At 64.1% G+C, this 57,021-nt stretch carries 53 protein-coding genes and 1 pseudogene (1 of these 54 only partly in view); 32 read left to right on the top strand and 22 right to left on the bottom strand.

From position 1 onward, the window contains the following. The 3 genes in view from HB681_RS31795 to HB681_RS31785 are tightly spaced (each overlapping or abutting the next) and all read right to left on the bottom strand, a layout consistent with a single transcriptional unit that may run on beyond the window. On the bottom strand, positions 1–346 hold the beginning of the coding sequence (locus HB681_RS31795) for an ABC transporter ATP-binding protein (protein ID WP_213958878.1). The gene continues 407 nt to the left of window position 1, outside the view; the window shows 346 of its 753 coding nt (coding positions 1–346); the start codon lies at positions 344–346; the stop codon falls past the left edge of the window. Beyond that, positions 343–1,371 carry a branched-chain amino acid ABC transporter permease gene (locus HB681_RS31790; protein ID WP_213958877.1) on the bottom strand — a complete coding sequence of 343 codons (1,029 nt, stop codon included), beginning with the start codon at positions 1,369–1,371 and terminating at the stop codon, positions 343–345. Before HB681_RS31790 ends, HB681_RS31795 begins: the two co-directional genes overlap by 4 nt. Next, positions 1,364–2,284 (bottom strand): branched-chain amino acid ABC transporter permease, encoded by a 921-nt coding sequence (locus tag HB681_RS31785; protein ID WP_213958876.1) that lies wholly within the window; start codon positions 2,282–2,284, stop codon positions 1,364–1,366. The genes HB681_RS31790 and HB681_RS31785 overlap by 8 nt, the downstream gene beginning before the upstream one ends. A 248-nt stretch (positions 2,285–2,532) precedes the next feature. Between HB681_RS31785 and HB681_RS31780 the strand changes: the two genes are divergently transcribed. Beyond that, positions 2,533–3,438 carry a LysR substrate-binding domain-containing protein gene (locus HB681_RS31780; protein WP_213958875.1) on the top strand — a complete coding sequence of 302 codons (906 nt, stop codon included), beginning with the start codon at positions 2,533–2,535 and terminating at the stop codon, positions 3,436–3,438. Positions 3,439–3,682: 244 nt separating this feature from the next. Here the strand turns inward: HB681_RS31780 and HB681_RS31775 are convergent, their stop codons facing one another. Both HB681_RS31775 and hisD read right to left on the bottom strand, forming a co-directional pair. Further along, positions 3,683–4,450 (bottom strand): SDR family oxidoreductase, encoded by a 768-nt coding sequence (locus HB681_RS31775; protein ID WP_213958874.1) that lies wholly within the window; start codon positions 4,448–4,450, stop codon positions 3,683–3,685. Then, entirely contained in the window at positions 4,447–5,733 is a 1,287-nt protein-coding gene (hisD, locus tag HB681_RS31770) for a histidinol dehydrogenase (protein ID WP_345944790.1), read from the bottom strand. Before hisD ends, HB681_RS31775 begins: the two co-directional genes overlap by 4 nt. 120 nt (positions 5,734–5,853) lie before the next feature. On the opposite strand from hisD, the gene HB681_RS31765 reads away from it, so the two are divergent. Next, positions 5,854–6,912, top strand: coding sequence for a LacI family DNA-binding transcriptional regulator (locus HB681_RS31765; RefSeq protein WP_213958872.1), 1,059 nt, complete (start codon positions 5,854–5,856; stop codon positions 6,910–6,912). A gap of 12 nt (positions 6,913–6,924) precedes the next feature. On the opposite strand, the gene HB681_RS31760 is transcribed toward HB681_RS31765, so the two are convergent. Beyond that, a complete protein-coding gene (locus HB681_RS31760; protein WP_213958871.1) occupies positions 6,925–7,953 on the bottom strand; it encodes an amidohydrolase family protein in 1,029 nt (342 codons plus the stop codon). A 151-nt stretch (positions 7,954–8,104) separates the two neighbouring features. Here HB681_RS31760 and HB681_RS38855 point away from each other — a divergent pair, with 151 nt between their 5' ends. The 6 genes from HB681_RS38855 to HB681_RS31730 all read left to right on the top strand — a co-directional run bounded on the left by HB681_RS38855 (position 8,105) and on the right by HB681_RS31730 (position 13,691). Then, positions 8,105–9,349, top strand: coding sequence for an acyl-CoA dehydrogenase family protein (locus HB681_RS38855; protein WP_345944789.1), 1,245 nt, complete (start codon positions 8,105–8,107; stop codon positions 9,347–9,349). Positions 9,350–9,366: 17 nt separating this feature from the next. Further along, entirely contained in the window at positions 9,367–10,290 is a 924-nt protein-coding gene (locus HB681_RS31750) for a VOC family protein (RefSeq protein ID WP_213958870.1), read from the top strand. Further along, positions 10,277–10,789, top strand: a complete 513-nt coding sequence (locus tag HB681_RS31745; RefSeq protein WP_213958869.1) for a flavin reductase family protein — start codon at positions 10,277–10,279, stop codon at positions 10,787–10,789. Before HB681_RS31750 ends, HB681_RS31745 begins: the two co-directional genes overlap by 14 nt. Positions 10,790–10,818: 29 nt before the next feature. Beyond that, positions 10,819–12,081: an MFS transporter gene (locus HB681_RS31740; protein WP_345944788.1), complete on the top strand. Its 1,263-nt coding sequence runs from the start codon at positions 10,819–10,821 to the stop codon at positions 12,079–12,081. A gap of 34 nt (positions 12,082–12,115) precedes the next feature. Further along, complete coding sequence (locus tag HB681_RS31735) at positions 12,116–12,985, top strand: fumarylacetoacetate hydrolase family protein (protein WP_213958868.1); 870 nt, start codon at positions 12,116–12,118, stop codon at positions 12,983–12,985. Between the two features lie 145 nt (positions 12,986–13,130). Beyond that, a complete protein-coding gene (locus HB681_RS31730; protein WP_213958867.1) occupies positions 13,131–13,691 on the top strand; it encodes a MarR family winged helix-turn-helix transcriptional regulator in 561 nt (186 codons plus the stop codon). Between the two features lie 51 nt (positions 13,692–13,742). Here HB681_RS31730 and HB681_RS31725 read toward each other — a convergent pair whose 3' ends face one another. Further along, the gene (locus HB681_RS31725) at positions 13,743–14,738 is read right to left on the bottom strand and encodes an AraC family transcriptional regulator (RefSeq protein ID WP_213958866.1); all 996 of its coding nucleotides are present in this window, start codon (positions 14,736–14,738) and stop codon (positions 13,743–13,745) included. Between the two features lie 105 nt (positions 14,739–14,843). On the opposite strand from HB681_RS31725, the gene HB681_RS31720 reads away from it, so the two are divergent. The 11 genes from HB681_RS31720 to HB681_RS31670 all read left to right on the top strand — a co-directional run bounded on the left by HB681_RS31720 (position 14,844) and on the right by HB681_RS31670 (position 28,916). Further along, on the top strand, positions 14,844–15,851 hold the full coding sequence (locus HB681_RS31720) for an amidohydrolase family protein (RefSeq protein ID WP_213958865.1): 1,008 nt from the start codon (positions 14,844–14,846) through the stop codon (positions 15,849–15,851). Positions 15,852–15,860: 9 nt separating this feature from the next. Next, positions 15,861–17,318 (top strand): aldehyde dehydrogenase family protein, encoded by a 1,458-nt coding sequence (locus HB681_RS31715; protein ID WP_345944787.1) that lies wholly within the window; start codon positions 15,861–15,863, stop codon positions 17,316–17,318. Positions 17,319–17,409: 91 nt separating this feature from the next. Then, positions 17,410–18,375 (top strand): sugar ABC transporter substrate-binding protein, encoded by a 966-nt coding sequence (locus HB681_RS31710; RefSeq protein WP_213958864.1) that lies wholly within the window; start codon positions 17,410–17,412, stop codon positions 18,373–18,375. A gap of 35 nt (positions 18,376–18,410) precedes the next feature. Beyond that, positions 18,411–19,946 carry a sugar ABC transporter ATP-binding protein gene (locus HB681_RS31705; RefSeq protein ID WP_213958863.1) on the top strand — a complete coding sequence of 512 codons (1,536 nt, stop codon included), beginning with the start codon at positions 18,411–18,413 and terminating at the stop codon, positions 19,944–19,946. A gap of 68 nt (positions 19,947–20,014) precedes the next feature. Continuing rightward, positions 20,015–20,914 carry an ABC transporter permease gene (locus tag HB681_RS31700; protein WP_213958862.1) on the top strand — a complete coding sequence of 300 codons (900 nt, stop codon included), beginning with the start codon at positions 20,015–20,017 and terminating at the stop codon, positions 20,912–20,914. Further along, on the top strand, positions 20,911–21,918 hold the full coding sequence (locus HB681_RS31695) for an ABC transporter permease (RefSeq protein WP_213958861.1): 1,008 nt from the start codon (positions 20,911–20,913) through the stop codon (positions 21,916–21,918). Before HB681_RS31700 ends, HB681_RS31695 begins: the two co-directional genes overlap by 4 nt. Positions 21,919–21,933: 15 nt before the next feature. Beyond that, a complete protein-coding gene (locus HB681_RS31690; RefSeq protein WP_213958860.1) occupies positions 21,934–22,080 on the top strand; it encodes a hypothetical protein in 147 nt (48 codons plus the stop codon). Between the two features lie 25 nt (positions 22,081–22,105). Then, a complete protein-coding gene (locus HB681_RS31685; protein WP_213958859.1) occupies positions 22,106–23,713 on the top strand; it encodes a bifunctional 3-(3-hydroxy-phenyl)propionate/3-hydroxycinnamic acid hydroxylase in 1,608 nt (535 codons plus the stop codon). Positions 23,714–23,744: 31 nt separating this feature from the next. Beyond that, positions 23,745–24,611, top strand: a complete 867-nt coding sequence (locus HB681_RS31680) for an SMP-30/gluconolactonase/LRE family protein (RefSeq protein WP_213958858.1) — start codon at positions 23,745–23,747, stop codon at positions 24,609–24,611. Positions 24,612–25,318: 707 nt separating this feature from the next. After that, the gene (locus HB681_RS31675) at positions 25,319–26,947 is read left to right on the top strand and encodes a carboxylesterase family protein (protein WP_213958857.1); all 1,629 of its coding nucleotides are present in this window, start codon (positions 25,319–25,321) and stop codon (positions 26,945–26,947) included. A 382-nt stretch (positions 26,948–27,329) separates the two neighbouring features. Then, complete coding sequence (locus HB681_RS31670; RefSeq protein WP_213958856.1) at positions 27,330–28,916, top strand: amidohydrolase family protein; 1,587 nt, start codon at positions 27,330–27,332, stop codon at positions 28,914–28,916. A 22-nt stretch (positions 28,917–28,938) separates the two neighbouring features. Here the strand turns inward: HB681_RS31670 and HB681_RS31665 are convergent, their stop codons facing one another. The 3 genes from HB681_RS31665 to HB681_RS31655 form a co-directional block, all read right to left on the bottom strand. Next, a complete protein-coding gene (locus HB681_RS31665; RefSeq protein WP_213958855.1) occupies positions 28,939–29,133 on the bottom strand; it encodes a hypothetical protein in 195 nt (64 codons plus the stop codon). Positions 29,134–29,279: 146 nt separating this feature from the next. Further along, positions 29,280–29,525, bottom strand: a complete 246-nt coding sequence (locus tag HB681_RS31660) for a helix-turn-helix domain-containing protein (protein ID WP_213958854.1) — start codon at positions 29,523–29,525, stop codon at positions 29,280–29,282. After that, the gene (locus HB681_RS31655; RefSeq protein ID WP_213958853.1) at positions 29,526–30,308 is read right to left on the bottom strand and encodes a hypothetical protein; all 783 of its coding nucleotides are present in this window, start codon (positions 30,306–30,308) and stop codon (positions 29,526–29,528) included. It abuts the gene before it with no gap. A gap of 234 nt (positions 30,309–30,542) precedes the next feature. On the opposite strand from HB681_RS31655, the gene HB681_RS31650 reads away from it, so the two are divergent. After that, entirely contained in the window at positions 30,543–30,725 is a 183-nt protein-coding gene (locus tag HB681_RS31650; protein WP_213958924.1) for a hypothetical protein, read from the top strand. A gap of 274 nt (positions 30,726–30,999) precedes the next feature. On the opposite strand, the gene HB681_RS31645 is transcribed toward HB681_RS31650, so the two are convergent. From HB681_RS31645 to HB681_RS31620, 6 genes and pseudogenes are all read right to left on the bottom strand, one after another. Continuing rightward, positions 31,000–31,416, bottom strand: a complete 417-nt coding sequence (locus tag HB681_RS31645; protein ID WP_213958852.1) for a DoxX family protein — start codon at positions 31,414–31,416, stop codon at positions 31,000–31,002. Continuing rightward, positions 31,413–31,910 carry a VOC family protein gene (locus HB681_RS31640; protein ID WP_213958851.1) on the bottom strand — a complete coding sequence of 166 codons (498 nt, stop codon included), beginning with the start codon at positions 31,908–31,910 and terminating at the stop codon, positions 31,413–31,415. The genes HB681_RS31645 and HB681_RS31640 overlap by 4 nt, the downstream gene beginning before the upstream one ends. Before the next feature lie 219 nt (positions 31,911–32,129). Beyond that, complete coding sequence (locus HB681_RS31635; protein WP_345944786.1) at positions 32,130–32,240, bottom strand: autotransporter outer membrane beta-barrel domain-containing protein; 111 nt, start codon at positions 32,238–32,240, stop codon at positions 32,130–32,132. Beyond that, positions 32,237–32,392, bottom strand: coding sequence for a hypothetical protein (locus HB681_RS31630; protein WP_213958849.1), 156 nt, complete (start codon positions 32,390–32,392; stop codon positions 32,237–32,239). The genes HB681_RS31635 and HB681_RS31630 overlap by 4 nt, the downstream gene beginning before the upstream one ends. Positions 32,393–32,396: 4 nt before the next feature. Continuing rightward, the gene (locus HB681_RS31625; RefSeq protein ID WP_213958923.1) at positions 32,397–32,609 is read right to left on the bottom strand and encodes a hypothetical protein; all 213 of its coding nucleotides are present in this window, start codon (positions 32,607–32,609) and stop codon (positions 32,397–32,399) included. 95 nt (positions 32,610–32,704) lie between these two features. Further along, a pseudogene (locus tag HB681_RS31620) lies at positions 32,705–32,971 on the bottom strand (transposase); the annotation flags it as partial. A gap of 395 nt (positions 32,972–33,366) precedes the next feature. On the opposite strand from HB681_RS31620, the gene HB681_RS31615 reads away from it, so the two are divergent. The 3 genes from HB681_RS31615 to HB681_RS31605 are packed head-to-tail and all read left to right on the top strand — an operon-like array spanning position 33,367 to position 35,907. Next, positions 33,367–34,017, top strand: a complete 651-nt coding sequence (locus HB681_RS31615; protein ID WP_213958848.1) for an alternative oxidase — start codon at positions 33,367–33,369, stop codon at positions 34,015–34,017. A 3-nt stretch (positions 34,018–34,020) separates the two neighbouring features. Next, on the top strand, positions 34,021–34,479 hold the full coding sequence (locus tag HB681_RS31610) for a DUF3565 domain-containing protein (RefSeq protein WP_256735169.1): 459 nt from the start codon (positions 34,021–34,023) through the stop codon (positions 34,477–34,479). 21 nt (positions 34,480–34,500) lie between these two features. Continuing rightward, positions 34,501–35,907 (top strand): MFS transporter, encoded by a 1,407-nt coding sequence (locus tag HB681_RS31605; protein ID WP_256735168.1) that lies wholly within the window; start codon positions 34,501–34,503, stop codon positions 35,905–35,907. A gap of 10 nt (positions 35,908–35,917) precedes the next feature. On the opposite strand, the gene HB681_RS31600 is transcribed toward HB681_RS31605, so the two are convergent. After that, positions 35,918–36,463, bottom strand: a complete 546-nt coding sequence (locus HB681_RS31600; protein ID WP_213958847.1) for an Rrf2 family transcriptional regulator — start codon at positions 36,461–36,463, stop codon at positions 35,918–35,920. Between the two features lie 54 nt (positions 36,464–36,517). After that, positions 36,518–37,009, bottom strand: a complete 492-nt coding sequence (locus tag HB681_RS31595; RefSeq protein ID WP_213958846.1) for a hypothetical protein — start codon at positions 37,007–37,009, stop codon at positions 36,518–36,520. Between the two features lie 268 nt (positions 37,010–37,277). Between HB681_RS31595 and HB681_RS31590 the strand changes: the two genes are divergently transcribed. The 3 genes from HB681_RS31590 (at position 37,278) to HB681_RS31575 (ending at position 44,221) form a co-directional block, all read left to right on the top strand. Beyond that, positions 37,278–43,289 (top strand): autotransporter outer membrane beta-barrel domain-containing protein, encoded by a 6,012-nt coding sequence (locus HB681_RS31590; protein ID WP_213958845.1) that lies wholly within the window; start codon positions 37,278–37,280, stop codon positions 43,287–43,289. 204 nt (positions 43,290–43,493) lie between these two features. After that, positions 43,494–43,766 carry a hypothetical protein gene (locus tag HB681_RS31585; protein WP_213958844.1) on the top strand — a complete coding sequence of 91 codons (273 nt, stop codon included), beginning with the start codon at positions 43,494–43,496 and terminating at the stop codon, positions 43,764–43,766. A 269-nt stretch (positions 43,767–44,035) separates the two neighbouring features. Then, on the top strand, positions 44,036–44,221 hold the full coding sequence (locus tag HB681_RS31575; protein ID WP_213958911.1) for a hypothetical protein: 186 nt from the start codon (positions 44,036–44,038) through the stop codon (positions 44,219–44,221). A 9-nt stretch (positions 44,222–44,230) separates the two neighbouring features. Here HB681_RS31575 and HB681_RS31570 read toward each other — a convergent pair whose 3' ends face one another. Further along, positions 44,231–45,283 (bottom strand): helix-turn-helix domain-containing protein, encoded by a 1,053-nt coding sequence (locus HB681_RS31570; RefSeq protein WP_213958843.1) that lies wholly within the window; start codon positions 45,281–45,283, stop codon positions 44,231–44,233. A 306-nt stretch (positions 45,284–45,589) separates the two neighbouring features. Here HB681_RS31570 and HB681_RS31565 point away from each other — a divergent pair, with 306 nt between their 5' ends. Further along, positions 45,590–47,338, top strand: coding sequence for a CocE/NonD family hydrolase (locus HB681_RS31565; RefSeq protein ID WP_213958842.1), 1,749 nt, complete (start codon positions 45,590–45,592; stop codon positions 47,336–47,338). Then, positions 47,335–48,879, top strand: coding sequence for an FAD-dependent monooxygenase (locus HB681_RS31560; RefSeq protein WP_213958841.1), 1,545 nt, complete (start codon positions 47,335–47,337; stop codon positions 48,877–48,879). The genes HB681_RS31565 and HB681_RS31560 overlap by 4 nt, the downstream gene beginning before the upstream one ends. 1,369 nt (positions 48,880–50,248) lie before the next feature. On the opposite strand, the gene HB681_RS31555 is transcribed toward HB681_RS31560, so the two are convergent. The 3 genes from HB681_RS31555 to HB681_RS31545 all read right to left on the bottom strand — a co-directional run bounded on the left by HB681_RS31555 (position 50,249) and on the right by HB681_RS31545 (position 52,884). Beyond that, positions 50,249–50,764 (bottom strand): RES family NAD+ phosphorylase, encoded by a 516-nt coding sequence (locus HB681_RS31555; protein WP_213958840.1) that lies wholly within the window; start codon positions 50,762–50,764, stop codon positions 50,249–50,251. After that, a complete protein-coding gene (locus HB681_RS31550) occupies positions 50,761–51,417 on the bottom strand; it encodes an antitoxin Xre/MbcA/ParS toxin-binding domain-containing protein (RefSeq protein WP_213958839.1) in 657 nt (218 codons plus the stop codon). The genes HB681_RS31555 and HB681_RS31550 overlap by 4 nt, the downstream gene beginning before the upstream one ends. Positions 51,418–51,879: 462 nt before the next feature. Then, a complete protein-coding gene (locus tag HB681_RS31545; protein WP_213958838.1) occupies positions 51,880–52,884 on the bottom strand; it encodes an AraC family transcriptional regulator in 1,005 nt (334 codons plus the stop codon). A gap of 113 nt (positions 52,885–52,997) precedes the next feature. Here HB681_RS31545 and HB681_RS31540 point away from each other — a divergent pair, with 113 nt between their 5' ends. From HB681_RS31540 to HB681_RS38850, 4 genes are read left to right on the top strand one after another with little or no spacing between them, the layout of a single operon-like run. Next, the gene (locus HB681_RS31540) at positions 52,998–53,396 is read left to right on the top strand and encodes a carboxymuconolactone decarboxylase family protein (RefSeq protein ID WP_213958837.1); all 399 of its coding nucleotides are present in this window, start codon (positions 52,998–53,000) and stop codon (positions 53,394–53,396) included. Positions 53,397–53,429: 33 nt separating this feature from the next. Next, entirely contained in the window at positions 53,430–54,485 is a 1,056-nt protein-coding gene (locus HB681_RS31535) for a 3-keto-5-aminohexanoate cleavage protein (protein WP_213958836.1), read from the top strand. 38 nt (positions 54,486–54,523) lie between these two features. Further along, positions 54,524–55,834, top strand: coding sequence for an MFS transporter (locus HB681_RS31530; RefSeq protein ID WP_213958835.1), 1,311 nt, complete (start codon positions 54,524–54,526; stop codon positions 55,832–55,834). A 47-nt stretch (positions 55,835–55,881) separates the two neighbouring features. After that, on the top strand, positions 55,882–56,160 hold the full coding sequence (locus HB681_RS38850) for a DUF1289 domain-containing protein (protein WP_213958834.1): 279 nt from the start codon (positions 55,882–55,884) through the stop codon (positions 56,158–56,160). The last annotated feature ends 861 nt before the right edge of the window (positions 56,161–57,021 follow it).

The raw sequence follows: 57,021 nt of genomic DNA, 5'->3' as shown, positions 1-57,021 counted from the left end.
GTCGCCAGAAAGAAAAGCTGTGGCCGCTGCCGGCCTGCACCGCGAACATGACGTTCTGCAGCACGTCGAATCCCGAAAACACCGACGTGATCTGGAACGAGCGGGCAATGCCGGCCAGCGCGCGTTTGGGCATCGGCATGAACGTGACATCGACCCCATCGAGCAGGATCGACCCTTCGCTCGGCAGCAGCGCACCGGACAACTGGTTGAGCAGTGTCGTCTTTCCGGCGCCGTTGGGGCCGATCACGGCATGCAGCTCGCCGGGGCGAACCTCCAGGTCGAGATGGTCTGTGGCGATCAACCCGCCGAAGCGCTTCACCAGGCCCTTGACTTGCAGCGTGCTCATTCCTTGTCCTCCAGCAGCCAGCCATAGAGGCCCTGCTTGAGACCCAGCGTGACTAGCACGACGACCGCGCCGAGCACCAGCATCCAGTGATCGTGCAGCATGTCGTCCAGGCCCCAAGGCAGGCCGAGCCTGACGGACGTCAGCAGTTCCTGCAGCAGCAGCCACACACCGGCGCCGATGATCGGGCCGACCAGGCTGCCCAGGCCGCCCAGTACGATCATCGCGATCAACTCGCCCGACAGCGACCATTCCATGTAGGCGGGCGAGGCGAACGACGTGAGGTTTGCCAACAGCACGCCGGCGACCACGCAGACCAGCGCCGAAATCACATAGGCCGCCAGCTGGTAGGGCAAGGCCGAGAAGCCCAGCGCCGCCATGCGATGCGGATTGACCTTGGCCCCGCGCAACACCATGCCGAAGCGCGCATTGACGAGCCGATGGATGGCATACAACGTCGCTATCAGGATCGCGAAGATGACGTAGTAGAGGACCACGTTGTTGCTGAGGTCGAGCGCACCGAAGTCGCTGCGCGCCGCGATCGGCAACCCGTCGTCGCCGCCATAGTTCTTCAGGCCAACCGCCAGGAAGTAGATCATTTGCGCAAATGCCAGCGTGATCATGATGAAGGCGATGCCCCCGGTGCGAAGGCAGATCAGACCGATCACGACCGATGCACCGAGCCCCACCGCCAATGCCGCGCCGAGGTGCGCAAACCCGTTTGTGATGCCGTTCGTCGACAGCATGCCCACCGCATAGGCACCGATGCCGATGTACAGGGCGTGGCCGAAGCTGACGAGCGCACCGTAGCCCAGCACCAGGTTCAGGCCCAGCGCGGCCAGCGCATAAATCATGATGCGCGAGAACAGTGTGAGGTAGGTGGGTTGCGAGGCGAGCGACGAATAGACCGGGATCAGCGCAAGCAAGGCGATCACCAAGCCGACCGTGACGACGCGTGCTGTCGGCCTGCGTCGCGCCGCAGTTTTCCCATCGGGAATCGGAAGCTGAATGATGGAAGCGTTAGCCATGTTTCACCGGGAAAAGTCCCTGCGGGCGAACGGCGAGCACCGCGGCCATCAGGAGGTAGATCGACATCGACGCCAGCGCCGGGCCAGCGGCTTGCGCCAGGCTCCGCTCGAACAATTCGCGCATGACGCCGGGCAGCAAGGCTCGGCCCATCGTGTCGACCATGCCGACGATCAATGCCCCATAGAACGCACCCCGGATCGAGCCGACCCCGCCGGTCACGATCACCACCAGCGTGAGGATCAGGATCGGCTCGCCCATGCCGGGCTGCACCGACAGGATCGGGGCCGCCATCAGCCCCGCCAGGCCTGCGAGTGCTGCACCGGCGCCGAACACCACCGCATTGAGCAGCGAAATGTTCACGCCCAACGCCGAGACCATCGTGGCGTTGGATGCGCCGGCGCGAATCAGCATGCCGACACGCGTCTTGTGGATGACTACATAGAGGCCCCCGGCCACTGCCAGACCACAGGCAATGATCGCGAAGCGATACGCCGGATATGGCAAGCCCAAGAGGTTCACGGTCCCGCTCAGAGCCTCGGGCACATTGATGAACAGCGGCGACGGCCCCCAGATGATGCGCACCACTTCGTTGATGAAGAGGATGAGCCCGAAGGTGCCGAGCACCTGATAGAGGTGGTCGCGCTGGTAGAGCCGCCGCAGTACGACGCGCTCGATCAAGAGACCCATCGCCAGCGAGACCAGCACCGCTGCCACGCCAGCGAGGACGAAGGAGTTCCACCGGCCATAGGTGGCCGCCGCGACATAGGCGCCGATCATGTAGAGCGAGCCATGCGTCAGATTGATGCAGTTCATGATGCCCAGCACTAGCGTCAAGCCGGCCGATAGCAGGAACAGCAGCACGCCGAGCTGAAAGCCATTCAGCAACTGGGCGAGAAAGAGTGCGCCGGTCATGGCGGGGGCGACCCCATTCGATCAGTAGGTTTCATTGCGTTGTCTCCGCTTTTTGATGTGCCGATCGTAGGAACGATCGGCACAGACTGGCAGATGAGAAAGCGAGTGGTGCGATACGCATCCTGTATCGCTGCGCTCTAATGATGCACAACGAGCCCACTCCGGGATGTCACGGGGGTCGGACCGATGCAAGATCCCGATAATGGCGCCCTGTTGATAGATAAGTTTGATCAGCCGGAGTTGGGGACATGAAACTGAGTTCAATGCGCGACTTCGTGACCGTCGCAGAACGTGGCAGCTTGCGCGCCGCAGCACGTCAACTTGAGGTATCGCAGCCGACGATCACCCGCAGCATTCAGGAACTCGAGAAAGACCTCGGGGTGGCTTTATTCGAGCGGCGGGCCAAGGGCGTGCGCCTGACGCCAATGGGAGAGATGTTCTTCAGGCGTTCCAAGGCCATCCGAACGGAGGTCGCCCGCGCCCAGGAGGAAATCCTTCAGATGCGCGGCGCGCTCCAGGGGCACATCACCGTGTGCCTTTCGCCCGTGGCACACATGGCACTGCTACCCAACACCATTGGCCCGTTCCGCCAACGCTTTCCGGGCGTCACAGTGCGCTTGCTTGATTCGTTGCTGCCGGGAGTAGAGAACCAACTGATTGACGGGACGATCGATTTCTACGTCGGACCTACGTTCGAGGACATGTCGGGTGAATTGACAGTCGAGAAACTGCTCGACACCAATCGGGTCGTCCTCGGGCGCAAGGGACACCCGCTAGCCAACGCAACGTCGATTACCGAACTGGCGGAAGCGGAGTGGATGACCGCCTCGAGCACGCCACGCGCGCAAGAAGAGCTTTTGCCCCTGTTCGCAAAACTTGGCTTGCCCGCCCCGAAGCTTGTGTTCGAAGCGCAATCCGCATTGAGTTTCCTGATGGTGATGGCGTCCTCTGATCTGCTGATGCTCCTGCCGATTCATTGGTCGCAAGCGCCGGTCTTCCGGGACGCTTTGGAACGCATCAAAATCGTCGAGCCCCTGGTTGCGCAGCCGATCTGCATCGTGCAGCGCACTGGCCTGCCCCTGACGCCTGCGGCCGAGTACTTCTGCGACATGATTCGCCGCGCGAGCCTGCATGTGCATACGCTCATGTCTTAGACCACCGGAATTCAGCGCGCCGTCATTGGGGACCGAGTCCTTCGATCGGCCGCTGCCGGAGCCAGAGCACGAGATCAGTCTCTTGGAAGAATTGGCAGTGGAGCGCCGACCGCTTCCGGCAGCGAAGCGAGCGGATTCTCAGAGCATCTACCGACCTGACACAATGCATGTCGTCATGACAGACCAACTTGTTGAATCTCGCAAAAGACACTTCGCAGGCTCTTTGACCCGAGCCAAATAGCTGTCAGGCGAGGGGTCGTCCGCCGTCGATGGGTATCACGGCCCCTGTGGTGAAAGCCAGGTGTGTGGCGCAAGCCACCACCGCGCGGCCCACTTCATCGGGCTGCGCCAGCCGCCTCAACGGTGTTCGGGCCGCCTGCTCGTCGCGCCAGCTCGGGTCCATTGATTTGACGAATTCGGTATCTGCGAGTCCTGGCGAAACCGACAGCACACGAATTTTCGGAGCGAGCGCACGCGCCAGCGATCGAGTCATGTTGTCGACCGCCGCCTTCGATGCGCAGTAAGCGACGTTGCTTCCCATGGCCGTCACCGCGGCGATAGACGACAAATTCACCACCAATGCTGCGTCGCTCCGGTCGAGCAACTCTCGCATTGCACGCACCACGGCGAAAGGGCCGCGCACGTTGGTGGCCAAGATTTCATCGAACAGCGCATCGTCGAGCGCATCGAGTTCGCCGTGCGGGACGAATCGAGTGGTGCCAGCGCAGTTGACGACGATGTCACATCGGCCGCAGCGCTGCGCGATGTCACCCGCCAAAAGCGAGAGTGCCGCACTATCGGTCACTGGCGCCTTCATTGCGCAATGCGAAGCGCCCCGGTCCGAAGGCAGCATCGCTGCCAGAGCGATGGCGGCCGCTGCAGAGCGGTTGTATCCGACAATGACGCTCGCGCCAGCAGCGGCCAGCGATTCGCAGATCGCCGCACCCAGACCTCCGGCCCCGCCGGTGACCAGGGCGACCCGACCTTGCAGTGGTGCCTCCGTGGTGCTCATCCAGCCACTGCCTTCAGGCGCCGCACGCGGATGTCGGCCTGCTCCTTGTGGCCCGAGAGTTGTTCCAGCGCACACAGGCGTGAGCACACCTCGCCGATCTGAACCGAGGCCTCGTCTGTCAGCACGCGCTGATACGTGTGGGTCTTGATGAACTTGCCTACCCACAGTCCACCGGTATAGCGGCCGGCACCCATGGTGGGCAGCGTATGGTTGGTGCCAATCACCTTGTCGCCATAGGAGACGTTGGTGCGAGGACCCAGGAAAAGGGCCCCGTAGTTCGTCATGCGCTGCAAGAACCAATCCGGGTTCTTCGTCATCACCTGAACGTGTTCGGAGCACAAGCGGTCGGCCTCTGCCAGCATCTCCTCGTCGGTGTCGCACAAGATGATTTCGCCATAGTCGCGCCACGCGACGCTGGCGATTGGTGCGGTGTCCAATCGCCCGAGCACCTTTTCGATAGCCGCCGGCAGGTCGGCGGCGATGGACTTGCTGGTCGTGATGCAGAAGGCTGGCGAGGTCGCGCCGTGCTCTGCCTGGCCCATCAGGTCAACTGCCACCAGTTCGGCATCGACGCTGTCGTCGCAGATCACCATCGTCTCAGTCGGGCCGGCGAACAGGTCGATGCCCACGCGCCCGAAAAGCTGGCGCTTGGCTTCGGCCACGTAGGCATTGCCAGGGCCGACGATCATGTCAACGGGCTTGAAAGTGTCGGTGCCTATGGCCATGGCTGCCACGGCTTGCACGCCGCCGACACAGTAGATTTCGTCCGCTCCCGCAAGGGCCATTGCGGCAACGATCTCGTTGCTGGGCTTTCCATCGAAAGGCGGCGCGCAGGCCACCACGCGCTTCACGCCAGCGACCTTGGCAGTGAGTACGCTCATGTGAGCGGACGCGATCAGCGGGTACTTGCCACCCGGGATGTAGCAGCCGACAGAGTTCACAGGAATGTTGCGATGGCCCAGCACGACGCCGGGCAGCGTCTCGATCTCGACGTCGTGCATCGAACTCTTCTGGATCTGCGCGAAGCGACGGATCTGCGCCTGCGCGAACTTGATGTCGGCCAGGGCCTGCGGCGTGAGCGCCGCGATGCAGGCATCGATCTGCGCATGGCCGAGCCTGAATGAGGCCGGACTCCATTTGTCGAACTTCTCGGAGTATTCGCGTACCGCCGAATCACCGCGCGATTCGATGTCGGCCAGTATGGTTTCCACGGTTTCGCGCACCTTGGCGTCACGGTCCGATTTGCCGGCTGCTGCCTGGCCACTCTTGAGTTGCTTGATCACGGGGGTTCCTTCGTCGGCCTTTCGCGCCGTTGGGTTGCAAGATATGCATAAAATTACAGCGCATGCGGCTATGCAACTTGCACGCATATGCTCAGTAGTAACCCTTAATCCCATTCACCCATGCCAACCAGACCTTCGAAGCCGCCGTATCCGAAATCAAAGCGTGGCCCGACCAGCGTTCGCCTGCAGGACATTGCGGATCGGCTCGGCTTGTCGCAGTCAACCGTCTCCAGAGCGTTGGCCGGCCACTCGGCCATCAGCGAGGCAACGCGCGCGTCCGTGCAGCAGGCTGCGGCCGACCTGGGCTTTCGATTTGGCGCGGGCAACAGGCGCAGTCGCAAGTCGACCAGTCGGATGATCGGTTTGGTCGTCGGAAATCTGCACAACAGTTTCATGACCCTGTTGCTTGAGGAACTGCACAAAGCCTTCGCCGAGTATGGCTACCACACCACCTTGATCATCGATTCATTGAACGAAGCCGAGCAATTGCCGACCTTCCGGCCCTTGATCGACGGCTATTTCGAGGGGATGGTGTTCGCCACCGCCACCCTGGACTCGCAGGTCGTCCCGGAGGTCCAGCGACGCGGCATTCCGTTGGTGCTGGTGGTGCGGTCGGTGGATGATGTGTCGGTAGACACGGTCGAGATCGACAATTTCCACGCTGGCGCCGAGGCAGCGCGCCACCTTCATGACCTCGGGCACCGTCGCATAGGCATGGTTCTCGGTCCCCAAAACACTTCGACCAGCCGGGACCGGGCCAGGGGCGTGTTGAGCGTGTTGAACCCCTCCGGCAAGCCCCAGACCGCCCTCCCGGTGATGTGGGGCCTCTACACGACCGAACATGGCTATTCGTCGGCGCTTCAACTCCTCGCACAGCCCAAACCCGTCACCGCGATCATTGCCGGCAATGACACCATCGCACTCGGCGTCCTCGAAGCGGCGAAGCAGTCTCGCGTGGCCGTTCCGGGCGGTCTTTCCGTGATCGGATTCGACGACAACCCGCTTTCGGGTTCGCCATTGATCGGGCTCACCACTGTCCGGCAGCCGGTCGAGACCATGGCCCGCACAGCCGCGCGGCGCTTGCTGGAGAGGATCGGCGCGAAGAACATCAATCCTGTCACGCGCGACGTGCTGCCCACGCAATTGATTGCTCGTCGGACCACAGGCTCAGCACGTTAGTGCCCTCGGCGCTCACACCGCGTCGTAGGCCAACCAACGCGCCGCATTGCGCCATCGCAGGAACTCCGTGGCTTCTTCGCTGAGTTCGAGCGACAGGAGCCGCCGGGCCGGCTCGCGATCCATGATTGCAAACGGGTAGTCGGTGCCGACCATCACCTGAGTCTCGCCGACCATCTCGATCAACGCTCGGATGGGCGCAGCGTCGTACAGCAGGTTGTCATAGAACATCATTCGCGCCGCCGTTTTGGGAGCCAGTTCGATGGCATCGCGCAGCGCCTGCGTCGCTTCCCATGCGAACTGCAGCCTCGGCACCAGCGCCTGGATAGAGCCCCCGCCGTGACTCATCGCGATGCGCAGCCTGGGATGCCGCGCGAGCGTGCCGCCGGTGATCAGCGAGGCGGCCGCCAGGCCGATCTCTCCAGGAAACGCCACCACCTGTTCGAGTGACGAAGGCCCCACGAGTCGGTCCATGCCGGTCGGACGCAGCGGGTGCACGAACACTGCTGCGCCCCAGGCTTCCGCGGCTGCGAAGAAGGGCTCGAACCGAGGGTCGCCGATAGCCGTGCCATTCACATTGCTTCCGATCTCTACGCCCGACAACTTCAGCACGTGCATCGCGTGGTCGAGTTCGCGGGTCGCAAGGTCCACGTCCTGCAGCGGCACGGCGCCCAGCGCGCTAAAGCGTGCGGGCGCGTCAGCGACCATCTGCGCCAGGGTCTCGTTGAGGTAGCGCGACAGCACTGCGCCATCGTCGGGCGCCAGCCAGTACGACAGCAGCTCTGGCATCGGCGACAGCACGTGGCGATCGACTTCAATGCGGTCCATGTCGTCGCGGCGCAGCACCGTGTCCCAGCTCTGCTCGGGCACGGTGCGGTAGACCTTGCCGGAGATCATGACGTGCCGATGGCAGGGCTGCGCCTGCGCCATCGAAGGCCAGGGCACGCCAATGCGCGAACCGAGATAGGCCGGGAAGTCGCGCGGCACGACATGGGTGTGGATGTCGATGCAGCCACAGCGTGGGCGAAGCGTTGGGTGGTCCATGTCTTGTAGGTCTCCGAAGTGGTGATGTAACTCCCTGCCAAGGGTTAGTCCCTAGTCGGGAAGCCAGCCAATACGATTGCAAAAGCAACCATATTGTCTTCTAATTCGATTCAGACAAAAGGTCGCTTTTACAACCTAATTGGAGCTCACCGTGACTTCAGATGCAACCACCCTCGCGCGGCCTGTGCGCGCCGACGCCGCCACGAAAGCGAGGAACCCCACCTTCGACGAATTGATGGCCCGCGCCACCGCCCTGAGCGCCGTGGTGCGCGAACGCGCCCGACAGACCGAGCAGGATCGCCGTGTCTCGCCAGAGGTCACCGACATGCTGCGCCATGCCGGCCTCTACCGCGCGTTGCAACCTAAGCGCTTCGGCGGCTATGAACTCTCCATCGAAGAGCTGCGCAGCCTGGCCTTTGAAATTGGACGCGGCTGCACCTCGACTGGCTGGTGCTACGGCCTCAGCGCCGCCATGTCGTGGGTCCTCGGCATGTTCCCGGACCAGGCGCAACACGACGTGTGGGGCGAAGCGCCCGAGGCGGTGGTCGCCTCCTGCATCGCGCCCACCGGAAAGATACGCAGCGTCGACGGCGGCTACAAGTTCCAGGGCCGCTGGAGCTTCGGCAGCAACAGCGACAACGCGAGTTGGCTGGCACTCGGCGGCATGCTTTCCACGGGCGAGGGCCAGCCGCCGCGGCCCATGTTCCTGCTGGTGCCCGAGGGCCAGTACCGGATCATCGACAACTGGCACACGGTCGGACTTGCAGGCACCGGCAGCAAGGACATCGCCATCGAGGAAGAGATCTTCGTGCCCGCGCATCGCAGCGTGAGCTTCGCTGATGTGCTGGATCAGCAATCACCGGGCGCGCTGGTGAATTCGTCGCCGATCTACCGCATCCCCTTCCTGAGCGGCTTTCCGCCCCTGCTGGCCAATCCCGCGGTCGCAGCCTTGCGAGGCGCGATCGATGAATTCGTCGAGAGCGTGGCCGCGCGCACCACGCGGGGCGCTTTCGTCGGCGGCGGCAACACGATCGGCCATTTCGGCCACGTGCAGTCGGCCATTGCCGAAGCCGAGGCAGCCGTCGACGCGGCCCAGTTGATCCTGCAGCGCGACCTTCGCGTGGTGTCGGACATGGCGGCATGCGGCAGCAAGCCGAGCACCGAGCAGCGCATCGAGTTCCGTCGAGGCCATGCCTATGCCGTCAAGTTGTGCGTGAACGCCATCAACGGCCTGTTCGACGCCGTGGGTGGCACCGGCATCAACCTCGACAACGGCGTGCAGCGCGCATGGCGCGACATCCACGCAGTGGCGCATCACATCAGCGTCAACTGGAACGCCGTTTCCACGATGTGCGGCCAGATGCGCCTCGGCCTGCCGCCGCGCGGCCAGTACTGAAGACGCAGGACTTCCCAATGATCCGCTATCAGAAATTCGGCCGCGTCGAGATCGACGTCACCGACCTGGCGCGTTCGCGCCGCTACTACGAGGAGGTGGTGGGGTTGCAGTACGTCGGCACAGGGGCTGACGGCGAGGTGCTGCTGCGCTGCGACCAAGAGCATCACAACTTCGTGCTGCATGCTGCTGCCAGCGCGGGCCTGCGCTGCGCGGGCTTCATGCTCGAGGACATGGCGCAGTTCGAACCCCTGCTGGCGCGGCTGGCCCAAGCCGACATCGAGGTGCACGAAAGCACGTCGCAGGCCTGCCACGCGCGCGCCCAAAAGCGGGCGATACGGATCTTCGAGCCCACCGTCGGCGCCACCATCGAGTTCTACGTTCCCACCGACGACTCAGCACGACCGTTCAAGCCTACGGTGGCGCGCATCCAGCGGCTGGGCCATGTGGTATTCAACACGCCGCAGCCCGAGGCGGCACTGCGCTTCTGGCACGAGGTGCTCAACTTCAAGATCTCCGACGCGGTCGGTGACATGATCACCTTCCTGCGCTGCTGGCCGAACCCCTATCACCACGGCATCGGCATCGCAAAGTTCCCGGGCCACAGCCTGCACCACGTAAATTTCATGGTGACCGAGATCGACGACGTCGGACGCGCGTTGAGCCGCCTGCGTCGCGCCGAATCGCCAATCGTCTTCGGGCCCGGCCGCCATCCGGCGTCCGAAAGCGTGTTCCTGTACTTCCTCGACCCGGACGGTCTGACGATGGAATACAGCTTCGGCATGGAGGCCTTTCCCGAGACCTTCGCGCGCGAGCCACGCGCGCTTCCCTTGCGCCCCGAGTGGCTGGACCAATGGGGCTCCACCCGCGATCCCCGCTGCTTCACCGGCGCGGGCCCGAATGCATCCATGGAAACCAGCGAGGTGAGCAATGAGCACCATTGAAGGCGCGGCCGTCGATCCGCGCGAACTGCGCAATGCGCTGGGACGCTTCGCCACGGGCGTCTGCGTCGTGACCACCCTCGGCCAGGACGGTCGTGCGGCGGGGCTCACGGTGAACTCATTCAGCTCTGTGTCCCTGGACCCGCCGCTGGTGGCTTGGTGCCTGGGCCGCAATGCGCCCAGCTTGGCCGCCTTCTCGGCGTCGGACTACTTCGCGGTGCATGTGCTGGCCGCCGACCAGCAACACATCGCGATGCATTTCGCGCGACCGTCGGACAACAAGTTCGCGTTGCTCGAAGGTGAACTGCTGCAGGGCATCGGCAATGTGCCGGTGCTGGCCAACGCCCTGGCACGCTTCGAATGCCGCAGGGCCAATATGACCGACTGTGGTGATCACGTCATGTTCTTCGGTCAGGTCGAACGCTTCAGCTACGCCAGCAGCGAGCCCCTGCTGTTCCATGCCGGCCGTTTCGTCGAAGACCGCCGGCAGCCGGCCGCCTGACTTCATTTCCAAGAAAACGAGGAGACAACGTGTCCATTCAGCTTCGCAATCCCTGGTGGATCGTGCTCGGCTCGGTGCTGGGCCTGATCGTCGGCAACGTGACCGTGCTGCAGTTCTCAACCTCGGTGCTGATGAAGCCGATCATGGCCGAGTTCGGCTGGAACCGCAGCGTGCTGTCGGCCGCGGTGATGCTCGGCTCCTTCTGCGCCGCGGCCGCGACGCCGTTCGTCGGACGTCTGATCGACAAGCATGGCGTCAAGCCGATCACGCTGCTGGCCATCAGCTTCTTCGCCCTGTCGACGGCCGCCATGTCGTTGGCGCCCGCAGCGGCGCCGGTGTTCATCGGCATGTTCTGCGTCCTCGGCGTGTTCAGCGGCGGCCAGGCACCGCTGCCCTATGCCAAGTCGATCGCCGGCGCCTTCGACCGCCGGCGCGGCCTGGCGATGGGCATCGCGATGACGGGCGTCGGCCTCGGCACCGCGCTGATTCCGAAGCTCGCGCAGCTCTATCTCGATAACTTCGGGTGGCGCGGCGCCTATGTCGCGCTGGGCGCCACGGTGTTCGTGATCGCCTTTCCGGCGGTGGCGCTGTTCCTGAGCGAACCGACGGCACGCCGTGGTGCACTGACTTCAGCCATGCTGCCCGGACTGGAGGCCAGGCAGGTGGTACGGACAACGAATTTCTGGGTCCTGTCCTTTGTATTCCTGTGTATTCCCATCGTGGCCAATGGCATCATCGTGCATCTGGCTCCGCTGCTCACCGACCGCGGCATTCCGGCGCAGCAGGCGGTGTCGATCTTCGCCAGCATCGGCGCCTCGCTCATCGTCGGGCGGCTGGCGTGCGGCTACTTCCTCGACCGCTTCTTCGCGCCGCATGTGGCGATCGCCTTCATCGTGATTCCCGCGCTCGGCGTCATCACCTTGCTGGCCAGTTCCGACCCGGTGCTGACCACGGTCGGCGCAGTCATGGTGGGCATCGGCCTCGGCGCCGAGGTCGACCTGATCGGCTACCTGCAAAGCCGCTACTTCGGGCTGCGCGCCTTTGGCCAGGTCTACGGCTACCTGTTCGCGATCTTCACTGTGGGCACCGGACTCGGCCCCTTCGTGATGGCTGCGACCTTCGACGCCACCGGCTCCTACAGCACTGCCCTGATCGGCTTTGTCGCCACGCTGGCTTGTGCCGCGGTGGCGCTGCTGCGCATGCCCAGGACCTATGCCTTCCCGGTGCAGCACGCTGGCACCGAGGCCATTGCGCCTGTTTCCCAGGCGGCGTCGGGCATCCGACCAGCCTGAACTTTCTTTTTCTTCTTCGTTCCCTGCAACCCTCATGAAACTCGTCACCTACTTTTTCGACAACAGGACTTCGATCGGCAAGGTCGAAGGCGATCGGGTCATCGATTTGCCCGCCAACGCGCCTTCGCTCCCCGCCACGATGCGCGAACTGCTTCAGGCCGGAGCGGACGTCCTGGCGATCGCCGAGGCGATCCCGGCCAGTGCCGCGCATGCGCATCCGTTGGCCAGCGTGAAGTTGCTGGCCCCCCTGCCGAATCCTTCGAAGTTCCTCGCCATCGGCATGAACTACAAGAAGCATGTCGAAGAGGCAACCAAGGTCGGCGTCAAGACGCCGCCGACCCAGGTCTGGTTCAACAAGCAGGTCTCGTGCATCAACGGCCCGCATGGCGATGTGCACCTGCCAAAGGTGTCGGACAAGCTGGACTACGAGGTCGAACTTTGCGTGGTCATCGGCAAGCGCTGTCGGCATGTGCGTCGCGAAGACGCGCGCTCGGTGATCGCGGGCTACATGGTGTGCAACGACGTCTCGGTGCGAGACTGGCAGTTGGCGACGCCGACCATGACTGTTGGCAAGTCCTTCGACACTTCCGGTCCGACCGGCCCGTGGATCGTGACGCCCGATGAGATCGCAGACTTCGACGCCCTGCGTCTTCGCATGTGGGTGAACGGCGAGTTGCGCCAGGACGACTTCGCCAACCAGATGATCCATGACATCGATGCCCAGATCGCCTACCTGTCGGCCGCCTTCACGCTGGAACCGGGCGACCTGCTAGCCACCGGCACGCCCTCGGGCGTCGGTGTGGCGATGGATCCACCAAGCTACCTGAAGGCGGGCGACGTGATGCGCGCCGAGATCGAGGGCATCGGCGCAATCGAGAATCGCGTGGTACCCGAACCGTTTTGAGCGGGAGCCAAAGGCCAGAGATCATGGTTTAAGCTACCAAACGACATGGCGTGGATTCAGCGCCGCCACCGTGAACCTCCCAGCCGAAATGACTCGAAGTCCTCCCCGAACGCCCTCTCCCACGCCCCCCGCCAAGCGTGCGCCGATGCCCAGGTCCGCGAGCCGGAAGCTCCCTGCGCCGCCCGGCGGGGCGCTGTTCGACGTAGAGCATTCGATCGGCTACCTCCTCAACAGAGCGGCGAACATCATCGCCGCGCGCTTCAGCGACGAACTGAAGGCACACAGCGTCAACTTGCAGACTTGGCGTGTGCTCGCCGCGCTTAGCTACCAGGATCAGCAGTCACTGACCGATCTGGCAAACCACACCGGCGCCGAGCTGTCGTACCTATCGCGCTCGGTGGCCAGCGCCGAGACACGCGGCTTGGTGGCCCGCGTGGTATCGCCGGCCGACAAGCGCGCCTTCCTGCTCACACTCACGCCCGCCGGAAAAACGATGGTGAAAGAGCTGACGCCGCACGGCATGCGCATCGAGAAGAGCTCCCTCACTGGCGTGCCGAAGGCCGACGTCGAGACCACTCTGCGCACCTTGCATGCGATCTACCACAACATGGTCGACAGCACAGACGACTCAGCCGGCATGAACCGGAAATTGACCGTCGCCAGACGCGTCCGGAAGAGGCGCGCGCAGGAAGACGGGAGTATTTGACTGCCGCCCGGCAGTTCGACCGCCGCAACCGCACGACGTTGTCGAACGTCGCTAGCTCGAGTTCTTGGTGTCGCGGCGATAGGCCGCCGGTGGCTTGCCAGACCAATTGCCGAAGGCTCGTGAGAATGCCTTTTCGGAAGCGTACCCACAGGATGCGGCCACTGCCGAGACGCTCCCACCCCTCGCGAGCTTGTCGGCGGCGAGTGAAAGCCGGGCTCGCGACAAGTAGGCCATTGGCGACTTTCCAAGCAACTCCGAGAAGCGAGCGGCGAAGCGCGAGCGTGACATTCCGACCGCTGTTGCAAGCTTCTCGACGGTCCAGTCATTGGCAAGGTCGTGGTGGATCAGTTGTATCGCTCTGCCGATCTTCGGGTCCCCCAGCGCCTCGAACCATCCGGGCCGAGCCTCGCGCTCGAGCGCGACGTGGGCGCGCAACGCCTGCACGAAGATTGCCTCGGCAAGGCGGCACACAGCGATGTGCCAGCCCGGCTCCGCCTCCTTGGCTTCTTCGAGCAATGCCTGCATGGCCGACCCAAGGCGGGCCAGCATGGGCCGTCCCGTTGCGCGGATATGGATGACCGGTGGCAGGACCTCGAAAAACGGAAAGCGCGCCGCTTGCCGGAATACCAGGATACCGCCCACGATGGTCGTGAGCGCACCAGGCCCGCCGAAACTCATCACGCGCGGATCCGGCATCTCGCGGCCCGGGCCCACCCACTCCTGCAGTCCAAGCTCGGTGAACCCCTGCGACAGTGGCACCACTGGCACGGCCGGATCGGATGCCATGACATGCGGGTCGCCATGCGGCAGCAAGACAAGATCGCCAGGCTCCACATGCATCCAGTCGCCTTGCGCCACCTTGAGCCAATAGGGCGCGCCCTCCGAAACACGAATCGGGATGCCCTCGACGTGAGGCTTCCCGATGGAGAAGGGGGCGGACAAGCGAAAGCACATCGCCAGGGCGGTGCTTGCGTGCATCGAATCGAGGAGAAGCGACAGGGAGTCCACGGCTTGGAGTGTAAGGAGATACCCACCCTCGACCCGCACAGAAGCCCATATATGGGACGATCTGCAACCTTTCTGAGCGCCGCAAGGGTTCTTTGGTCGAGCGGCATTGCCTACAGTTCGTCAAGCCAAATAGGAGACAAGGCAATGTCCGAACAAACCGCGCAGCGGTATCGCCAATGGTGCCCGCACTGCATCGACTTCCATACTCACTTCCTGAACGCCGAGGTGCTCGAGCGCTCTGGCGCACACAGCGTCTTCACTTGCTTTGGCAAGCAGCGAATGCCGACGGACAGCGAGAACTTCAAGAAGATGTTCGAGCCCGAGCGTCAGATCGAGGACATGGAACTTCGGGGCATCGACAAGTATGTGATTTCCTCTTGCGACGTGATACAGGGGCGCACCTGGGCCGAGCCTGAGGAGGAGCTCTATCTCGCGCGACTGGTCAACGACCAAGCCGCCGATTGGGTAGACCGCTTTCCTGATCGATTCATTGGAAGCTTCGGAGTCCCGCTTGGCGACACCAAGCTGGCAGTCAAGGAACTCGAACGCGCGTTGAGCATGGACCTGCGCGTCATCAATCTCACCAGTCAGTATCGTGGCGACTATCTGGGCGAAGCACGCTTCGACGACTTGTGGGGCGCGATCCGTGAAAACAACGTGGTGGCGTTCATTCATCCGGACGGCGTGCGCGACATGTGGTTCCAGGACTATGCGATGTGGAACTCCATCGGCCAGTCGATCGAAGAAGTACGCTGCATGTCGTCCTTGATCTATGAGGGCGTGATGGATCGGCACCGCGGCGTGAAGATCGTGATGGCACATGGCGGAGGCTACATGCCTCACTACATGGGTCGCCTGGATCGCAACGTGACCGACAAGCCCTGGACGACCAAGAACCTATCGAAGAAGCCGAGCGAGTACCTGCGCGATTTCTATTACGACAGCTGCGTCTATGACCCCCGGACGCTGGAGATCCTCGTCGAGCGCGTGGGGGCGGATCGTGTCGTTCTGGGCGGCGACTATCCGGTGGCCGCTTGGGATCCCGTCGATTTTCTGGATGAGGCCAAGGGCTTGACAGATCAGCAGCGCGGCGCGATCGCAGGTGGAACCGCCGCCGCCCTGTTGTCGGCGGCCTTCGCCGTCACTCCCTGAGGAAGCCCGGTGCCACACCCGACAGCCACACATTGGATCGGCGGTGAATCGGTCGCCATGGGCCACATTCGGGAGAGCGTGAATCCGGCAACGGCCGAAGTCATCGGAACGTATCGCGACGGCGGCGCCGAGGTCGCCTCACGGGCCATCGCAAGTGCCGCAACCGCGTTCAAGACGACACTCTGGCGTTCAGATCCGATGGCGCGCGCCGGCGCACTCAGCCACCTCGCGGATGCCTATGCCAGCCGGCTCGACGACATCATCGACTCCGTATGCCGCGAGAACGGAAAGATGCGGCGCGAAGCCACCTACGAAGCCAGCCATATCGTTCGGTGCCTACGCTTCTCGGCCGGTCTCGCGACCCAGAACTTCGGGCGCGTACTCGACGTCAAGCCTGGCACGCAGTCCCTGTCGCTGAGACAGGCAGCGGGCGTGGCAGGTCTGATCATTCCGTGGAACTCGCCTGCCTACCTGATGATTCGCGCCTTGGCCCCGGCGCTTGCCGCCGGATGCACAGCCGTCGTCAAGATGCCTGCGGAGGCCGCGCAGACGGCGGCACTTGCAAGCCAGATCGTTGCCAGCGTGCCGGAAATTCCAGCCGGCGCAGTCAACATCTTTATCGAGTCGGGAGCGGAAGGTGCGAAGCTGATGGTGGAATCGCCCGAAGTGCCGGTGATCCATTTCACGGGCAGCACGGCGACGGGCCGGCGAATCGCGCAGGCCGCGGCGGTTCACCTCAAGCGCGTCGGCCTCGAACTGGGCGGCAAGACGCCGCATCTGGTCTTCGACGATGCAGACCTCGAAGCTCTACTCCCGGTCCTCGAGAAATCGGCCACAGTCTTCGCCGGGCAGTTCTGCATGACGGGCAGCCGGATTCTGGTCCAACGCGCGATCGCTTCACGCTTGCAGTCTGAACTGGCTATGAAACTGGAGCGGGTTCGACCCGGCGCGGCATCTGCCGCGGATTCGGACATGGGCCCAATGATCGACAAGGCCGCAGTCCTCCGCGTGAACGCCATGGTCGAAGAAGCGATAGCTCAAGGCGCACAACCCATCGTGCGCGGTGGTCCCGCGATCTCGCCTGCCCTGTCCGAAGGCGCGTTCTACCGCCCCACCCTCCTCGCTGTAACGTCGTCAGACCTGCGCATCGTGCAGGACGAAGTGTTCGGCCCGGTTCAGACACTGCAGGTGTTCGACACGGAAGAAGAAGCCATCGCTCTGGCGAATGACACGCAATACGGCCTGAGCGCATGCGTGTGGAGCCGCGACGTGGACCGTCCCATGCGGGTGGCACGACGGCTCGAGGCCGGCCTCATTTCAATCAACAGCTGGGCGAACCTCGCCGTCGAGATCGAAGAAGGCGGCTTCAAGTACAGCGGCATGGGCCGCCTCGGAGGCCCGAGCGCAATGGACGACTTTCTGGAGACCAAGCAGATTTCACAGACATTTGCCATGCCGTCGGCATGAGCGTTGGAGCGGCTTTGATGGATGAGTCGCCCAGCGTGCAGCTGGGCCAAGAATTAACAACGGAGACAACGTGAACCTCACAAAGACATTCATGCGCCTGTTCTGCGCGGCCTCGATCCTGGGCATGGCGGCATCGCCCGCGCTGGCACAGAAAAGCAACAAGCGGGTTGCCGTCATGCTCGCGCCCACGCAGGATGCCTTCGTCGGCACCTGGGCTACGACGTTCAAGGCGCAGAGCAGTGCGCTGGGCATGGACGCCAGCATCTTCAGCAGCCCGTTCGACGCATCGTTGCAGGCACGACAGATCGACGATGCGGTTGCGCAGAAGTTTGATGCGGTGGTGGTGCAGGCGCTCAGCCTCAACGCGATCCTTCCTGCATTGCAACGCGCCAAGGCGGCCAACATTCCCGTGATGGCCGTGATCTCGCCACTGCCAGAATCCGCGTCCGGCCTGATCGTCTCTTATGTGGGGGAGGACTCCAGGCGCCTGGGCGAGATCGCCGGCGAAGCGATGGCGAACGCCCTCATGAAATCCGGCAAGACCAAGGGGCGGGTCGCAGCGGTGACAGGTTCGCTCGCCGATGGCATCGCACCCACGCGTTTGAAGGGCTTCGAGAGCGCATTGGCGAAATACGCGCCTGAGGCCAAGATCGTGGCGGTCGAGGATGTTCGCTGGAACCCGGTAGCAGCGGAGCAAGCCGCCGGCCAGTTGATTGCACGTTTCGCCGCAACCGGCAATCTCGATGGCATCTACGGCATGAACGATCGGCTTGCGAACGCAGCCATTCAGGCGGCGAACGCGGTCGGCCAGAAGCTTGGCGGCAAGGACGGCCTTGTTGTCGTCGGCGGCAATTGCCAAGCGGTGGGAATGCAGAACCTGGCCACCGGAGATATGGCCGCAACCGTCGAAATGCTGCCGAAGGTTTCTGCGACTCGCGCGTCTCAAGTGCTGCAGGAGGTCCTGGCAGGCAAGGCCGTGGACAAGACCTACTTTGAACAACACCGCCTCGTGACGCAAGCCAACCTCGCCGAGGTCAAGAGCGCATGTTCGTACTGAGAGGGGCGCCGGAGTCAGCCGCAGGATCCGCCGCAGTGCCCCTTGATGCAGCACGCCAAGACTCCGCGGCACACGCTCCGGCACCGCTCCTGCACATCGAAGGGCTATCGAAGCGATTCGGCGGCGTCCGGGCGCTCAACAACGTCTCGCTGACGTTGTGCGCAGGCGAGATTCGAGCCATCTGCGGCGAGAACGGCGCCGGCAAGAGCACCTTGGTAAAGGTGTTGACCGGCATCGTCTCTCCGGACGACGGAACAATCCGACTCGACGGCGAGGTCCGCAGATTCGACGGCCCCCGACAGGCGCAAGCCAACGGCATCAACCTCGTGTCGCAGGAACTCAGCGTCTGCCCCGATCTGAGCGTGCTGGACAACATCTGGCTCGGGACCATCGGGGTTCCCTTCTTCCACCGGGCCCGACACCTTCGCGAACGCGCCGCACAAATACTCTCAGACCTGGGGGCGGGCAATATCGACCTGGACGCGTCGGTGGCCCAACTGAACACGGGCGAAAGGCAAATTGTGGAGATCGTGCGGATGTTGGCGCGCGACACCCGCATCCTGATCCTCGACGAGCCCACAGCCACGCTGTCCGACCAGGAGATCGCCCGCGTCCTGACCGCGCTGAGGGCCGTGCGTTCGACTGGCAAATCCATCCTCTACATCACGCATCGATTGTCGGAGGTCTTCGAGCTGTGCGACACCGCCACGGTGATGCGCAACGGTGAGGTGGTCGCTGACTGCAGCGTCGCTGATGTCGACCGCAAATCTCTCATCGAACTCATGTTGGGCCGCTCGCTTGGGGAGATGTACCCCACCCGTCAGGCAACGTCCGAGGGCCCGGTCGCCCTTTCCATTCGTGGATTGAATATCCCCCACGTTGCCGGCCCGATCGACCTTGCCGTGCCCGCAGGACAGATCGTGTGCCTCACCGGCCAGGTCGGATGCGGCGCGGAGGGCGTGGTCCGGGCGATCTGCGGCTTGCTGAACAATGCCGTCGGAGAAGTTGTCGTCGAGGGTCGGCCGGTCCCGCTGGGACGTCCGGAGAAGGCCTTCCAGGCGGGCGTTCGCTTCGTCTCTGGTGACCGTGCCGGCGAAGGCATCTTCGTCAATCAAACCGTTGCCGACAATCTCGTGGCGACGCGTCTGCCACGCCGCAGCCGATGGGGGCTGGTCAACCGTGCCGCGTTGCGCACCGAAGCAGGCCAACTCGCGGAAGGCGTCACGCTGAACAGGGCCCGACTGTCGTCCCTGGCCAGCGAACTGAGCGGTGGCAACCAACAGAAGATAGCGTTCGGCCGCTATGTCGACGATCCGGACACGCGGGTGATTGTCATGATCGAGCCCACCCGCGGCATCGACGTCGGCGCTCGCGCGGAGATCTACAAGTTGATGCGAGCCCTGTGCGCACGGGGCTACGGCATCCTGGTCGCATCTACCGACTTCAGCGAAGTGCTGGGTCTTTCCGATGCGATCGTCACCATGTACCGCGGCACCATCGTCGGCCGTTACGCGGCTCAGGAGGCAACCCTTCCTCGGATCGTCGCCGACGTCACCCATCCGGAGAAATGATGTCCGAACCAATTTCACTTCAGGCGCCGCGGATGGTTTGGGCGCCGGCCATGCTGCAGCAATTCAGGATGGCCGACTACGCCCGGTTGCTGGTCGTGCTTGCGCTGATTGCGGTTGCCTTGGCAACGCCTGGCTTTTTGTCGCAGGCGAGCATTCGATCCCTGCTCTCGGCAATGTCCTTCGTAGGGTGCGTTGCAGTGGGGATGACGTTCATCACCCTGAGCGGAAACATCATGTCGTTCAGCCTCGGTGCGAGTGTGGCTGCGTCAAGCGTGGTCTTCGTCGCTGTCCTTCCCCTGGGTACCTGGCCGGCATTTGCGCTCACGCTGCTGTTTGGATTCGCACTGAACGGCCTGCAAGGCTGGGTCATCGGCTACCTGCGCGCCAACCCGATCATCGTCAGCATGGCAGCGCTGTCGCTGATCATTGGGATTGCGAGCGTGCTCACGGGCGGGCGCGGGCTCTACATCACGAGTGCGGACGCAGCGATCTTCAAGCGCAACTTCGGACCGGTGCCTGGACCCCTGATCGCGTTTCTGATCTGCGCTGCCCTGGGCCAGGCCATCCTCAGCTTCACACGCGTCGGCCGCACGATCATGCTCGCAGGCAGCAATCCCACTGCCCTCTTGGCTGCCGGCATCGAGCCCTGGCGAAGCACGACCTGGGCCTACGGCATTGCCGGCCTCTTCACCTCGGTGGCTGCTGTGCTGAGCGCCTCGCGCTATGGGTCCGGTGATCTGCAGCACGGCGCCGGCTTCGAGTACGGCGCCATCAGTGCGGTCCTGGTGGGAGGCACGCTGATTCACGGTGGCCGCGGGTCGGTGGGGCGAACGGTGCTGGGCACCTTGCTGATCGCGATCCTGCAGGCTGTGCTCGTGCTGCGTGGGTTCAACGCCCAGTTCCAGCAGTTGGCCCTGGGGTTGGTGGTGCTGCTCGTGATCGTCCTTCAATGGAGGAGAAAGCAATGATGTCTCGCATCTGGAGCAATCGAACGGCCCGGCCATACTTGTTGCTTGCCCTCACGGTCGCGGTGTTTGCGTCGATGGGCGGCGGGACGGTTCTCAGCCTGTCGACCGCTCACAGCGTGCTGCAACATTTCGCGACCTTGGGACCCGTGGCATTGGGTCTCGGACTGACGATATTGGCTCGCAACTTCGACCTGTCAGTCGCGGGCGTCGTGGGCCTCGCCGGCTGCGTCGCCGTGCTTCTGGGCGGATCGTCACCGGTGCTCGGCGTGCTGGCGGCCGTGGCGGTCGGCGCCGCATTTGGACTCGTGCAGGGCACGATCATCACGCGCCTGAACTTGAGCTCGATCGGCGTCACGCTGGGAGGCCTGTTGACGGCAACGGGAATTGCCTATGTGGTGACTGGCAACCAGGAAGTTCGGCTCGACCAGCCGGGCATCCCCGCGCTTCTCGACGGCCCGATCCTGGGGCCCATGTCCGTGCGCTTCCTTGTGGCAGTCGCTTTGTTTGCGGTCTCGGCCATCATCGTGGGGCGGACTCGGGCCGGGCGCGATCTGCTGGCGGCCGGCAGTGATCCGAAGGCGGCACTGGTGGCCGGAGTGCCCGTCGCCACCGTCGTGATCACGGCCTTCATGCTGGCCGGCATGTGCAGCGCGCTCGGCGGCGCCCTCCTGAGCTACAGCCTCGCCGCAGCGTCTCCTCTTCCGCTGTCCAACACTTTGGTGCCGGCCGCGGCCGCCGCAATCATTGGTGGTGTTTCGCTGCGCGGTGGGCGCGGAAACCCCATCGGCATCGCTGGAGGTGTGCTGGTCCTTTCGGCGCTTCAGTCGGGATTGACCGCACTGGGGGTAGAACCCTTTGTGCAGGACATCGTCACCGGCGCCGTGCTGCTGCTCGTGGGCATTCTGGATGGCGGCGATCTGCGGCGACGCATCAACGATTTCAACCGCCGATGGGTGCGTCGGCCAGCGACTCACGCTGCTGCTGTACCTCCGGCAAGGTCTTGAGGACCGGAGATATTGATGAAGACCAACTCGCTGCTGGCAATCCATTCGTGGATTGCTGCCGGCATGGAATGGGTGGCCGGGGACCACGCAGCCGAGGATTCGTCCTACGTCCGGGGTCCCCCGCCTCCCGAAGGTTTCGCCACCAACATCGAGTCGCGGTGAACATTCATAAGACAAAGGAGACTGCATGACATCGGCAAACACTCAAGCGCTGCCCATCTTCGACGTGATCCAGATCGGCCGGGGGCCGGTCGGCATGACGTCCGCGGCCCTTATCGCCCAGGCGGGTCACAGCGTGGCGATCGTGGAGAAGCATGAAGGCCTCTATGGTCATCCGAGAGCCGGCCACATCGATCACGAGATCGCTCGCTTGCTGGAGAGCATCGACTGCGCAGGCCCGGTGCTCGCAGATGCCGAAGCGCCCGATGACTACATCTGGAAGAACGCCCAGGGCGAAAAGTTGATTGAGTTCGCCTGGGGCGCCAAAGGTGTCTCGGGCTACAACGCCGACTACATGATGTTCATGCCTCTGATCGACAGCGCACTCGCGGCACGGCTCGAGCGGGACGCAAATGTCACAACCTACTTCGGATGGCAGGCGATGGACCTCATCCAGCACGCGGACCACGTCGAGCTTGTGATGCGTCGCACTCGACCGAGTAACGGCGCTGGCCAGCTGGAGGTGTCCAGCGACGAAGCGCGCATTTGCGGCCGCTTCCTTGTCGCCTCCGATGGCGCGAACAGCCCTGTTCGCCAACAGCTCGCCATCGAACAGCAGGACCTTGGCTTCAACGAGCGCTGGCTTGTGGTCGACGCGCGGCGCAAGCGTGAGCTGGCTCGCTTCGATCCGGATTGCGGCCAGATCTGCGATCCGCGAAGGCCGGTCACTGTGCTTCCGCTGGGCAAACGCCACCGACGCTGGGAGTGGTACATGTTCGAGGGTGAGACGCCCGAAGCGTTCTCGCATCCCGAGAAGGCCTGGGAGTTACTGGCCGATCAGGGTGTGACGCCCGATGACGTCGAGATCGTCCGACAACTGCCCTACGTATTCAGCGCAAGGCTGGCGGAACGATGGCGAGATGGCCGCGTTCTGCTGATGGGCGACGCCGCCCACACCATGCCGCCGTTCATGGGGCAAGGCATGTGTTCCGGCATTCGTGATGCGGCAAATCTGAGCTGGAAGCTCGACTTGGTGTTGCGTGGCCTGAGCAACATGGACCTGCTGGACTCATACGAAGCCGAACGCTCGCCGCATGTGCGCGACTGGACACTGATCTCCATCGAGTCGGGCAAGCTTCCGTGCACGGTCGACTTCTCGGCCGCCGAGGAACGCGACGCGCGTTTTCGAAACGGGTGGCAACCCCCCATGCCGGCCTTTCCCAAACTCGACAGTGGCCTGCTCCACCGGGAGTCGGACGGCAGTCTGCGCGCGCCGGTCGGCGATCTCGCGGTTCAAGGGCGAGTGCTTCTGCGCGGTGCGGTGAGCTTGCTCGACAGTTTCTCGCCGAAGGGAAAATTCGCGTTGCTCAGCGTCGTCGGCGATCCGATGTCGATGCTCGATGCGCATCGTCGCGCGAAGATGGAAGCGTTGGGTGTGTACGCGTACTACATCGACGCCAAGATGGATGTGGATGGTGACTACGGCGCCTACTTTCAGCGGCATGGTGTCGAAACGATCCTCGTGCGTCCCGACTTCTATGTGTTTGGGGGCTGCGAAGCAGGGCAATTGGGAAGCGTGGTTGACGACCTACTTGCCCAGCTCGGAGTTCACCAGCGCCAAGCGGTCAACGCCTGATCCCCATATGACCTCGGCTCGACATGCTGCAATGCCCCTCAACGATCACGTCGCCCCTCTTCCCCGCCTTGCCGTCGACGGGCTCACCTGGCCGGAATCGCCGCGTTGGCGCGACGGCGCGCTTTGGTTCTCCGATGTGCACAACTTCCGTGTGATGCGCGTAGTCCCCGGCGAGGAAGCGAAGGCAGTCGCCCATCTGCCCGGACGCCCCGGGGGCTTGGGTTTCATGCCGGACGGGCGACTGCTCGCCGCCACCGCGCTCGACCGGAAGCTATGGTGGATCTTGCCCGGGAGCGAACCCGAGTTGGCGGCGGACCTGTCGACCGCCGTCAAAGGATTGCTGAACGACATGGTTGTGGATCAAAGCGGGCGGGCCTGGGTCGGCGACACCGGCTTCGACTTGTTGAAAGGTGAGCCCGAGGTATCTGGGCGCCTTCTCGCGTGGACAGAGGGCGGCGGTTGCCAGGTGGCCGCTGAAGACGTGCGGTTTCCAAATGGTATCGCGATCTCGAGCGACCGCTGCACCCTCTACTTGGCCGAGACGTTTGGTCGCTGCGTCAGTGCCTATGCCATGTCGGCCGACGGATCGCTGTCCGAAAGACGCGTCCATGCCCAACTGTCCGGACGCCCGGACGGCATGTGCCTCGATGCCGAGGGCTGCTTGTGGGTGGCCCTCCTCTGGGACAACGAGTTCCAGCGGATTTCACCCGACGGGCGCGTCATCGCTCGCATCCCCATCGGAAAGGAAAGAGCCGTCTCGTGCGTATTGGGCGGTGACGATCGACACCAACTCTTCATGGGGGTCTCGGAGGTTGATGAATCCGACAAGGCAAAGATCCTTCGTACCGGCAGCATTCGGCACCTCAGAGTAGGGGCGGCCGGTCATGGCGTCCCTTAGTCCGCCTCGCGACTGCTCTCGCACACGATCGCGCAACTGGCGCGGATTGATTGCCGCATTCATTGGATCCGGGCGTTATCGCGGACGTCAAGGTCGCATGCAGGTCGGCAAGATCCAAGCTCTATAGCAAATTGGCGGCTTTCTGGCTGCTCACGTGCTGGCTTGCAACCTAAAGCGCGTGATGAGCATCCTCTACATCGCCAAAACGATGCGGGCCATGAAGTTGTTAAGCGCGTGAGCGCTTCGTCATGCTCGGCCTCCCCAAAACGCGCGCTCAGCACAGCACAGCACACAAGATCGGCATATCGCGCTCCCATGATTACTCGGGGCGGTCGGCAGCAACTTTGGCTCGACTTGACTTGCGGATTTGCGCTTGGACACGCTCAACGGCGTTTTCACACAGCCACGACTGGTTGCAGCCAGTCGCGCTCGTCGGCCCAAAGACAGCGCCTCTCGAAAGCCGACCTTGGCGATTGTTCTGATGTGCGCCTGCTCCATATCGAGACTGGACCATGCCTCTTGCACGGCGATTCGTTTCTAGTATCAGTACGGCACTTCTGACATCTCCTTCGATGCAACCATGAACTGTACGATGCGCTTCACAGCCGCAGCAGCCCGCCGTCTCCGTGTGCATTTTGAATCCTGACCTCTGCGGGCCAATCACGAGGTCGGATTGCCAAAGTCGAGCTGAAATAATGAGACAACCCTTGCTGAATCTCGCCCGCCCACTCTATGCCGCAGTATTTGCCGTGGGTATGGCCTTTACTTCCGTCGCGTCGGCTCAGGATCGTCCTCCACAGGTCAAGATCGATTCGGGAAATCTGGAAGGGACTCTCGACAGCGCCGGAGTCCGCGTATTCAGAGGCATCCCTTACGCTGCACCGCCGATCGGCGATCTGCGCTGGCGTGAACCACAGCCAGCGAAGCCGTGGACTGGCGTTCGCAGTGCAAGGGATTTTGGCGACCGCTGCCAGCAAGGCCCGTTTCCGGCTTACAAGCCGATCGGCGGCAGCGGCATGTCCGAAAACTGTCTGTTCTTGAATGTCTGGTCGGCCTCGGACTCCGCCCGACGTCCGGTTCTAGTCTGGATTCACGGCGGCGGCCTGGGCTATGGGTATAGCAATCAAGCCGACTACGATGGCGACAGCTTCGTGGACAAAGGTTTGGTCTATGTCAGCCTGAACTATCGAGTCGGCGTGCTCGGGTATCTGGCCCATCCCGAACTCACCGCTGAATCGCCGAACATGTCCTCCGGCAATTACGGTGCACTCGATCAGCTTGCTGCCTTGCAATGGATAAGACGCAACATCGCTGCGTTCGGTGGCGATCCCGATAATGTCACGATCTTCGGCGAATCTGCCGGTTCGGTGAGCGTCAGCGCGTTGACCGCATCGCCAATGGCCAAGGGTCTTTTCAGACGGGGTATCGGCGATAGCGGTGCCTCACTGGGATCGACCGTCGATACGCTGCCGGTAAGGCCCCTCGCTTGGGCCGAGAAGCGCGGTCAGACGTTTATGCAGGTGGCAAAGGCGAACTCGCTCGCCGAGCTGCGTGCGATGCCCGCTGACCGATTGGTCGAAGTCAGCAATAACGGCGAAGGGCACATGTTTCACCCCGGCTTGTTCGCGCCGACGATCGATGGCTATTTCCTGAAGGAGGCGCCGGAGCAGACCTTTGCGCGTGGAGCGCAGAACAATGTGGACCTGATCGCGGGCTGGAACTTGGACGAAGGAAAAACGTTCATGAAAATCAGCCGCCACCCCGGCACCTGCGAGCCAGTGTGGAAGACTGCTCAAACCCCTTCAGCTTTCGTCGCGCAGGCAGAAAAGACCTTCGGAAAATCTGCGCCGGAGTTCCTGAAGATGCATCCTCATGCGACCGAAGCCGAGTCGATCGCGTCCGCGCACTACATGGTCGGCGACATGGCGATTGCTTACCCGACGTGGCGATGGGCCGACCTGCAGGCGCGGAACGACCCGACGAATGTCTACCTGTTTTTCTTCAAGAAGGCGACTCCAGCCCAGTGGCAGGGAGGTGCGCCATCGCACGGCGCAGAGGTTCCATATGCTTTCGACAACCTGAAGCAGATCGCGACAAGCTGGAGCGATGCGGACTATCAAGTGGCAACCCAGATGTCCACTTACTATGCGAATTTCGCGAAGACGGGAAATCCAAACGGCACGGGACTACCGAGGTGGCCCACTTACAAGCCATCCGACCCCAGACGCATGGTGTTCGGCGAGCGCGGCGCCGAAGTCGAGGCAACTCCGGTGGCGCCGCTTCAGTTCATCGACCGGAACAGATCTGCCGGACCCTGGTGCCAGGATTTGATGTGACGGTCGAACGCGCGAAGCAAGTCTGAGCGCTTTACCGGTTTGCCCAACCGCGCCATCGACATGGAGCGCAAGGCGTTGGATTGGGCGAACAGGTGCGTGGTCCATCTCAGAAAGGACCAGAAGCAGCCCCTGTGTCGGCGACATTCTTTCTGTCGCGAATAATCTCCGGCGCTGCAGCATTCGCAGCACGACTGACAGTCTCAAGGACAACACCGATGGTTCTCCCGCCATCATCATCCAGAATTCAGTGCCGGACTTCCCAATCCGACTACCTCTGCAGAGCCCACCTGCGATGTGCCCGAACATGAGTCCAAGGACTTGATCGGCTACGCGCCATGCACCCAGTCCTCCGATATACGCATGTGTCGCAAACAGGAACCCAATGACGCCTTTTCGAGCCTACTGTGCGCATGACGCTTTCGAAGCCGCTTCGCGCAAGACAAAGTCGGTCACAACGCTTTGCAAAAGCCTGCTGCTTGCCGCAAGCATCGCCGGCATATTGGGCGGCTGTGGTTCAAAGCAACATGAGCCGCCGGTCAAGGCCGCGGTTACGGGCAAGGTCATGCTCGTGGGTGTGACTGTGGTCCGCACGCAAGACGGCAGTCTCACACCCAATATGAGCATCCTCATGGATGCGGGCAAGATCGTCAGCACTGCGCCGGCCGGCGCTGCCGCACCTGACGCGTTGATCGAGACGATCGATGCGCACGGCAAGTTCGTGGTGCCCGGGTATCTCGAAAAGCACGCGCACCCGTTGGGCAAGGGTGATCCGACCGGCACGCTGGAGCTGATGCTCGCCAATGGCATCACCGGCTTTCATCAGATGCAGGGCAGTTCGGAATTGCTCGCCGAGCGCAAGGCAGGAGCGCTCGAAATGCCGCAGGATTCGCCCGCGTTGCTTGGCATGCCGGGGACGATCTTGAATCCCCTCAATGCAGGCACACCGGAAGCAGCGGTCGCCACGGTCAGGCAGCAAAAGGCCGAGGGCGCCGACTTCATCAAGGTGATCGCCGTCAATGCGCCCACGTTCTTTGCGGCACAAGCCGAGGCCAAGAGGCTCGGTCTTCCCTACATCGGCCACCTCCCGAGCGGCGTCGATGCCGCGGCAGCTTCCAAGGGCGGCATGAAGTCGATGGAGCATCTGGGCGCGGGCGACAGCATACCGATCGCATGCTCCAGCGATGAGGAAGCCCTGAAACAGGAGCTCGCCAAGTTGCCTCCCCTCAAGGGGCCTCCGTTCAAGATCCCGTTCATGGACAAGATCGTTGGCTGGTACATGGAAAAGCTGGTCGCCAACCCTTACGCGAAAGCGGATGCCCGCGACATTGTTCGGCTCCAGCACGCGATCGACACTTACAGCGAAGACAAGTGCCGCCAGCTTGCCGCAACGTTCGTCGCCAACGGCACGTGGCAAGTGCCCACGCTGATCCGTCTGCATACGATGGAGATGGGCGATGCGCCGGAGTTCGTGAACGACCATCTGCGCTACATGGCGCCCACTGCGCTGAAGCTCTGGCGTAGCGTGGCGCAAGACTTCACTGAAAATCTGTCCCCGGCCACCAAGCAGACGCTGCGGCAAGCCTACGCGATGGACCAGAAGATCGTGAAGCTATTCGACACGGCGGGCGTCAAGATGGCGACGGGAAGCGATATGGGCGGCGCATTCCTGGTGCCCGGTTTCTCGTTGCACCAGGAATTCGACGAGTTGGAAAAGGCCGGTATCTCGCCCCTGCATGTGTTGCAGATGGCCACGCTCAACGGCGCCGAGTTCGTCGGCAAGACGGCGACCATTGGGAGCGTGGAAGCCGGCAAGTATGCCGATCTGGTTTTGCTGGATGCCAATCCGATCGACGGCGTCCAGAACATGCACAAGATATTCGCGGTGGTTCGCGCGGGCCGATACTATTCCCGTCAACAACTTGATGCCCTGAAGAACAGGGTGCTGACCGAGCATCCGGCCGGGCACTGACGTTCGCAGGCCAGGCCGTGCTTCAAGCAGTGGTCTGCGTTGGCCCGAAGGTGGCGGCGCCGACGATGAGTTCGGACATGCGCCACATCGTCACGTCGGCATGGAAGTGTGCCGGGTCCGCGTCGTCGGCCAGCTGCATGTCCCAGCTTTGCGAAAGCGAGCCGCGCCAGTAGTCAAGCGCTTCCCGCGCCGACGTCGCGCGCGAATCGAAGCGCATGTGAGGATGTGGGGGTTGACACGCCAGAGTCATGGAAGAGCACCGTGTGAAAAGGATGGTGAAATTCTAGGAATTTATGTGCGAGGCGTCTCAACGGGACGTGTCAGTTCTTGCCCGTGCGTCTCATGCGACCTCGCAAAGTCGCATCAATCGCGGAGCGAGCGCAGCCACTTGTCGAAGGCGGCCTGGCCTGCGCTGGTGGCTGGCTCGTTCGCGACCAGCAGCCCGCGCTGGCGCACCTCGTTGGAGCCGTAGCCGTACTGCTCCCTGAACGCGCGGCTGAAATGCGTGGTGCTCTTGAAGCCATGGTCCTCGGCGATGCGCCCGAGGTACTGCCGCTGCGTCGACGAGGACAGCACCGCGTGGATGCGCGCGAGGCGCCGTTCCTTCACCTAGTGCGCCGCCCCGCCCAGGGGCTCGAACCGCCGGTAGATGGTGGAACGCGATAGCTTGAAGAAGGCGCACAGCGCCTCGGCCGAGAGTTCCGGCTCGCCGAGGTGGAGGTCCACGTAGCGGCAGGCCTGGCGCAACAGATTGCCCTCGATCGTGGGGCGCGCATGGTCGAGCGTCTGCGCCGAAGGCACCAGGCTCGCGGCCAGCAGGTTGACCGTGGCGCGTGCGAGCGCCGCCGTCTCCTGCGGCTGGAGTTGCGCGGCCCCACGGGCCAGCGCGCGCAGGTGGGCGGCCATCATGCGCGCCGTGGCGCCGCCCGGCTGCGCGCCGTGCAGGTCGAAGCTGCGCGGCAAGACCTCGTCGAGCATCTGGCGCGGGATGAACATGACGACGTTGGCACCGCGCGTGGTCTCGTAGCGCTCCTCGCGCGACATGTCCGTCAGCACCAGTTCGCCCGCCTCGACCTTGAAGCGGCGGCCATCGGCCTCCAGGCGCAGTTCGCCCTCGGTCTGCAGGATCACGCGGTAGTGGTCGAGTTTGTCGGCACGTGCATTGCGCAGTGTGCGGGTCTGCGAGCGCGGGCCGAAGACGCTATCGCTCAGCAGCACCGTGCCGAACTGCCAGATCGAGACGTCGTAGGTGCTCTCCTCCGGCCGCGCGCCCTCGGGGACCGACACGTTGGATGTGCCGCCAAGGCTCTGCTGCCAACACTCGAATCGCTCCTGCACCGGGAGCTGGCTGGAGACCAGGTGCAGGCGCGGCAAACCTCCGCCATTCGCCATTCGCAGTTGTCCTCCGTTGGCGGGGGGCAGTATCCGGCTGGCGCATGAACGGGGCAAGGGCGTATGCCGTTTGCACGACGTCGTCGAATCGATCCTTGCGGCCTGGAACCGCCTCGTGCCTGCTAGAAGTGTCGAGCAGCAAAGCATGCTGTGCATGCATCTGGCAAAGATGAGGCCACCAAAGCGGGCGGAACAAGCTCTCTGCGTTTCATGATTGAGGTGTCAAGCGAGCCAATGGCATTCTTCGTCACCAACCCATCAGCATTGCCCGCCGCGCGGCTGCCAGCCGGTGCTGGCCGGGGCCTGTTCCTTCACGCTGGGCTGACGCTCGCGGCCGCAGGCGAGCATTCGGTTGCGCTGCTCGCCTCGCGCGCCTGGGAGACGCTGCTTGGCTCTGCGCTGGCCCTGCCGAGCTGACACTGCGCACGCCACCGCCGGCGGCGGCGGCGAAGGCCTGAGCTTCAGGCGTGCGCCCGGTAGCTTTGCTCGCGGTTGGCGTCCATGTACATCTCCGAGACGATCGGCCAGCGCCCGTCGGCCTGCCGCTGCAGAAGTGGTGAGGACTTCATTGTTCGATGGCGCTACCGCGGGGTGTGGCCCCAGTGTCCCAGATGTTGACCTCGGTGCTCAATGGATCGACCTGCCGGCACGCAGCGTCCACGGCAACAGCGATGCGCTGATGGCCTGCGCTTCAGCGGGCGCCAGATAGGCCGGTCAGCGGAAGCAGCGCCCGCACGGCATCGAGCCGCAGATAGAGCGACGCCCACACGGCAATACCCAGTACCGCAGACACGATCTGCGGTGGCGAGCCCATCTCGCCGATCCGCATGTGCGTGCAGATCGCGCCGCCCAGAAAGCCCGTTAGAAGGATCGCCCCGAGCACGCTGGTACGGGGGATCGCATAGAGCACGAGGCAGGCCAGCAACACACCGCCGATCACCGGCGAAAGCGCGATCGCGAACCCGGTGCGCGCCAGGTCGTTGGCCATCAGTTGCGGCGCAAAGATTGAAACGCCGGCGTCGACGAGCAAGGCGAGGATGGCAGCGCCTGCGAGGATGTGTCCGGTCCAGCGCGCGCCGCGCGTTCCGGTCGGCAAGACGGCGCTCATCGTGCGCTCCCTTGCGCCCAGCGCGCCAGCACGCGCGGCGCCTCGACTTCGAAGTCCCGCAGACGTTGCCGCGCGCACAGCGGCGTCGTCAGTTCCAGTCGGTGGCCCGACGGATCGTGGAAGTAGATCGAGAGCACGTAGCCGTCGTGGTCCACCGGGCCGAGCACCTGAAGGCCCAACGCCTCGAGTTCGGACTTGGCCTGCAGCAACACCTCGCGGCTTTCCACTTCGAAGGCGAAGTGCTGGATCCAGTCGGGCGAGGCCATGTCTTTCATCTCGCCGGGCTCGTCCGGGCATTCAAAGAAGGCGATGCTGCTGCCGTCTTCCATCCCGAAGAAGAGGTGGATGTGCGGGCTCAGCCGGCCGGTGGAGGGCACCACCTGCTGGTTGATCGCATGCGAGAACGTGAGGCCGAGCACACCGTTGTAGAAGTGCGTGGTCGCAACGGCGTCCTTGCAACGGAATGCAGCGTGATGAAGTTTTTTGCAGAGCATGTTTCGGGTCTCATGAGGCAAGGGTCGATCGGAGTCAGGGCTGCTGCGTCGCATGCGCTGACTGCATCGACTGATCGTAGGAATTGCCCGCCGCGCCGGGTTTCCCTTGCGTCTCAAATTTTGTCGTCATGTATCGGAGGGGGCGATGCGGCGCCGTCTCGCGAACCTGGGCCACAAGAAGTCAGCCAGTGGCGCGTGAAGAGGTGCACCACCCGCGCGTCAGAAGAGATAGTTCACCCGCAGGATGCCCTCGTTGGAGCGGTAGCCCGAGCCGAACTGGCCCGAGTACTCCGCCCTCACCTCCAGGTTCTTCTTGACCAGCAGGTTCACGCCCAGGCGCACGTTGCCGAGCGTGGTCGTGCGCTGGCGCCGGTCTCGAAAGGCGCCACGCCGGGTGCAGCGCCCTGGAATTGCGCGGTGGCGCCCCACTCGTTCTTGTTGTTGACCGTCGCACCGACGGCCGCATAGGGCCGCAGGGTCATGCCGTTATCCATCTCGACCCGGCCTGCCGGCAGTGCCGCCGCCACCGCCCTTGCCGCCCACCGCCGTGCTCACGCCGACGTTGGTGCTGCCATCACTACCGTTGGCATACGACGCCGCGGTCGAGTCGCCGCCGTTGCCGCCGCCACCGGCGCGCGGAAGCTTGTCGGCCTCGCCGGCCTGCGCGCGACTCTCTGATGCGATGTCGGCTTCCGGCATGACATCTGCCAGTCGGTCGGGTTCGCCGAAAGACAGCAATTGCTTAGGGTTGTGAAATACCTGCCCGGACACTGGGGCGAGCGATGCACGACCGCGGGCCGCTTGGCGCAGACAATCCAGTCGACCTTGCGCAGTGACGCGAGCCACGCCTTGAAGGCCCTCGCGTCGGCCAGTGGGACATGCACGACGAAGAACTTGAGCTTGCCACCTTCGTGCAGCTGCTGCAGCTCTTCCAGGAAGCCGCGCCGGGACAACCGCGACAGCATGCGCACCGGCAGGAAGAATCCGGGGCGGCACGCCACCCAGGCCTTGCCATCGGAGGCCAGCCCTCCATCGGGCACGATGTGGTGCACATGTGGGTGCTTCAAATCAAACCTTCACTTCATGACTCGCGCGCGTCCTGCGGTGCGCGCCAATACTTGTTGGCATCCAGTTGTAGGCGCTATTGACGCCAATACGCAAACATCACGTCCATCAACTCATCCGGGGAAAAAAGTGAGCCGAGGGTGCCTCGCTCGAGTTGCACCCGCACGCGATGCCGCTCGCTGCCAGGCCCCGCCCCGCAAAGTGGTCTCTCCTGGACCCTCCATGGCCGACATGACGCTGGCGCTCAGCTTCGCAGAGCATGACTACCTCGTCGCAAATTGTTGACAGCATGGCTTAAAGCAATACAATACATACATGTTTTAAGTGGGCGCGGCAAACATCCTCGAAGGAGCGTCCTGAACACAGCTACACAATCCCACGAACGACCTGTATGAATCCCGACGCCTCCCCCCGCAGCCTCACACATCACCATGACGCCGCCGGCTGGTCCGACCGCATCGCCCTCTCCATCACCCTGTCGCTGCGTTTCCTGGCCGACACCTTCTTTGCCAAGCGCTATGGCAACCGCGCCATCGTCCTGGAAACGGTTGCGGCGGTGCCCGGCATGGTCGGCGGCATGCTGGTGCACCTGAAGTGCCTGCGCTGGATGGTCGATGACGAAGGCTGGATCCACAAGCTGCTTGACGAAGCAGAAAACGAGCGCATGCACCTGATGACCTTCGTCAAGATCGCGCGGCCCAACTGGTTCGAGCGGGCGGTCGTCCTCATCGCACAGGCCGTCTTCTTCTGCTTTTTCTTCGCGTTGTATCTGGCCTCCTCGCGGACTGCGCACCGGCTGGTCGGCTACTTCGAGGAAGAGGCGGTCGTCAGCTACACGCGCTACCTGGCCGAGATCGACGAAGGCCGTGTGGAGAACATTCCCGCGCCGGACATCGCGATCGCCTACTGGAACTTGGCGCCGACGGCACGCCTGCGCGACGTGGTGCTGGCCGTTCGCAACGACGAGGCCGAACACCGCGACGTGAACCACGCAATGGCCGATGCACTCGACGGCGACGGCAGCCGGGCGCTCGCGCTCTAAGCCATGGAACGCCTCATAGCCGGCTACGCGCAGGACGGGGAACATCACTGGATGGCCCGGCTCGACTGTGGTCACCTTCAACATGTCAGGCACAACCCACCCCTCGCGTCGCGCCCCTGGGTCCTGACCGACGAGGGACGGCAATCGCATCTGGGCAATGCGCTGACCTGTACGCGTTGCGAGCGCTTCGAACTGCCTGAGGACTTCGTGCCCTACAAGCAGACCCCCGTCTTCACGGAGCAAACAGTTCCGGCCGCGTTGCGCAAGGATCACTCGACGCGCAAGGGCGTGTGGGCAAGGATCCACGTCCTGGAAGGCCGACTGCGCTATCGCGTACCGGCATGGAATGTCGACACGGTTCTGACGCCCGACCTGCCCGGCGTGGTCGTGCCCGAGGTGCTTCACAGTGTCGAGCCGCTGGACAGCGTCCGCTTCAGGGTCGAGTTCCATGGCGCTGCGTGACGGGCTGGTGTGATGCTGGCAATGCATGCCTCCACCGCCCGCAGCCGTAGCGTCGCGCTTGCAGGCATTTCTATCGCCAGCTTTCTCGGCTGCATCGACTTCACCATCGTCAACACCGCGATGCCGGCGATTCAGCAGGCACTGGATGCCGACGTCCAGACCTCGCAATGGATCGTCACCGCCTTCCTGATCGGGCTGTCGACCTGCATGGTCGCGGCCGGCCGTCTCGCCGACCTGCGCGGCAGACGGCGCGCCTTGTACGCGGGCATGGTTCTCTTCGCGATCGGATCCCTGGGTGCCGGCCTGGCCTGGAACGTCCAGGCGCTGATTGCGTGGCGACTCGTGCAAGGCATCGCTTGCGCCGCGCTCTACACCGCCTCCACTGCGGTCGTGACGCAGATGTTCCCGGAAGCGGAACGCGGCAAGGCGATCGGCCTGCTGTTCGGTGCGAATGGACTGGGCCTTGCGATCGGGCCCGTGGTCGGTGGCTTGGTGGTCGGGCTGCTCGGATGGCGCGCCGTCTTTCTCATGAATGTGCCGCTCATTGCAATCGGCTTCCTGCTGTGCCGGGGACGCGTCATGGAATCGCGCGCGTCGAGCGCGGAGACGTTGGATGTTGTTGGACTGATCGTCGCGATGCTCGCGTTGCCCTGTCTGCTGCTCGCAGTCGTCCAAGGTGCGGACTGGGGCTGGCTTTCGCTTCGTACCACGTGCCTCGCGGGCGCGGGAGCGCTTCTTCTGTGCGCATTCGTCTGGACGGAACGCAAGGCAAGGTTTCCGTTGTTCCAGTTCGACCTGTTCGCCAATCTTCGCTTCGCAAGCGCCGCCATCGCGAGCGCCTCGCTCGCGTTCTTCTATTGCAGCGCCTTCTTCCTGATGCCGATGTACCTGTCGCTCGCGCGCGGTTGCGACAGCACCGCCACCGGCTGGCTGTTGCTTCCGACAACAGCCGTGATGGCGATTGCGTCACCGCTCTCCGGACGATGGGCCGACCGGCGTGGCACGACCGAACCGATGCTCGCGGGACTTGTCGTCCTGATGGCGTCGGCCGCGCTGCAGACTCAATTTGCCTCGACGACGAGTTGGATTGCCGTGATCACGGCGTTTGCCTTCATGGGCGTCGGATGGGGATGCCTTCTGGGACCGTCGACCATGGCCGCGATCGCGGCGGTTCCGCCAGCGCTGGCGGGACTGGCCACTGGCGCTGCGTGGACGCTGCACAACTTCGCTGGCGCGCTGGGCCTTAGCCTGGCCACGACCGTGTATCGCGCTTTCGCCGGGACCGACCCCCGTGCCCTTGGGGGCTATAGCGCATCCATGTGGCTGCTGGTCGTCGTCTGCGCGCTTGCGTTCGTATCGGTGCTGGTCGTGAGCGTGGTGGTTGCCAGGAGCGTTCCGCCGCTTGACGGCCAGCGACGTACTGCTTGAGGAGCGACGGCTAGGTTTCGCGCTTCTTGCGGCTGCGCGCGGGCGCAGGCTCGCTCAGCAGCGCATCGGCCACGCCGGGCACGACCTCGAGGGTCGGCCGCTTCACGCGCGCTTGCCAGGTCACTTCCTGCCATAGCGGCAGTTCCATCAGCGCCGGACTCGAGCTCGCAATATCGGCGAGGCTGTAACGATCCAGTTCGGCCAGGAACGCCTGCATGGCATGGGCCAGCACCGCGGCGAGCTCGCATCCGCCAGTCAGGACGCATCGATTGTTCTCCCCGAAGCACTCCACCAGCGCAAAGTCGGTTTCGAGATGACGGACGATCGTGCCTAGCTTGAGCTTCGATGGATGGGCCGACAGGCGCATGCCTCCGTTGCGACCGCGAACCGTATCCACCCACCCCGACTTGCCCAGCATGTGCGTGACCTTCATGAGGTGCGCGTGCGATATATCGAACGCCTTCGAAAGCTCGGCGATCGTGACCAATGACTCTGTGCGAGTGGCCAGGACCAGCAGTACGCGCAACGAGTAGTCGGTGAAAAGGGTCAGGCGCATAAAAAACATTTTACCTGTTTCTTTTAAATGCGCACTGCGCCGGTGAGGCCTCGATCAGTCCAGCCGCTTCACCCGCGCCCACTCCCTTCGCAGAACACGAAGACTTGCTTCCACAATCTTCCCGACGGCAGCTTCGACTTCGGACTGTATGTCCGCGGTCGGCGATGCCGCCTGCAAGAACCTGAGCAATTCCTGCATGTCTCCGAGCAATCGGTGGTGATCCTCATCCAACGGATCGGTCAAGAGCCGGATGCGGGTAAAAGTCAGGATCAGATTCTCAAGGCGATGAAGCATTTCGGGATCCGAGGAGATGCGAATTCTTCCGTCCGCGAGGATCTTCTCCCGGGTGTGAACGATGGCAGCGATCTGCGCGCAAAACGTCGCGATTGCTTCGCGGAAGCTTTCGATCCACTTCTGCCTGTTCGCCGCAAGCACCGAGGCCCGGATCTGGGATCGTCCAATGTAGAGCGTGACGAGCGGTCCCGTGACCGACGCTACGAGCGCGGTTACCGCGCTGACGAGACCGACGACGACCGGATCAATCATGGCAGTACCCGTTAATGACGGTGTGCACATTCTACGAATGCGCTGACGGTCGCTCCGCGCCAGTGCGTGACCCGTACGATCGGATGGTCTCGCAAGAAACGGGACGCCATGGACATTCAATTTGTGGCCGCTTCCTTAGTCTTCATACATCATGAAGACGACCTTTCAAACCCCACGCCGCCAACTCGCCGCACCCCCATTCGCGCCGAGCCCGATCCATCAAATTCTTCTGCAGGCTTTCGCTGTCATGGCCGTGAGTGGATTGCTCATGCATCCACCACAAACAGGCGCCGCCGAGCTGGGCGACACGCAGCCCGTTGTACAGACGGTGACCGGCTCAACGGGTATGCCGGGCACGGACCTCGATCCGGGTACCCATGGCGCAGGTGGGACGGGCGGCACCGCACCGAGCTTGAGCTACACCATGCAAGGCGCCAACAGCCTGACGGGCGGCTCTTCATTGGTGCTGGGCCTGAGCAGCTCCGGTGGCGTCGGCGGCGTCGGGGTGACGCGCGCTTCGTCCAGCGGGAATGGCGGCGACGGCGGCACCGGTGGCGATGTCGGTGGTGCCGTGTTCAGCGGCGAGCCATCCATTCCGGCGACCGTCAGCAGCGGCGCAACCAATCCTCCAATCTCGCTGTCCAGCGCAGGCGGCATGGGCGGCAGTGCAGGCGTCATGGGCGACTCGCTCGGCACGCCGGGCAAGGCTGGCGATGGCGGCGCTGCCGGCACGGTCACCTTTTCAATTGAGGATATTTCCCACGACCAGATCAGCAGCACGCAAGGCTGGCAGGGCAACACACCGGGAACCGCCGCGGTACAACTCACGACGACCGGCGGTGCCGGCGGCCTGCCCGGCAACGGCGCTCAGAGCATCGGAAGCGCGGACGGCGCCGTCGGCGGCAACGGCGGACAGGGCGGCAATGTCAACGTCACTGTGTGGGGTGCCTCGATTACCTCGGCGGGTTCCGGCCTCGTTGCCACCAGCCAAGGTGGCGCCGGATCGACCGGCGCGCAGGGAACGGGAGGCTTCGGCGAAGGCGCGGGTGGCAAGGGTGGCAGCGGCGGCGCGGGCGGCAACGTGACGCTGAACTTTGGCGGCTATGGCAACACCAGCGTGGCCGTCAGTGCGACTGGCGCGGCGACGCCGGCAACCGGTCAAAACGTGTCGCTCGACACTTCCGCCAACCCGGTGGCTGGCACGGCCTCCTTCCTGGCTGCCGCCATCATGGCGCAGAGCCTGGGCGGCTTCGGTGGCGCCGGCGGTGGAGGCGACGGAGCGAAGGGCGTGTCGGGCGCGGGCGGCGCAGCCGGCACGGCTGGCAACGTGACCTTCAGCACCGGCAGCGCGCAGATCCAGACCACCGGCTACTCTGCGCCCGGCGTGGTGCTGCAGGCGATCGGCGGGCCCGGCGGCAACGGCCCCGCGGCAGGCGGTGCCTTCTCGCAGCATGCGGGCAATGGCGGCAACGGCGGCAGTGGCGGGACCGTCAGCGCGACGCTCGGCGACTATCCCGGCGGCGGCTTGATCAGCACCACCGGCGACGATTCCGGCGGTGTGGTGGCGCAAAGCATCGGCGGCGGTGGTGGCTATGGCGGGTCGGTATCGGCCGGCTCGTACATCGCCGGCGTGAGCATCGGCGGCAACGGAGAGAAAGGCGGCGCCGGCGGCATTGTCACGGTGACCAATGGCTATGCGGCCGATGCCACGCACAAGAGCGCGCTGGATGGACTCGTCATCCGGACCGCCGGGCAGCACTCCAGCGCGCTGGTGGCGCAGAGCATTGGCGGTGGCGGTGGACTGGGAGGCTCCGCCAGCCTGGTGAACGCGGGCGCCAGCGCGATGACTTACACCGTCGGCGGCAACGGGGGCGCCGGTGGCGATGCCGGAGACCCGGGAATGCCTTGGGTCAGCAATGCCAATTTCGGCATCCTCTCGACTTCCGGCGACCATGCCAAGGGGATGATGGCCCAAGCCGTGGGCGGTGGCGGCGGCGACGGTGGCTCGGCCGCCTCGATGACCGTGAGCGGCCCGCTCAACGTCACGGTGGCCGTGGGCGGTGCCGGCGGTGCCAGCGGCAACGGTGGCGATGTCACCAGCACCAACAACGGACAGGTCCTCACCTCGGGCTCGGACGCCTACGGCGTGATCGCACAGAGCATCAGCAACGGCGGCGGCAACGGCGGCATGAGCAAAGCCGACGCATTGCAGATCAACGGCAACACGCCTGCCATCAGCATCGACATTTCAGTGGGTGGCAAGGGGGGCTCGGGCGGCAGCAGCGGCAATGCCACGGCGACCAACAACTCCTTGATCTTCACTTCAGGTGCAGGTGCGAATGGCCTGGTCGCGCAGAGCATCGCAGGGGGTGGCGGCAACGGCGGCCAGTCATCCGCCGTGAACGCGAGCTTCGGCAAGGGCATGACCGCCGAGGTCACGGTGGATGTGGGCGGTTCCGGTGGCGCCGGTGGCACGGCTGACAGCGCGACTGCGACCAACGCGGCCGGCGCGCTGATCTGGACCGTTGGCGACGGCGCGCGCGGCATGTTCGCGCAGAGCATCTCCGGCGGTGGCGGCTCGGGCGGCAGCGGCAAGCAGGACACGCTGTTTCTGGTCAAGACTGGCGCGAAAGGCGCGACCTACGACATCTCGGCCGGCGGCGACGGAGGCAACGGGGCGGCAGGCGGTACGGTCATCGCAACCAATGACGGCAACATCCTGACGCAGGGCGACAGTGCCGATGCGATCTTCGCGCAGAGTGTCGGGGGCGGGGGCGGCCTGGGTGGGGCTGCGAGCAGCCACGGCGCGGGCGGCAAGAACGTCAAGAAGCTGTCGATCGGCGGCGCCAGCAAGTCGCAAAGCAGCGGCGGCGCCGTCACGGTGACCAACAATGGCAACGTGCTGACCTTCGGCGCGGACTCGGCCGGCATCTATGCGCAATCGATCGGCGGTGGCGGCGGCAAGGCGGGCACGCCGACCAGCGGCATCAACGCCGTGGCGGTGCTCGGGGTGCAGGACTTCCTGTCCGGCAGTCACGCGCCGGCCGACTTGCAGACCTACGCTGGCGGTGCGATAGCGTGGCAGCCGAACAGCTGGCAGGGTTACACCATCGACAGCCTCGTCAGCCTCTCGAACGCCTACGCTGCAGCCAACGCGACCGGCACGCAGCCGCCCGGCGGCGCACCCGACGCCTCGAGCAACACCGTCACTTCCGTGCTGGGTGGCGGCAACGACCAGGGCAACCCCGCGCCCTACGGCGACGGCGGCACCGTGACCGTCAACAACGCTGCACGCATCGCGACCAACGGGCCGCTCTCGGCGGGCGTGTGGGCCCAAAGCGTGGGCGGCGGCGGTGGACAAGGTGGCACCACCGACATCAACGACCACGACCTGACGATCAACCCGAGCTTTACCGGCTGGGTCTACACCGGCGGGCGCGGCTTCAACGCCGGCAATGGCGGCACTGTCAACGTGAACAACACCGGTCTGATCACGACGCAGGGCGATGCGAGCTACGGCATCCTGGCGCAAAGCGTCGCGGCCGGCGGCGGACATTCGACAGTGACCAACAGTGCCGGCAGCGGCACGCAGGGCGCGCTGACGCTTTATATCGGTGGCACCGGGGACGTGAACGGCAACGGTGGCGCAGTGAATGTGCAGCACACCAACACAACCTTGCAGGCCGCCCTCACGACCAACGGCAACGACGCGGTCGGCATCCTGGCACAGAGCGTGGGTGGCGGTGGCGGCACCATGGTCGTCATGCATCCAACGAGCAACACGACCGTTGGCACCAATCCGACGAATGGCGCTGTGACCAGCCTGGTCATCGGCAGCACCGACGCGGGCAACCTTCTCCCGCCGGCGAATCCGCAACCCTGCCGCGACCACATCCGGGTCGCATGCGGCGACGGTGGCGCGGTGACGGTGGTTGCGGACTACATCACCACCACCGGCCGCAATGCGCACGGTATCGTTGGGCAGAGCGTCGGCGGCAGCGGCGGCATGGTGCAGGGCGTGACGCTCGGCCCCGCCAATCCGTTCGTGCAACACGCACAGGTGACCGGCGACGCGGGCGCCGTGAACGTGACGGTCAACCAGCAGCTCAGCACGGCGGGCGACGGCGCCTTCGGCATCCTGGCGCAAAGCGTCGGGGGCGGTGGCATTCTGGCGGGCGACTTCGCGGCCGCCACCAGCACGTACGCGGCCTTTGCGCCCGAGGGACACGCCTCGATTCCGATCACCAAGGAACGCACGGGCAACGGCGGCAACCTGACGATCAACGTCGGCTCGAACGCCACGGTGTTGACGACCGGCGCCAATGCGCATGCCATCTTTGCCCAGAGCATCGGCGGCGGCGGCGGGCTGGTGGCCTTCCCGGACGGGCTCTTGATGGGCTCGCTCGGCGGCACCGGCAACGCTGGCAGCATCAACATCACCAACAGCGGCACCGTGCAGGCCAAGGGCCCTGGCTCGAGCGCGATCTTCGCCAACTCCGAGGGACAGAACGGCGCCAGTGGCGTCAATGTGGTCAATACCGGAACGATCTGGGGCAACGCCAGCGCGCCGGCCATCCTCCTGACCGGCAACGGCAACACGAACGGCAACGGCCAGGTCAACAACAGCGGCTTCATCGCCAACACCAACGGCACCGCGGTGCAGGCGCAAGGCGCAGGCGCAGGCGCATTTGCGGTGGTCAACAACAAGGCCGGCGCACAGCTTTACGGCAATGTGCAGTTGGGCGGTGGCGGAACGCTCAACAACGACGGCTACTGGGGCACCAACCAGTACAGCAACGCTTTCGTGGTCAACAACAACAGCACAGGCACACTGAACATCTTCGGCGCCAACTTCAACGCGTTGAGCCAGTCGACGCTGGATGGGGCATTCAACAGCTGGGGGACGATCCAGACCACGGTCGACTTCTACAACCACGCCGCCAGCCAACTGGCCGTCACCGGGATGACGCAAATCTTCGCGGGCAAGGTGGTGCTGAACCCCGTGACCCTTGCGCCCAACGCCCAGCCCATCCTGTCGGGCAATCCCCTCGCGGTTCTGACCGATCTCCCCATCACCGACCAGGGCGGAAGCTTTGGCTTCAGCTACCAGCAGGCGTTCGACGGGATCAATACCAACATCAATACCTTGTCCGTGATCCCGAGCGCCAAGCTGGCCAGCGTCACGCATGATCTGCCACAGAACCTGCAGAACCTGGCAGCCAGCCTGGACCAAGGCTTCGTGTCGAGCATGTCCCTGGGCATGGCGCAGACGTATGCGCAGCTCTCGACGGCGCCGAATGAGGCCCAACTGGGCACGATGCTGACCAAGCTTGCCAACCAGAGCAGCCAAGCCGTCGGCACATCTCGCCTGCTGGCCAGCCACGCCTTCGTCGAGCGCATGAACAGCTGCCCGCAATTCGAATCCGACGGGACGCAGCTGCGCGAGCGCGATTGCGTCTGGGCGCGCGGCATCGGCACCGATGCACGTCGCGACAGCAGCGACCTCGGCGCCAGCTACAAGCAGCACAGCACCATCACGCAACTGGGCGGCCAGAAGACCTTTGGCGACGGCTGGGTGGCTGGTGGGTCCATTTCGTACGACAGCAGCAGCCTCAGCGGGACCGATGGCGCCGGCAGCGTCAGCGGGCAGAGCTGGACGCTCGGCGCGGTGGTCAAGCGGCAGCTTGGGGACTGGCTGATCTCGGGTGCCGTCGACGCCGGGCGCGGGAGCTATACCTCGCAACGCAACATCCAGTTCGGCAACATCAACGAGAACGCCAGCGGCAACTTCGACGCGGAGCACATCGGAGTCCATAGCCGGATCGCTCGCCAGTTCGCCATGACCGACTGGTACCTCAAGCCCTACATCGACCTGCATGCAACGCATGTGCGCTCAAACGGATACACCGAGACGGGTGCGGGCGCACTGGATCTGCAAGTGAGTGGCGCCAGCAGCACGACCTATGGGGCCGCGCCGATGCTGGAAATCGGCAACCGCGTTGAGCTTCCCAACGGCATGACGCTGCATTCCTATGTCGCCGCCGGGGCGGCGGTCTACAGCAATACTGCGTGGGAATCCAGCATGCAGTTCGCGGGTGCCGCGCCAGGCACAAACGCCTTCAACGTCTCTTCCAGCGTTCCCAACCAGCGCCTCAAGCTCAACGCAGGGGTCAACCTCATCTCGCACAGGAATCTCGATGTGAAGCTGGAATACACCGGCGAGTTCGCAAAGGGCTTTACATCCAGTACGGGATCGCTGAAGTTGAGCTACCTGTTCTGATTCGCCGTGGCGTCGCGCCTTGCCCGGTTCCGGGCCGAAGGCCCACCGCCGTGGGACGCACGTGCAAGAACTGGGACACCCGGCAAGCACTGGTGGACGGCCAGTTCCTAGCATCTGGCTCACGCCGGGCTCTGATCCGGGCTTCCGGGCAAACCGCAACGGAGTACCTGGCGTTGCTCACGTCGCCTTCAACCATTGACCCTCATGAAACGCATACCCTCCGAATTCATCGTCGTGACCTTCGCGTTGGCTGCCACCGCCGCTTGCGCACAAGAGCCGGTGCAGAACATCGATCCGTACCGTCACGGCAACCTTGCGGCCGCGCAACAACTCGTTCGCGGCGCCTTTGACAAGATCAGCGCCGCGCAGTCCGCGAACAACGATCGACTCGGCGGCCACGCCGCGCGTGCCAAGGCCCTGCTCGACCAGGCGAACGAAGAACTCAAGGCGGCGGCCCTCACGGCCAATCGCAATTGACCATGTCGATGCAACCGAAGATCACCATGAAGCGCTCTTACCTCACACTTCTGGCCACTGGCCTTCTCTTCGCTGCGGCGGGTGCCTCAGCCCAGGAACCGGCACAGAACGTAAACCCCGCGCGCCACGGCAACCTGGCGGCCGCGCAGGACATGGTGCGCGAGGCCTACGACAGGGTCAGCGCGGCCCAGGCCGCGAACGATTCGCACCTGGGGGGCCACGCCGCTCGTGCCAAGGAGTACATGCGCGAAGCCAATGACGAGATCAAGATGGCCGCCATCGTTGCCAACGGCGGGATGGCGCCGCCGGTTCCGATGTATGAACCGCCAGTGGGCGTCAGCTACGTTGCGCCGACCTACCCGATTCCAGCCGCCGGCTATGTCTGGGCCTACCATCCGCGCTACGGTTGGGGATGGAATCGACCCGGATGGGGCTGGCACCGCGGCTGGTACTGAGGGTGGCGTTCAGGCGTGCATGGCTGCCGCCCACTCGCTGATCTCCTGCAGCCAATGCGAGAAGCCCTGGTCCCGCAGGCCTGACCGGTTGACGACCGGGCGAGCGGGAAGCGCCATCGCCTTGGCGTCGCTTGGCGAATAGCCATACTGGGCCCTGAAAGCGCGGCTGAAATTGGTGGCAGTACGAAAGCCGAAGCGGTCGGCCACTCGAGCGAGATGCACCCGGCCCCCGGCGCTGCCGATCTCGGCATGGCAGCGCGCGAGGCGGCGTTCCCTGATGTACGCAGCAGTACCGTGGTAGGGCTCGAACAGGCGGTACACCGTCGATCTCGAAACCCGCAGCGCGGCGCAAATCTCTTCGGCACCGAGCGAAGGATCGGTCAGGTTTTCCTCGACGAATCGCAAGGCCTGGCGGCGCAGCCCGTTCTCCGTGGTCGCACGCGCCATGCCCAGGCTGTCGCGTTGAGGCGCAAGCCCGGCGCCAAGAAGATGCAAGGTTGCGTTGGTCGCGTGTTGCGCCTCGGATCGACGCAATTCGGGCAGCGTCGCCGCCAGGGTCCTCATGTAGCTCGTGAGCATTCGGCCGCTGCCGCCCGAAAGGGTCACGCCATGCAAGTCGTACTGCGCAGGCAGCACGGAGGCCAGCGCGTCCCTCGGGACGTAAAGCACGATGTCTTGTCCACGTCCGAAATGCCCCGTGACCGGGCGCGCCATGTCTAGGAGGACGGGGACACCTTCCTCGACGTGCATCCGTGACCCATCGGCATCCAGATCAAATCCGCCCGGGGCCGCCGAGAGAACGACACCGTAGTGGTCCATCTGCGTCGAGCGGATCTGCTGAACACCGCGCGTCAGCGTGTGCGGCGTGTGACTGCGCAGCATGACGGCCAGTCCACCCACCATGTACCCCCGGTTCTCGAATGCATCCGGTGCCTCGGCCGCATCGCTCTCGAAGCGGAAATTGCCGCCCAGCAGATGGTCGATCTCGTCCGCGAGCCTCCCTCGAGGCGTCTCGCCACTGCGAAAGTGCGTAGAGGGAATGATCGAATCGCAGTGCAGCATGGGAAGCCTCGCGTTGAAGATATAAGCTCTATTCTATATATATCTTTGATGGTCGAGTGCACCGGCGCAAGACGTGTGTGTCAGCTCGTTACACGAGGGCGCTGCAAATCGTTTGACCGACCCGTCGGGTCTGACACGCCGCGTCACGAATTGGCATGTGGCGAACACAACGGACAGGCGCTCGTTCCTACCATTCAATCAACGCGAAACGTTGTGAATGCCAGGCGCCTCGAGCCATGAACGTCACCACCCAAGCGCGTGCTTTCACTCATCGAATCGACCGTCAACATTTCTGAAAGACAAGCCATGACCAAGGCATCTGGTATCGACAACGGGCAGCGGCGCCTCAACGGCCCGCAAACCAGCGGGCGGAACTACCGCAATCTCTCCGAAGCACGCTTCGACACCGCCACTGACGAGGACGTCGCCGTCCCGATGCGCGACGGCGTTCAGCTGCGCGCCGACGTCCATCGCCCCGCCGAACCGGGACGCTACCCCGTCCTCATTGCGGCCTCCCCTTACCCGAGACAGATCCAGAACTCGGGCGCGCCCCTGGGCTTTGTCGAAGCGGGCGCGAGCGACTTCTTCGTTCCGCGCGGCTACGTTCACGTCATTGCGAACTGCCGCGGCACTGGCGGCTCCGACGGGGTTTTCGGTTTCTTCGACGGGCAGGAGCGGCAGGACATGTACGACCTGGTGGAATGGGCCGCCGCGCAACCCTGGTCGGACGGCAACGTCGGCATGGTGGGCATCAGCTATTTCGCGATGACCCAAATGGAGGCCGCCGTAGGGCGGCCGCCGCATCTCAAGGCCATCATGCCGATTGCCGGCAGCTTCGACCTGTACGACGCTGCCATGCATCACGGCCTGGCCAGCATCTCCTTCCTCACGCCCTTCCTGTACATGGTCGGGATGACATCCGGGCGCACCAACGCGTTCTGGCGCAGCACGCTGCTCAAGGCCGTCAGCGCACTGCTGCGCACGCCAGCCATTCACAAGAAGTTCGAGACGGCCAATGGCGAAGCTGCGCTGACGGGCCTCAGGGCACTTCTCAAGCTTCATCACGACCCGCATCCCTGGGATGACCTCTGGCGCGCCATCATCGTCGAACATCCGCTGCGCGACGCGTGGTGGGACGAGCGCAACCTGATGCCGCTGCTCGAACGCGTCGAGGTACCTGTCTATCTCGGCTGCGACTGGCAAAACGTTCCGCTGCATCTGCCAGCGACCTTTCCGACCCTGCAGGGCCTGGTGAACAGCAAGCACGTGCAGACTGTCATGCTCGGCGAGCATGGACTGGCGTGGCCTTGGGAAAGCTTGCACATCGAGGCTCTCGCCTGGTTCGACCACTGGCTCAAGGGGCACGACACTGGCATCCTCGAAGGACCGAAGTTCCGCTATGTCATTCCGGAGGCCGAGGGATGGCATGCAGCGGACAGCTGGCCGGTCGCCGGCACCGCGCATCGCGCATTCGCATTGCGCGCGGACGGAGGGCTCAGCGATGAGGAAGGCCCCAGCGGCGACCGAACCCTGATGGTGCTTGGCGGCGGCGTGAACCGTCCGCAGGTGAGCAAGACGGATCCGCCGGCGAGCCTGGTGTGGCAGACGCCGCCGCTGGCCGAGGACGTCGACATGGTTGGCGACATCGAGCTTCAGCTGGACGCTGCCAGCACGGCGCCGGACACCGCATGGATTGCTGTCTTGCAAGACGTGGACGCGGAGGGCAAGACAACGGAGGTGACGGCAGGCTACCTTCGGGCCGGCCTGCGCAAAGTCGACGAGGATCTCAGCCGCACCGGCGCCCCGGTGCTGGCGTGCCGGACCTTCGAAGCAGTTCCCATCGGAGAAACGGTTCGCTATCGCATCCCTCTCGTCGCCAATGCGCGGCGATTCAAGGCCGGGCACCAGATCCGGCTGCACCTCACCAGCGACGACCAGGATCCGACGACACCGGCGTCGATGACCTTCAGGCACGCCAACGTCGGGATGAGTTGCCTCAACAGAGTACGCTCCTCATCGCGTGTGCTGCTGCCGATCGTCGGAGCTTCAGCATGATCGCCACTCAACCCATCCTCATCGTCGGCGCCGGCCCGGTTGGCCTGACCCTGGCGCTGGCCCTGAAGCGGCAAGGCGTCACCGTTCGCATCATCGACAAGAACGATGGGCCGACCGACAAATCCAAGGCGCTCGTGATCTGGCCACGCACACTCGAACTTCTCGACATCAACGGCTGCGCGCAGACGTTCATCGAGAACGGCCTGAAATCGCGGCGCGCACGCATCTTCGCCAACGGCGAGGCGCTGTTGCAGATCGACCTCGACTCCGCGAAGAGTGACTTCGGCTATGCATTGATGATTCCGCAGGCCAGGACTGAACGCTTGCTCGAAGCCGAACTGGCAACGCTGGGCATTCGAGTGGAACGCAACACCGAGCTCGTATCCTTCACCGACTTCGGCGAGGACGGCTTGGAATGCATCCTGCGCCATGCCGATGGCAGTGAATACCTGGCCTACTGCGACTACCTGGCCGGCTGCGATGGTGCTCACAGCACCGTGCGCCATCTCATCGGCGCAGAATTCGAGGGGCATACGTTCGCGTCAGGCTATGTCCTCGCGGACATCATCATCGACGGCGAGATCGCGCACGACGAAACGACCATCTGCTGGGCCTCCGATGGAATCCTTGCGCTCTTCCCGATGATCGGCGGCCGATTCCGGCTCATTGCGGAATACGCGGCGGCAAGCGGCAGGCAAGATGCAGGGCTGAGCATCGAAGAGGTCCAGGCCATCATCGATGCGCGAGGCCCGCGCGGCCTGAAGGCACGTGACGCCGTGTGGACCAGCCACTTCACCATCAACGAACGGAAAGTGAAGGACTACAGCCGGGGGCGGGTGTTTCTGGCCGGTGATGCTGCACACGTACACAGCCCGGCTGGCGGCCAGGGGATGAACACCGGCATGCAGGACGCCTTCAACCTGGCCTGGAAAATGGCGCTCGTTTGCCACGGGAAGGCGCAGCCGGCGTTGCTCGACTCGTATTCCATCGAGAGATCCGCCATCGGCAAGCAGGTTCTCGCATCGGCGGGGAAACTGACCAGGATCACGACATTGAGGAACCCGATCCTTGCCGAACTGCGTCGCATCGGCTCGATTGCGCTGAGCCATGTACCTGCCCTGCGCCAAAAGTTCGTGGACCACCTGGCCGAGACGAACCTTCGCTATGACGAAACACCATTGAATGGAAATCTGGGCGGGGGCTCGGACAAACCCGCCGCTGGAGAACGGGCTCGCGACGTGCCCCTGGATGCCAGTGACAACGGTGCGACTCGCCTGCATGAACTCCTCGCCGACGGCAAATTCGTCATGCTCTCGGTCGGTGTCCCGCGCATGGTTGTCCCGGAGGAACTGCGTCAGTTGGCGACGAGCGCGAGCATCGAGGCGTCGGACGAATATCAGGATGGCTACGTCTATCTCATCCGGCCCGATGCTTATGTAGCTCTGAGCACCGACGCAGGAAATGTGGTTCTTCAGTTCGCCAAACTGAGGAGCTTCGCGACCGCGAGCAACAGCCTGGCGAGTTCAGTAAGCGCTGATTAGGACGTCGCGTCACGAGGCCGACGGATCCCGCCAATGGAAGCAGCAAACCGCGCCGCCCCCAACCGCTCCACGCCGTAAGGGCGCCGCCCTCCCTTCGGCGTCGAAGGTCCTCGTTGCCGGAGACCTCAGCCCCGAAGACCCTAAGAATCCACCATGCCGCAGAGTTTCGCCGCCGGACAGTGACGAGTTCGATGCCTACGCCGTAGAAGCGTAGCCGCACGAAGACTTCACGTTCGGGATCGAGGCGTGTGACACCGAAGATTCGAAGATTCCGTGGTCGAAGCCTTCGCAATCGAGGGGGCGAATGCCCTGCCCTGCTCCGATTTTGCAATCGCGTGGACTTCGGCAACGTGGTGTTTCGGCGGCGAGTTATGCGAGAGCGAAGCGCCCCGGGATTTCGGTAGTCGGCCATCACCCGTCCTTCGCCAGCGCCAAGCAGGCGGCAGAACTCTGACCCAGAGCGGTGGCTGCCGGCGTCCATCCTGAGAAGCACAGATGTCAGGGAGGCGCCGAAGTTCGTCAGAGCCGAACGCATACCGGGGTGGCCATAGACACCGCAACTCCGCCGAATGAATTGATACTGGTAGCGGTTGACGTGAATGGACGGCTAGAACTGGACTCCGATCCCGGCTTGGACTGTGTCGGCACCACGGTCGTACCGTGTCGCCATGCGATTCCAGGTCACGCGCGCCAGCCACCGCGTGCCGAACCTGTAGCTTGCCGAAACCGAGATGAGTCCGGACACCCGGCCGTCGCCCATGCGGTCCACGGGAAGATTGCTCTTTTGCGTGATTGCGACATACGGGCCGAAGCCTGCGGTGCATCTGCGCAATCCAGCGGTTGTCGAAGTAGTGGGCCGCGCGCAGGCTCAGCACGGAACCTCAGCCGTGGGCGTTCGCATACGAGCGGTCGGCTAGGCCGGTGACCGTGTCGAAGAACCGATACGGGCCCGCGCCCGCGGAGAGCTCCAGCCGGTTGTCCAGAAGCGGTAGCCGCCCCCACAACTGCAGCGTCTGTCCATCCCGATGATCAAAGACGGCAACCGCTGCAGAGGAGTCTTGCGCGCACTGCAGTACTTTGTTTTGAAGTCGCGTTACGGAATCAGGTCCTCTGTCCTTTCCGCTTCAATGATTGGGTTCGATAACGAACGCATTATCGCCCTCCCCTGAGCGCCTCCATCTAGGTCGGCGGTGGTTGGAAGACTGGTTGAGTGCCGACGTTCGCGAATCGAACTCGGAAGGCACGTCGGGCCCTTTGCGGTCTTCGAGTCGGCTGATCTCGGCGCCGCGAAGCGGACGTTCAAAGCCCTTTCGACGCTTGCCTCAGCAAGACAGCCAAAGAACTCTCTTGGGGTCTGGAAGTTGGCGCTTCAGGGCGAAGTGCCGCCAAGCGCTGCGGGCGCCGGCGCGATGAACAGCCGCGGGTCGAACTTGAACGGGTGGCGCTCGATGTGGAGGGTGACGGTGGCGTACGCCGGGTGCGCGGGGTTGAGCAGCAGGTTCCGTTCGCCGGGCTCGATGAAGGACGGCACCCATAGCCCCAGGCTCGCGCCCGAGGCAACCCAGGTGTTGCCGATGGTCTGGGTGGCCGTCTCGTCGTCGCGCCAGTCCGCAGGCAGGCCCAGCGTCTCGACCTCAATCAGGGAGGCGGCCGCGGGAATCTCCAACCGCGTGAGCGCCTGGTTCTTGGGGTTGGCGCCGTTGGCGTGCACGCGCTTTTCGAGCTGGCACAGGGCCCGGCTCGAGCCGCAGTAAGCGACCTGGTTGGGCCCCTTGGTGTGCCAGCGGCCGTTGCCCTGCGTCGAGCCATAGCCCAGACTCATGAGGAGGACGTTGAGCGCTGGTGCCGGCGTGTCGCAGTAGCCGATGCGGTAGACCGTGGTCAAACGACGCCACCGTACTTGACGGCGGTGAGGATGTCCTTGACGCGTTCGGCGCCAAAGCCGGACTTGGCGCAGTCCAGCGGCGTCTCCCCTTCGAGCATCGGGTGTGGCTGGCGCAGCCACGCAGCCGCTTCTTCATCAGTCTCGAAGGTGTCGCGTGCCATCGCGTCGAGTTCGAGCAGGCGCAGCATGCTCTCGGCCGCGTAGATCGGAAGCACGTCGTCCTTGGCCACCTTGCGGTTGGCCGTGGCGCGGTCCATTCCCAGGACACCCGCGGCCGCGCCCTTGCCGATGCCCAAGTGGTCGCTCAGCGGCTCCAGGCTGCGGCTAGGGATGCCCAACTTGACGATGACGTAGGCTTGCTTGGCCGACAGGTGGTCAGGGATCGTGAGGAGCTCGACAGCAGACTTGCGGTGCACGCGCGCGTGCCGACCAAGCTTGGAGTCGATCTTGAACGCCCTACCGACGCCCTTGACGTAATTCAGGTCACCCTTCGCGTCACCCTTGGCGGCAGCCTTGCCACCCGCCCGCGGCGCCGGGCCCACCTCGTTGTTCGTGGTGATGATGTTGTCGCCGAGCTCGATGTGGACGCCGCCGACCTTGGACAGGACAATCGACCAGAGGTTGTGCAGCGGGGAAGCGCCGTTCGAGGACATGAGGAGCTCCGATGTTGCGTTCATTTGCAACATCAGTTTAGCGCAATTGCATCAACTTGTCCATGAGCCTTCCGGGCGCCAAGGGCCAAAGCCGCCCATTGCCCTCGACCGCTTGTGGCCGGGAATCCCAGTCCGCAATCTCATCACGAAGGCGTGCTCCAGACTGGTTGCGGGTGTTCGAGTTTTCAAGCTGAATGGCGGCAGCGGCCGAAAGCCGAATTACACGCTTCGGCCGACGTTCGACTGCTGTCCTTTGAAACCTGACCTCCGCTGGCAGGCCCCTGTACCGGCCAAACGGGATCGCGCTGAAGGGCAGCTTCAGCACTTCGCGAACTGGCGTTCGGGGCCCGTTGCCGCCTTTCAAGTTGTCACCCGGGACTTCTGCAACTCCGCTGAAAGCGGCCATGCGACGTTTGGAGCATGTCTACTCAGGGACTGCTTCAGCCGACCTTGACCCCTTGGCTACGTCCGCCGAATAGCCCGGCGTCGCTGCCCTGCGACCTCACCAAACTGCTGCTTGTACCAGCGCGAGAAAGCACTGAGCGCCGAAAAGCCCAGCAGTTCCGCAACCTGCGTCAACGGGCGCGCGTGATCCTCGGTGTAGCGCGCGGCCAGCTCGCGCCTGACGGTGTTCATCACCTCGGAAAAAGTCGTTCCTTCACGCATTAGACGCCGATGCACCGTGCGCCGGTCAACGCCGAGTTGCTGCGCCACCCGGTCGATGGAGCACTCGCCCGAAGGCAACAGGACGAGCAGGGTGTGGCGCACGCTGTCCACTGCACCCATGCTGCCCGAGCCCGCGGTGGCTTCGAGGAGTTGTCGCGAATAGCGCGCCATCACCGGGTCGGCCAGCGGGTTCGGTGCATCCATGTCGCGCGTTGTGCAGACAAGCCCATTGAAGTCCTGCTTGAAATCAACGCTGTAGCCGAACATCCGGTAGTGCAGCACCGGATCGCGCGGTGGCGGGTGCGCGAAGCACACCCGCGATGGATTCCATGCCGGGCCGAGGAAGAACGTGAGGATGCGGAACATGACCCCGACCAGCAATTCCGTTGCCTGGCGCGATGAGCCTGCATGCCCGAAGAACAGCTCTTCCCGGATCACCGCGATGCCCTGCGCCTCATCAAGCTTCGCATAGGCCGCTTCGTTGAGCAGGTGCTTGTAGCGGATCAGCGCGCGAACGACGCGGCGCACCGTGGGTTCCTCCCTCGCCACCAGCGCCACCACCCCGAGGTTCGAGAGCAGCCGTGTCTCGGCCATGCGCAGTCCGAAGTTGTCCATGCCGCAGGCCAGCGCCGAAGCCTCCAGCAGGTCTCGCACGGCTTCGCTCGGGACGAGCAGGTCGGGGTTGTGCAGGCAGGCCGGATCGAGTTCCGCGTTGGCCAGAAAGGCCAGCGGGTCGAGCCCGGCCGCGCGCGCCACCTCGGCGTAGTTGGTCAGGCTGGCGCTGCGAACGAGGGTCGACATGGGTGGGCACCGGGTGTCCCTGTAGGTTAAACGCATGTCCCCGCTAGTCAATCGGCATAACCCCCCGATCGGAACAATCAGTTCTCGATTCACAACTCCAGGAGACATGCCCGATGGCACACGACAACGCACTTTCACCCACCCCGGTCTGCGACCGCATGCGCAGCACCGGCAACTGGAATCCCGACTGGGAGTCCTTCGCAACGCTCGACGCGCAATGGACCGAGAAGTTCATGGCCATGGGCGTCGCGCCCATGGTGTCGGGCGTGCTCGACGCCAAGACCGTCGAGTTCCTCGCGATCGCCGTGGATGCCTCGTGCACCCATATGTACGGGCCGGGCGTGCGCCGCCACATCCGCAAGGCGCTCGAACTCGGTGCCACCAAGGAAGAGATCAACGCGGTGCTGCAGTGCGTGAGCGTGCTGGGCATCCACACGATGAGCCTGGGCGCACCGATCCTGCTCGAAGAAATTGCCGCGCACGCCGAACGCAACGGTGCGACCGTCGGCTGAACCCCCACCTTGACCTTATTTTCGGAGACAACCATGCACTTCCTCGACGACTCCCTCCTCCCCGAAAACCAGCAAAAGCTCGTGATCCAGGTCGCCCCGTACGGACCTCAATGGGCCGCCGGCGATTCCGACGACATCCCCGTCACGATGGACCAGCAGGTGCAAAAGGCCGTCGACTGCTGGAACGCCGGCGCCACCGTGCTGCACGTGCACGTGCGCGAAGACGATGGAAAGGGCAGCAAGCGCCTGTCCAAGTTCAACGAGATGCTGGCGCGCCTGCGCGAAGCGGTGCCGCAAATGATCCTGCAGGTCGGCGGCTCGATCTCCTTCGCCCCCGAGAGCGACGGCCAGGCCGCCAAGTGGATGAGCGACGACACGCGCCACATGCTGGCCGAACTCGACCCGAAGCCCGACCAGGTCACGGTGGCGATCAACACGCAGCAGATGAACGTGATGGAGCTGATGACCGCAGCCGACGTGGCGGGCACCTCGCTGGCCAACCCGGTGGTGCAGGCCGCCTACCGCGACATGATCGTGCCGTCCAACCCGTCGTGGCACGAGGAGCACATCCGCCGCCTGGTGGCCAGCGGCATCCAGCCGCACTTCATGCTGGGCAACCTGACCGGCCTGGAAAGCCTGCTGCGCATGGTGCGCCGCGGCGTCTACAGCGGCCCGCTGAACATCAACTACGTGGCCATCGGCGGCGGCTCGGCGGGGCTGCATCCGGCCGACATGCTGGAGTTCGCACGCCGCACGCCCGACGGCGCGGCGCTCACGCTGGAGACGCTCAACCGCCACATCTACCCGATGAACACGATGGCCATCGCGCTGGGTATGCATGTGCGCGTGGGCATCGAGGACACCCTGTTTGGCCCGCACGGCGAGCGCATGAGCTCGGTGCAGCAGATCGAGATGGTGGTACGCCAGGCGCGCGAGTTGCGCCGCGACGTGGCCAGCGGCGCGGAGGCGCGCGGCATCTTCGGCATCGGCCAGTCCTGGGGCAACGCTGACGATTCGCTGGCGCGTCTAGGCATGCCGCCCAACCGTGTTCACGGCCAGCGCGGCGTGCCGCTGCGCCACGCTGCCTGACGGCGCCGTCGCGCGCTGCACAACAAGAGACAAATGCCATGAATCCGTCCGTATCGGCCGCACAGGCCATCTCCTTTCCCAGCGAATCGGCCCGCGTGACCCGGACCTATGCGTGGGCGGTCTTCGCGCTCACCTTCGGCCTGATGCTGTCCGACTACCTGTCGCGACAGGTCATCGGCGCCGTCATGCCCGCGCTCAAGGCCGAGTGGGGCCTGCTGGATTCGCAACTGGCCATGCTGGTGAGCGTGGTTTCGCTCGTCGTCGGGGTGCTGGCCATTCCGATCTCGCTGGTCGCCGACCGCTGGGGCCGGGTCAAGAGCATCACGCTCATGGCCTTCGTGTGGTGCCTGGCGACCGTGGCCTGCGGGCTGGCGCAAAGCTATGGGCAATTGCTTTGGGCACGGGCGTTCGTCGGCCTCGGCGAGGCGGCCTACGGCGCCGCCGGGGGCGCGCTGCTGGCCCATGTGTTTCCCGCCAGGCAACGGGCCACGGTGCTGGGCGCGTTCCTGTCGGCCGGCTTGTTCGGTTCGGTGCTCGGCGTGGTCCTCGGAGGCACCGTGGCGGCTCAGTCCGGCTGGCGCATGGCCTTCTTCGTCGTCGGGGCGCCGGGCCTGTTGCTGGCCCTGGTCTATCCGTTCGTGGTGCGCGACTACAAGACGGTCGCCCTGGCGCCCGCGGGCCGGGCCGGCACCGCGCCGCGACGCTTGAGCATCGGGCGAGTCGCGCGTGAGGTGTTCGGCGCCCGCTCGGGCAACTTCGCCTTCCTCGCGAGCGGCCTGCAGATGGCCATGCCGGCAATGCTGATCGCCTGGCTGCCAACCTACTTCATCCGCTTCTACGGTATGGACGTGACGAAGGCCGCGCTTATGGCGGGCGTGGCGGTGTTGGTTTCGGGCATCGGCATGATCTTCGGCGGCGGCCTGGCCGACCGGCTGAGCGTGCGACACCCGCGGCGTCGGGCCCTCGTGCCGGCTGCCTATTCAGTGCTGTCGGCGCTGGTGCTGGTGGTCGCGTTTTTGCTGCCGCCCGGCCCGTTGGGACTTGGCTTGATCTTTCTGGGCGCCCTGTTTGCTGCCGCACACGGAGGCTGTTCGAGTGCCATCGTCTGCGATGTGACCCACTCCGGCGTCCGCGCCACGGTGACCGCGACGGTGGTCCTGGCCAACAACCTGCTGGGCCTCGCGCCGGGTCCGATCATTGTGGGCCTGCTGTCGGATGCCTTCGGCTTGAAGCTAGCACTGACGGTCGCGCCCGTGTTCGCCTTGGGAGCCGCGGTCTTCTTCGTCCTCGCCTCGCGCAGCTACGAAGCAGATGCGGCACGCAACAGGACCAGTGGGCAGTTCCAATGAACCTCTCCACGACATGGTCCGGCTGGCGCGCGCCGGCCAGGTGGCACATGAACCAGGGCACGCCCATTGCAGACCCCTGCATCAACATCTGCCGGATGGACCCCGACGGGAAATTCTGCCAGGGATGCAGGAGAACGCCGCTGGAGATCGGCGGCTGGCCACGGATGACCGAGCAGCAAAAGGCCAACGTTGCCGCCCTGATTCAACGTCGCAAGGAGTCGGACACCCCGCGACGAAGCCACCGCCCCGCGACAAGTCTCGGGGCACACATGAATGCCAATCTCGCCGCACCGACGGCCTCGGCGCTTTCCTCTGGCGAACATTGAAATTCTGCAATCCGATTGAGGGCGGACGTTGAAATTCGCAAGCTGTTGGACCGCGCGTGGCCGGCAGCCGGCGTCGTCGGCCAAAATCCTCGCCCGTTGCGGATCGACGCGCAAGGAGTCAGGGTGCGATTGCTACTGCTACAACTGCTACGCACGCGCTCATGGGCCAGCGAACTGTAGCAACAGTAGCAGTAGCGCCGACTCGGCGGGCGCACCGCGAGCACGCAGCTAGGCCGCGGGCGGTTTGGTCGATTTGGTCAACGAACGGATGCGCGCCAGTTCGATCGAGACAATCTTTGATGCCGCGCCCGGTGACGTGCGCCCGACTTTGTAGGGCACCTGGATCCCCCCGCACACCCATAGGAGGAGAGGAAACGGCACTACGTTGCTGGGTTGCGATTCGCGGTTCGGCATGGCCTTGATGGTAGGTGTCCACCGGCGAATCCACAATGTTCACGTCATCGCCGCGGCCGCGCGAGAAGGGAGTCGAGCAAGGCGCGCCGACTCGTTGCTGATGCAGCGACTTGCACCGATCCTACAAGCTCATGGGGCGCCAGAACACCCTCGTGAACGCGCACAAGGCCGCGGGCATCGGAAGCGCCAGACGCCCCGTGAGCGCGCGACAAGTGCTCGGCATACACCACTCTGCCCGGGCCACTTCCAGTCGCTCCAGCGGCCGCTGCGTGAGTTGCAGCGCGGTCCGAGTCAGCGCGACCGGCATGTTCGGGCCCGAAGGCGACTGTCAAACTATGCGCTCGACAGGTCAAGATGCTGGTGCGGACGCCTTCCGCAACAAATCCACGGAGCTTGGGAAGTTCTTCACCTACTGCCTGGCGCACCCGAATCGCTGATCGGCCTCCA

The sequence above is a fragment of the Variovorax sp. dw_954 genome, from assembly GCF_018449755.1.
In the GTDB taxonomy this organism is placed as follows: Bacteria; Pseudomonadota; Gammaproteobacteria; order Burkholderiales; family Burkholderiaceae_C; genus Variovorax.
Note: the sequence above shows the minus strand (reverse complement) of the source record. Positions and strands in the feature narration are given on the sequence as shown.

Bases quoted from the DNA above. Each gene is read 5' to 3' on its own strand.
- HB681_RS31790 (WP_213958877.1), bottom strand. From the start codon at position 1,371: ATGGCTAACGCTTCCATCATTCAGCTTCCGATTCCCGATGGGAAAACT.
- HB681_RS31785 (WP_213958876.1), bottom strand. From the start codon at position 2,284: ATGACCGGCGCACTCTTTCTCGCCCAGTTGCTGAATGGCTTTCAGCTC.
- HB681_RS31780 (WP_213958875.1), top strand. From the start codon at position 2,533: ATGAAACTGAGTTCAATGCGCGACTTCGTGACCGTCGCAGAACGTGGC.
- HB681_RS31775 (WP_213958874.1), bottom strand. From the start codon at position 4,450: ATGAGCACCACGGAGGCACCACTGCAAGGTCGGGTCGCCCTGGTCACC.
- HB681_RS31765 (WP_213958872.1), top strand. From the start codon at position 5,854: ATGCCAACCAGACCTTCGAAGCCGCCGTATCCGAAATCAAAGCGTGGC.
- HB681_RS31760 (WP_213958871.1), bottom strand. From the start codon at position 7,953: ATGGACCACCCAACGCTTCGCCCACGCTGTGGCTGCATCGACATCCAC.
- HB681_RS31750 (WP_213958870.1), top strand. From the start codon at position 9,367: ATGATCCGCTATCAGAAATTCGGCCGCGTCGAGATCGACGTCACCGAC.
- HB681_RS31745 (WP_213958869.1), top strand. From the start codon at position 10,277: ATGAGCACCATTGAAGGCGCGGCCGTCGATCCGCGCGAACTGCGCAAT.
- HB681_RS31735 (WP_213958868.1), top strand. From the start codon at position 12,116: ATGAAACTCGTCACCTACTTTTTCGACAACAGGACTTCGATCGGCAAG.
- HB681_RS31730 (WP_213958867.1), top strand. From the start codon at position 13,131: ATGCCCAGGTCCGCGAGCCGGAAGCTCCCTGCGCCGCCCGGCGGGGCG.
- HB681_RS31720 (WP_213958865.1), top strand. From the start codon at position 14,844: ATGTCCGAACAAACCGCGCAGCGGTATCGCCAATGGTGCCCGCACTGC.
- HB681_RS31710 (WP_213958864.1), top strand. From the start codon at position 17,410: ATGCGCCTGTTCTGCGCGGCCTCGATCCTGGGCATGGCGGCATCGCCC.
- HB681_RS31700 (WP_213958862.1), top strand. From the start codon at position 20,015: ATGGCCGACTACGCCCGGTTGCTGGTCGTGCTTGCGCTGATTGCGGTT.
- HB681_RS31695 (WP_213958861.1), top strand. From the start codon at position 20,911: ATGATGTCTCGCATCTGGAGCAATCGAACGGCCCGGCCATACTTGTTG.
- HB681_RS31690 (WP_213958860.1), top strand. From the start codon at position 21,934: ATGAAGACCAACTCGCTGCTGGCAATCCATTCGTGGATTGCTGCCGGC.
- HB681_RS31685 (WP_213958859.1), top strand. From the start codon at position 22,106: ATGACATCGGCAAACACTCAAGCGCTGCCCATCTTCGACGTGATCCAG.
- HB681_RS31680 (WP_213958858.1), top strand. From the start codon at position 23,745: ATGCCCCTCAACGATCACGTCGCCCCTCTTCCCCGCCTTGCCGTCGAC.
- HB681_RS31670 (WP_213958856.1), top strand. From the start codon at position 27,330: ATGACGCCTTTTCGAGCCTACTGTGCGCATGACGCTTTCGAAGCCGCT.
- HB681_RS31665 (WP_213958855.1), bottom strand. From the start codon at position 29,133: ATGCGCTTCGATTCGCGCGCGACGTCGGCGCGGGAAGCGCTTGACTAC.
- HB681_RS31655 (WP_213958853.1), bottom strand. From the start codon at position 30,308: ATGGCGAATGGCGGAGGTTTGCCGCGCCTGCACCTGGTCTCCAGCCAG.
- HB681_RS31650 (WP_213958924.1), top strand. From the start codon at position 30,543: ATGGCATTCTTCGTCACCAACCCATCAGCATTGCCCGCCGCGCGGCTG.
- HB681_RS31645 (WP_213958852.1), bottom strand. From the start codon at position 31,416: ATGAGCGCCGTCTTGCCGACCGGAACGCGCGGCGCGCGCTGGACCGGA.
- HB681_RS31640 (WP_213958851.1), bottom strand. From the start codon at position 31,910: ATGCTCTGCAAAAAACTTCATCACGCTGCATTCCGTTGCAAGGACGCC.
- HB681_RS31630 (WP_213958849.1), bottom strand. From the start codon at position 32,392: ATGACCCTGCGGCCCTATGCGGCCGTCGGTGCGACGGTCAACAACAAG.
- HB681_RS31625 (WP_213958923.1), bottom strand. From the start codon at position 32,609: ATGCCGGAAGCCGACATCGCATCAGAGAGTCGCGCGCAGGCCGGCGAG.
- HB681_RS31615 (WP_213958848.1), top strand. From the start codon at position 33,367: ATGAATCCCGACGCCTCCCCCCGCAGCCTCACACATCACCATGACGCC.
- HB681_RS31610 (WP_256735169.1), top strand. From the start codon at position 34,021: ATGGAACGCCTCATAGCCGGCTACGCGCAGGACGGGGAACATCACTGG.
- HB681_RS31605 (WP_256735168.1), top strand. From the start codon at position 34,501: ATGCATGCCTCCACCGCCCGCAGCCGTAGCGTCGCGCTTGCAGGCATT.
- HB681_RS31600 (WP_213958847.1), bottom strand. From the start codon at position 36,463: ATGCGCCTGACCCTTTTCACCGACTACTCGTTGCGCGTACTGCTGGTC.
- HB681_RS31595 (WP_213958846.1), bottom strand. From the start codon at position 37,009: ATGATTGATCCGGTCGTCGTCGGTCTCGTCAGCGCGGTAACCGCGCTC.
- HB681_RS31590 (WP_213958845.1), top strand. From the start codon at position 37,278: ATGCATCCACCACAAACAGGCGCCGCCGAGCTGGGCGACACGCAGCCC.
- HB681_RS31585 (WP_213958844.1), top strand. From the start codon at position 43,494: ATGAAACGCATACCCTCCGAATTCATCGTCGTGACCTTCGCGTTGGCT.
- HB681_RS31575 (WP_213958911.1), top strand. From the start codon at position 44,036: ATGGCCGCCATCGTTGCCAACGGCGGGATGGCGCCGCCGGTTCCGATG.
- HB681_RS31570 (WP_213958843.1), bottom strand. From the start codon at position 45,283: ATGCTGCACTGCGATTCGATCATTCCCTCTACGCACTTTCGCAGTGGC.
- HB681_RS31565 (WP_213958842.1), top strand. From the start codon at position 45,590: ATGACCAAGGCATCTGGTATCGACAACGGGCAGCGGCGCCTCAACGGC.
- HB681_RS31560 (WP_213958841.1), top strand. From the start codon at position 47,335: ATGATCGCCACTCAACCCATCCTCATCGTCGGCGCCGGCCCGGTTGGC.
- HB681_RS31550 (WP_213958839.1), bottom strand. From the start codon at position 51,417: ATGTCCTCGAACGGCGCTTCCCCGCTGCACAACCTCTGGTCGATTGTC.
- HB681_RS31545 (WP_213958838.1), bottom strand. From the start codon at position 52,884: ATGTCGACCCTCGTTCGCAGCGCCAGCCTGACCAACTACGCCGAGGTG.
- HB681_RS31540 (WP_213958837.1), top strand. From the start codon at position 52,998: ATGGCACACGACAACGCACTTTCACCCACCCCGGTCTGCGACCGCATG.
- HB681_RS31535 (WP_213958836.1), top strand. From the start codon at position 53,430: ATGCACTTCCTCGACGACTCCCTCCTCCCCGAAAACCAGCAAAAGCTC.
- HB681_RS31530 (WP_213958835.1), top strand. From the start codon at position 54,524: ATGAATCCGTCCGTATCGGCCGCACAGGCCATCTCCTTTCCCAGCGAA.
- HB681_RS38850 (WP_213958834.1), top strand. From the start codon at position 55,882: ATGAACCAGGGCACGCCCATTGCAGACCCCTGCATCAACATCTGCCGG.